Here is a 42,232-nt window from a genome sequence, read left to right on the forward strand (position 1 = left end):
ATGCCGCGACGCGCCGCCTCCGCGTTGGCCTTCCGGCAAGCTGGCGGATCGCGAACAAGCCTGGCACCTGGGAGAAGATCGCGACGAACGATATCGGCGTGATCTGGCCCCCTGGCCGTGCGCCGATCGTGGTAACGGCCTATCTCGGCGAAGCGCCCGGTTCGGTCGAAAGTCAGGAAGCTATTCTGGCGGATGTCGCCCGGATCGTCGCGGCCGCGGCATAGATGCATCATTCATTAGCGAACACGAAGACAATAGGCTGGCGGAGGGAGCGGGATTCGAACCCGCGATACGGTTTCCCGTATACACACTTTCCAGGCGTGCGCCTTCAACCACTCGGCCACCCCTCCATCGTCTCGCTGCAGCGGGTGGCTCCGCCAATCGATCACGATTGGCGCGCACTATAATCGGCCGCAACCCCAGCGCAAGCGATCCTTCAAGCGCGCCGTGAGCTGCATAATTCCGGCCCATTCACCCCCTATTGGCCAATAGACGCCGCCACGCCGCCGTGCCAAATAACGGCCGTCCGCGCTTCGGGTCTGCCGATGTTTCGCTTCGTCCTTCGCCTCCTGGGATTGGTGCTGCTCGCCGGCGCCTTCGCCGCGCTCGTCGTCGACGGCACGCGCAGCATTGCCGGCGGTGCGCTGGCGCTGACGCCCCTCGGCCAGACGCTGGCCTGGCTGTCGCCGCAGAAATTTGCCGCGCTGAAGCCGCAGGTTGAAGCGCACGTGCCGCATTTCGTCTGGGATCCGCTGATCGTCCATCTGCTGACCGCGCCGACCTGGATCGTCGCCGGCGCGCTCGGCGCCCTCGTCCTACTCATCACGCAGAGACGGCGGCCGAAGATCGGCTATTCCAACCGCGAAGAGAGGTAACGAAGGGCGGCCCTTTTGCGTAGAGAGGAACGGGCGTTGCTTCCGGCCTGAAGCCGCCCCATCTCAACAACAAGAATAAGAACGGAGGTTTTCATGTTCTCATTCGGCAAGCCCCTGACCCTCCCCACCGCCGCCGAAGCCCTGCCCGGCCGTCCCTACCCGCTGCCGACCGCGGAGACGCATTTCGTCCTCGGCCACGCGTTGAAGCCGCCGTTCCCGCACGGGATCGAGATCGCCATTTTCGGCCTCGGCTGCTTCTGGGGCGCCGAGCGCAAGTTCTGGCAGCTCGGCAAGGGGATTTTCACGACCGCGGTCGGCTATGCCGGCGGCGCGACGCCCAACCCGACCTATGAGGACGTGTGCTCCGGCAAGACCGGCCATGCCGAGGTCGTGCTTGTCGCCTATGATCCGAAAGAGATCAGCTACGCGACGCTGCTCAAGACCTTTTGGGAATCGCACAATCCGACTCAGGGGATGCGCCAGGGCAATGACGTCGGCACGCAATATCGCTCGGTGATTTATGTGACGAATGCGGCGCAGCGGGCCGCCGCCGAAGCCTCCAAGGCAAGCTATGGCGAAGCCTTGAAAGCGCAGGGCCTCGGCCCGATCACGACCGAAATCCATGAGGCGAGCCCGTTCTATTATGCCGAGGATTATCATCAGCAATATCTGGCGAAGAATCCGCATGGCTATTGCGGTCTTGGCGGCACCGGCGTCGCCTGCCAGATCGGGACCGGCGTCGCGGCTTAGAGCGTTTTCGAGCGAAGTGGAAACCGGTTCGCGTGAAGAAAACGCGTCACAACAAAAAGCTGGAGCCTTGGTTCTGATTCTATCGGAATCGAAAAGGCTCTAGCCGGCGCGCGATGCCTTACTTGTCCTCGAAAGCCGTTTCGCGCAGGGCGTTGAGCTCCTGCGCGAAACCATGCAGCCGCTTTTCCAGCAAGCGGCGCAGGCGCTCGGCGCTGCGCGGCGATTCGACGAGCGCCCGCTGGAACAAGCTTCGCGAAATCTGCAACACGCCCGAGGGCTCGCAGGCAATTGCGGTCGCCGGGCGGCGCGTCGGCGCGATCAGCGCCATCTCGCCGATCAAGGTCGGCGGCCGGAGGATTTTTTCGCTGCGCTCCTCGCCGGCGGGTTCGAGCGCGACGGAGCCGGAGCGCAGAAAATAGCCGCCATCCGACGGCTCGTCGCGGCGGAAAAGCACCTCGCCGCTGCGCAGAATGCGTTGCCCCGCCGACAGCGCGATAAAGCGCAGCGCCTCCGATTCGAGCACGGCGAAAATCGGATGGCGGGTCAGGTCGTGCAGATCGTCGTCGCGGGCCATGCGCTCACACGCTGATTACGGGACGAGCTTATAGCCGCCCGCCTCGGTGATCAAAAGCTGCGATTTGGCGGGGTCGCGCTCGATCTTCTGGCGCAGCCGATAGATATGCGTCTCGAGCGTATGGGTCGTGACATTGGAATTATAACCCCAGACTTCCTTGAGAAGGACATCGCGGGTGACGACCGACTGACGGGCGCGATAGAGAAAGCGCAGGATCGCCGTTTCCTTTTCGGTGAGGCGCAGCTTGCTGCCCTTTTCGTTGATGAGATGTTTCGAGCCGGGCTGGAAGGTGAAGGGCCCGATGCGGAACAGCGCGTCGTCGCTCGCCTCATGCTGGCGCAGATGAACGCGCATGCGCGCCAGCAGCACCGAGAAGCGGAAGGGCTTCGTCACATAATCATTGGCGCCGGCTTCCAATCCATCGACCGTGTCGGCCTCGGAATCATGTCCGGTCAGCATGATGATCGGATTTTTGAATCCTTCGCCGCGCAATTGCCGCACCGCGGCGCGACCGTCCATGTCGGGCAGGCCGACATCCATGATGACGAGATCCGGCGCCGCCTCGCGCGCCACAATGAGCGCCGCGGCGGCCGTCGCGGCATGGACGGGTTCGAATTCAGCATGCAGCGCGAGCTGCTCGACGAGTTCGCCGCGAAGCTCCTCGTCATCATCCGCAATCAAAATCTTGCGAACCTGCGTCATGGCTGGTCCTATGGTTTCGTGCCGCATCGGCGACACTCAGATGTCAAATTCTCGTGACGACCCTACCGAAACAGCACCCGCCCGGTTCGCCGAAATCCGCAAAACCGCGCAAAACCCCCGGCCAGCCGAAGGGCGGATTGCCTTTACGCCGGATCGTCGCGACGGCGCTGCCGCGTTTCTCGCCCGAGAGGCCGCTCCGCGGGCGCCTGCAGATCGGCCAGACGACGATTGTCTGTGCCATCGGCGCAGCCGGGATCGGCCACCGCAAGCGCGAAGGCGACCATGCTTCGCCTGCCGGGCATTTTCGGCTGATTGAAGGCTTTTTCAAGCCGTTAATCGGCCGCCGGCCGCGCGCGTCCCTGCCAATGTTCCCGATTAACCGAACGCTCGGCTGGTGCGACGACGTCAAGTCCGCCAATTACAATCGGCTGATTCGCCTGCCGTCGCCGGCGCGCCATGAAACCCTTTGGCGCGACGACGGCCTTTATGATCTCGTCGTCGTGCTTGATTACAATCTCCATCCACGCCGCAAAGGCGCCGGCAGCGCCATCTTCCTGCATTGCGCGCGGCCGGATTTTGCGCCGACCGAAGGCTGCATCGCGCTCCGGCAAGACGACCTGCGCAAGCTTCTGCCGCGCCTTGCGCGCAAGGCTGTCCTGATTGTGAAACGATAGTTCGGAGAGACAATGATGACATCTCAGCCGCGCTCAGGCTTGCGGGAATGGCTCACGAAATTGTCGGCCCTTGGGCTTTTCTGCGCGATGCCGATCGGCATCGTTCACGCTTCGCCTGCTTCGGCGCCGCGCGCCTATTGTGCCAAAGTCGTCAACGATGACCGTGTCCGCCCCGTGCCGTCCTCGCTGGGTCCTGCGATCAAGCGGCTGTTCAACATCGGCGGCGCTTATGCTTTGCAGACGACAAGTTATCGCTGCGCCGATGGCAAGGTCATGCTCTGCAATGTCGGCGCCAATCTGGCGTGCGGCAAAGCCAATCTCAGCAAGAGCCTGCCCGGCGCGACAGCCTGGTGCAAAGACAATCCCAATTCCGATTTCATTCCGATGGCGGCGACCGGCCACGACACGATCTACGCTTGGCGCTGCGCCAACGGCATCGCCGTCACCGGAGCGTCGATCAGCCAAGTCGATGCCCGCGGCTTCTTCGTCGACAATTGGAAACGCTTGCCGTGACGCCGCGCATGGCTGGAAGCAATTCGGCTGTCACATTCCCCGCGCAGACTGAAGCTGCAAACGGGGAGACCTTCAATGAGCATTCTCGGCAGCATCGTTTCAGCCATTCTCCATCATGGCGGCACGTCCACGACGCCCGCAACGCCATCGGCTGCGCCCACGCCGGCCGCGCCCGAGGCGGCGCCGGCTGAGCCTTCACCAAGCGAACCCGCGACAACAGCCTCGGCTCCCGCCCCCGCTGCGCCAAGCGCCCCCATCGATGTCGATGCCGTGCTGACGCAACGTGCCGCAACCCATCACGAGCATCTCGACTGGAAACATTCGATCGTCGATCTTTTGAAAGCGCTCGATCTCGACAGCAGCCTTGCCGCGCGCAAGCAACTGGCCACGGAGCTGCATTACAGCGGCGACGAGGACGACACGGCCGCGATGAACATCTGGCTGCACAAGGAAGTCATCGCCGAGCTCGAAAAGAACGGCGGCAAAGTGCCGGAAGATTTGAGGCACTGAGGCCTTAAGCACGCATCAGGCGCGGAGCTGATCCGCGCATCCAAGCGGGCGATCGCGATAGTGTCTGAATGGCCGGGCCAAGCCCGGCCATAACGCGTGCGAAGGTTCACCGCCCCCCGAAGATCGCGCTGCCGATGCGCACATGCGTCGCGCCAAGCTCGATGGCGATCTCGAAATCGCTGCTCATGCCCATTGAGAGAATGTTGATGGCGTTGCGGGCGGCGATCTTGTTGAGCAGCGCGAAATGCGGCGCGGCCTGCTCATCGAACGGCGGAATGCACATCAGGCCGGAAATATCGAGGTTGAGATCGTCGCGGCAAAAGCCGATGAAGTCGTCCGCCTGCTCGGGCAGAATGCCGGCCTTCTGCGGCTCGGCGCCGGTATTCACCTGCACGTAGAGTTTGGGCGCGCGGCGCGCGGGATGAGGAAAAGTGGACTCCGGTTTTCCACCCGCATCCCGCGCCTGATCGAGCAAAGCGATCTCTTTTGAAAGAGCCATCGCGATCTTTTCGCGATCGACCGTCTCGATCACATCGAAGAATTGCACCGCTTCGCGCGCCTTGTTGGATTGCAATGGCCCGATGAGATGCAGTTCGAGGCCCGGGGTCTCGGCGCGCAGCGCCGGCCATTTGGCGATCGCCTCCTGCACCCGGTTTTCGCCGAAGACGCGCTCGCCCGCGGCGATCACCGGCCGGATCGCCTCGGCGCCGAAGGTCTTCGACACGCAGACGAGCGTGACCGCACCCGGCGCGCGGCCCGCATCGGATGCCGCCCGGGCCATCCGCTGGCGGATGTCCTGAAGCCGCGCGACGGCGCCATCAGACTCCCGCTTTTCCGCCGCCGTCATGCCGCTCTCCTTCCGCCATGCCGATCATTGACCCGTCCCGCCAATAATGCTGAGTATCGGCCGCCTCAATCCTAAGACTTTCAATCGCATCGGATTGATTGCGAAAACCGCTTCGCGGATTTCGTCCGATGCTCTAACCCCCTGATAGCATGGACACGGCGCGCTACAACGCTCACGAAGCCGAACCGAAATGGCAGCAGACCTGGGACGCGGCGGAAACCTTCCGCACCCGCAATGAAGATCCGCGGCCGAAATACTACGTCCTCGAAATGTTCCCCTATCCGTCCGGCCGGATCCATATGGGGCATGTCCGCAATTATACGATGGGCGACGTCATCGCGCGTTTCATGCGGGCCAAGGGTTATAACGTTCTCCATCCGATGGGCTGGGACGCTTTCGGCCTGCCGGCGGAAAATGCCGCCGCCCAGAACAAGACGCATCCGGCGCAATGGACCTATGCCAATATCGCGGCGATGCGGGCGCAGCTCAAATCCATGGGCCTGTCGCTCGACTGGTCGCGCGAGATCGCGACCTGCGACCCGGCCTATTACAAGCATCAGCAGAAGCTGTTTCTCGATTTCCTCGCCGCCGGCCTCGTCGACCGCAAGAAGTCGCGCGTCAATTGGGACCCGGTCGATCATACGGTGCTCGCCAATGAGCAGGTGATCGACGGCCGCGGCTGGCGCTCCGGCGCCCCCGTCGAGCAGCGCGAACTGACGCAATGGTTCCTGAAGATCTCTGCCGCCGCCGATGATCTCCTCGCGGCGCTCGATGATCTGCCGCGCTGGCCGGAAAAAGTCCGGCTGATGCAGAAGAATTGGATCGGCCGTTCCGAAGGCCTGCATCTGCGCTTTGCGCTGGCGCCGACGGAGAAGGTCGCGGCGCGCGAGATCGATGTTTATACGACGCGGCCGGACACGCTCTTCGGCGCCAAATTCATCGCGCTGGCGCCGGACCATCCGCTGGCCGCGGCGGTCGCCGAACAGGATCCGGCTTTGCGGCAGTTCATCGCCGAATGCCAGCGCGGCGGCACGTCCGAAGCCGCCATCGAGACGGCGGAGAAGAAGGGCTATGATACCGGCCTGCGCGTGCGCCATCCCTTCGATGCCGATTGGCTGCTGCCGGTCTACGTCGCCAATTTCGTGCTGATGGATTACGGCACCGGCGCCATCTTCGGCTGCCCAGCGCATGACCAGCGCGATCTCGACTTCGCCAATGCCTATGGCCTCGGCAATACACCGGTGGTCTGTCCGCCCGGCGCAGATCCGGCGAGCTTCACCATCACCGACAAGGCCTATGACGGCGACGGCACGCTGATTCATTCGCGCTTCCTCGATGGGCTGACGATCGAGGCAGCCAAGGAGGAGGTCGCCAAACGGCTCGAAGCCGCGACGCTCGGCACAGCGCCGGTCGGCCAACGACAGATCAATTACCGGCTGCGTGATTGGGGCATTTCGCGGCAGCGCTATTGGGGCTGCCCGATCCCGATCATCCATTGCGAAAAATGCGGCGCCGTGCCGGTGCCGGCCGCCGACCTGCCGGTCGAGTTGCCGCAGGATGTCACCTTCGACCAGCCGGGCAATCCGCTCGAGCGTCATCCGACCTGGAAGCATGTCGCCTGCCCGAGCTGTGGCGGCGCGGCGCGGCGTGAGACGGACACGATGGATACGTTCGTCGATTCGTCCTGGTATTTCCTGCGCTTCACCGATCCCTGGGACAAGGCGGCGCCGACCGACGAGGCCATGGTGCGCAAATGGCTGCCGGTCGATCAATATATCGGCGGCATCGAGCACGCGATTTTGCATCTGCTCTATTCCCGCTTCTTTACCCGCGCCATGCAGCAGACCGGCCATGCCGATGCCCTGAAGGAGCCCTTCGCGGGCCTCTTCACCCAGGGCATGGTGGTGCATGAGACCTATCGCGATGCCGACGGCGCCTGGGTCGCACCGTCGGAAATCAGAATCGACCTGACCCCGGAAGGCCGCCAGGCGACGCGGCTCGACACCGGTGCGCCCGTCGAAATCGGCCCGATCGAGAAAATGTCGAAGTCGAAACGCAATACGATCGACCCGGACGAGATCATCGAAACCTATGGCGCCGACACGGCGCGCTGGGTGGTCCTGTCCGATTCGCCGCCGGAAGGCGATGTGATCTGGACCGACGCCGGCGTCCAGGGCGCCGCCAAATTCGTCCAGCGTGCGTGGCGTCTGGTCGATGAACTCGCGGGCCTCGCCGCCCTGCCCGGTGCGGCCGCACCCGCCGAGTTCGCCCCCGCCGCCGTCGAAATCCGCAAGGCGGCGCACGCGGCTCTGGTGAAGGTCGAGGAAGATATCCTGCGGCTGCGCTTCAACCGCGCCGTCGCCCAGCTCTACGATCTCGCCAATAAGCTTTCCGCCGCGGTCGGAGCCATCGAAAGCCCGGATGTCGGCACCGACCTGCGCTATGCCTTCCGCGAGGCGGCGGACATTTTTGTGCAACTATTTGCGCCGATGATGCCGCATCTGGCGGAGGAAAGCTGGGCCCGGCTCGGCCACGCGACTTTGGTTGCCGAGGTGCCATGGCCCATTGCCGACCGCAGCCTGATCGTTGAAAATACGATCGTCCTGCCGGTGCAGGTGAACGGCAAGAAGCGGGCGGACCTCGCCATTGCGCGCGACGCCGATGCGGCCGCGATCGAAAAGGCCACTTTGGCGCTCGAAGGGGTTCAGAAGGCGCTGGAAGGCAAGGCGGTGAAGAAGGTGATCATCGTTCCGCAAAGGATCGTCAATGTCGTTGCCTGATTTGTCGTCGCCGAATTTGCGTGCCGCCGCGCTGCTCGTCGGTCTGCTGCCGCTGCTTGGGCTCGGCGGCTGCATCGAAAGCGTGCGGCCGCTTTATGGCTCGGGTAGTTTTTTGGCGAACGGCGCCCAGGCCGAGAAAATGCAGTCGGTCGCGGTCGACGAGATCGCCGGCCGCCTCGGGCATTATCTGGGCGACGACCTCAAGCTCAATCTCAACGGCACCGGGGCGCCGACCGAGCCGCAATATCATCTCATCATAACCCTGGCCGAAGGCACGGAGACGCCGCTGATCGACACGGTCGAAGGCCTCGCCACCTCGGCCACGATCGTGACGACGGCGAATTTCCGCCTCGTCCCGGTCGGCAACGGCAAGGTCTTTGTCGGCAAGGCCTATGTCGCGGCAAGCTACGACCGCAACATCAACCGCTTCGCCAATGTGCGCGCCGCACGCGATGCGGAAATCCGCGACGCGCGGCGGCTTGCCGATGAAATCACCACCCAAGTCGCTGCCGAACTCGCCACACATTCCTGATGGTTGCGGTCAAAAGCGGCGAAGCCGATCGTTTCATCGCCAAGCCGCCGCCGAACATTTTTCTTTATCTGATCTTCGGTACGGACGCCGGCCTCGTCGCGGAGCGCGCGCAAAAGATCATCGCGCGCAGCGTCGATGATACGAAGGACCCGTTCCAATTCCTGCGCATCTCCGGCGACGAACTTGCCGCCGATCCGTTGCGGCTCGCCGACGAAGCCAATACGATCCCCATGTTCGGCGGCCGCCGCGCCATCGCCATCGATGCGATGGGCAAGAATTTTGTCGCCGCCCTCGAGCCCGTGCTGGCGAAGCCGCCGCTCGATTGCACCATCGTCATCGAAGCCGGCGCGCTGAAACGCGACGCACCGCTGCGCAAGCTCTGCGAGTCGGATTCCCGCGCTGCGGCGATCGAATGTTATCCCGATAGTGCCAAAGATGTGGCGCAGCTCATCGACACCGAATTGCGCGCCGACGGCATCGGCATCGATGCTGAGGCGAAGACGCTGCTTGTTTCGCTCCTGGGCGAGGACCGGCTGACCACGCGGTCGGAAATCGCCAAGCTCGCCCTCTATGCGCGCGGCGCCGGAACGGTGACGATCGATCATGTCGCGGCGATCGTCGCCGACGCATCGAGTGTCGCGCTCGATGCGGCGATCGACGGTGCCTTCGACGGCGACCTCCTCGCCGTCGAGAAAACCGCCGAACGGGTCTTCTCGGAAGGCGGCGATTACAATGCTTTGCTCGGCGCCGCCTTGCGTCATGCGACGGCGCTGCACCGGGCGCGGCTCGATGCCGAATCGGGCCGCGGCGGCGGGGGCGGTTTCGGCTTTCGCCGCAGCGCCGCCTTCGACCGGCATCTCCGCGCCTGGCCGTCGGAACGCTTGGCACGGACGATCGCGGCGCTCAACCAGGCGATCGGCAAGGCCCGCCGCGATCCGCGTCTCGCCGATCAGATCGCCTTGCGTGCGCTCTGGACGATCGCACTCAGCGCCAAACGCAAGGCCGGGTAATCAGCGCTTCAATCGCCGCACCAGATCGTCGAGCTGTTCGAGACTCTTGTAGCGGATGCGCAATTCGCCCGTCTCGCCGTGCGCGGCGATCGAAACGACGAGGCCCAGCGCATCGCCGAGCTCTTTTTCCAAAGCCCGCGTATCGGCATCTTTGTCGTCGTCGCTTTTGGCCCTCGCCCGTGCCTCGGCTTTCTGCGTCAACTTCTCGACATCACGCACCGACAGCCCCTGCGCGACGATGCGCGAGGCGATCTCGTCGGCATCGGCGCGGGTCAGGAGTGCGCGCGCATGACCGGCCGAGAGCTGGCCTTCGGCAAGGAGACGCTTGGTCTTCTCTGGTAGTTTCAGCAGCCGCAAAGTATTGGTGACGTGGCTGCGGCTTTTGCCGATGACTTTGGCAAGATCAGCCTGTGTATAGCCATAGTCATTTTCAAGCTGCTGATAGCCGAGCGCCTCTTCGAGCGCATTGAGATCGGCGCGCTGCACGTTCTCGATGATGGCGAGTTCGAGCGCCTGCTTGTCGTCGGCCTCGACCAGAATCACCGGCACGTCATGCAGCCCGACGCGTTGCGCGGCGCGCCAGCGCCGCTCGCCGGCGATGATCTCATAAGCGTCGGCCTGCCCCGGCACGGTGCGCGCGAGGATCGGCTGGATAATGCCCTTCTCGCGGATCGAGGCGACAAGATCCTCAAGCTCCGCGTCGTTGAAATCCTTGCGCGGATTGCGCGGATTGGGCCGCAGAAACGCGAGCGCGATCTTCTTCTGCCCGCGCGAGCGCGCCACCGCTGCATTCTCTTCGCCGGCATCGCCGATCAGGGCGGCCAGTCCGCGCCCGAGCCGCGGCCGGTGTTCGTCTGCCATAGTCGCTGCCTTCATCTCCGCCTTCACTTTTCGCCGGGCATCAGACGTTCGAATCGCTCGGCGCTTTTAAAGCTTTCTCACCGCATCGGATTTGTCCGAAACCCGCTTCGCACGTTTCGCTCCAATGCTCTAAGCCGCGACGCCGCGCAATTGCCGTTCGCGCTGGATCACTTCCGATGCCAGCCGCAGATAGGCCTGGCTGCCGGCGCATTTGAGATCGTAGAGAAGCACCGGCTTGCCATAGGACGGGGCTTCCGAAATCCGCACATTGCGCGGGATGACCGTCTCATAGACCTTGTCGCCCATGAAGCCGCGCACATCGGCGGCGACTTGGGTCGCGAGATTGTTGCGCGGGTCATACATGGTCAGGACGATGCCGTGGATCGTGAGGTCCGCGTTCAACGTCTGCTTCACTTTCTCGACCGTCGAAAGCAATTGCGACAGGCCTTCGAGTGCGAAAAATTCGCATTGCAGCGGCACCACGACACTGTCGCTCGCCGCCAGGGCATTGATAGTGAGGAGATTGAGCGACGGCGGGCAATCGATGAGAACATAAGTGAAACGATTGGCCTCAGGCAGGGTCGCCTGCTCGTCGGCAAAAGCTTTGACCGCGTTCCGCAGCCGGTGGGCGCGGTCCTTCTCCGCGGCGATTTCCAGTTCGACGCCGAGCAGGTCGAGGGTCGAGGGCGCGATCGAGAGCCGTGGCACGGCGGTGGCCTGAATGGCGGCCTTCAGCGGCTCTTCGCCGATCATCACGTCGAAGGTCGAAACACTGCGGTTCTTGCGGTCGATGCCAAGACCGGTCGAGGCATTGCCCTGCGGATCGAGATCGATGATCAGCACCCGCTCGCCGATCGCGGCGAGAGCCGTGCCAAGGTTGATCGCCGTCGTCGTTTTGCCGACGCCGCCTTTTTGATTCGCCAGGACCAACACGCGAAGATCGGGAGAATAAGCCACACGCCGTCTCCGAAACCCGATTGTCTGCGCAACCATGCGACGATCTCTAAAGGTCTGTTTTAGAAGATTTTTCGCGCGGTACGCCAAAAACTCATCCGCGCCGCGCCGCGGTCCTCGGCGCCGCCTCGTCGAAGACGAGCAGGACGCGACTGACCGGCGCAGTAACGCTTGATTTTGCTATGATGCGGTATCGGCCCGCTACGGACAAGGCTTTGACCTCGTCTTCGGCCCATTGTCCCTTGAGAAAAACGCCGATGGCGCCTTCGGCGAGCCATTTTTCGGCATAGGCAATGAGGGTCGGCAGCGGCGCGAGGGCGCGGGCACTGACCGCCTCGATCGAGTCACCAATATGGTTAACAATATCTTCGATCCGGCCGTTGTGGATCACGGCCGGCGCCGATGTTTCACGTGAAACCTCGCGCAGGAAGGCGCATTTGCGCTGATCCGATTCGATGAGATGCACCCTTGCGCCGGGCGTCTCGGCCAGCCGGATTGCGGTGACGAGGCCGGGAAAGCCGCCGCCCGAGCCGAGATCCGCCCAGACTTTCGCTTCAGGCACGGCCGCTTGGACTTGCAGCGAATCGGCAATGTGGCGGGTCCAGAGCTGCGGCAAAGTCGACGCGCTGACGAGATTGATGGTCTTCTGCCATTTGCGCAGCAGCGCGGCATAGATGTCGAGGCGGCGGACAGTCTCGGACGGGAGCGGAAAGAGGGTCAGCGCCGCGTCGCGGTCGGCGTCACTCGGCAAACGCCTGGCTCCGCGCCGGCTGGCGTCTGAGTTGCGATTTGGCGTGCGCTGCGAGCAGGATGAGCGCAGCCGGGGTGATCCCCTCGATCCGCCCCGCCTGCCCCAAAGTCTGCGGCTTGATGGCAATCAGCTTGTCGCGGAGTTCTGCCGAGAGACCGGAAATCGCGCGGTAATCGAGGCTTTCCGGGAGGCGCAAAGCCTCGTCGCGGCGAAAGCCCGCAATGTCCGCGGCCTGCCGCTCCAAATAGACGGCATATTTGGCATCGATCTCGACCTGCGCTGCGCTTGTCGGGTCAACGGCGCCGAGCTCTGGCCAGATCGCGCGCAGCGCCGCGAAGTCGACGCCCGGGAAGCCGAGCAGGTCGAAGGCCGATCGCCGGATGCCATCCTGATTGATCTTGAGACCGTGGCGCGCCGCTTCATTCGGCGTCAGCGCCAGGGCCGAGAGCCGCGCCCGCGCTTCATCCAACGCGGCCTTCTTGGCGGTGAACGCCCGCGCCCGCTCCGCACCCACGGCGCCAAGTGCGATACCCTTGCCGGTCAGCCGTTGGTCGGCATTGTCGGCACGCAGCGTCAGCCGGTATTCGGCGCGCGAGGTGAACATGCGATAGGGCTCGGTGACGCCGCGGGTCACGAGATCGTCGATCATCACGCCGAGATAGGCCTCGGAGCGGTCGAAACCGATCGCGCCGCTGCCGCCCGCCTTGGCCGCCGCGTTCAGCCCGGCGACAAGGCCTTGCGCCGCCGCTTCCTCATAGCCGGTTGTCCCGTTGATCTGGCCGGCGAGAAAAAGGCCAGCGACGCGCTTCGTCTCAAGCGCCGGGCTGAGTTCGCGCGGATCGATAAAATCATATTCGATCGCATAGCCCGGCTGCAGCATCCGCACCTGCGCCAGACCCGGAATGGTGCGCAGGAAGGCATCCTGCAGGGCGGCGGGCAGCGCTGTCGAAATCCCATTCGGATAGATTGTCGGATCGTCGCGGCCTTCCGGCTCGAGAAAAATCTGGTGCGCCTCGCGATCAGCAAAGCGCATGACCTTGTCCTCGATTGAGGGACAATAGCGCGGGCCGCGCCCGGAGATGGCGCCAGAATAGACCGGGGAATAGCCGATATTGGCGCGGATCAGATCGTGCCCGGCCTGCGTCGTGCGGGTGATGAAGCAATCGACCTGGGCGGTCTTGATCGCCGGCGTCAGGAAGGAAAAGGGTTCGGGTTCGTCGTCTCCCGGCTGGGGCTCAAGCTGAGCCCAATCGATCGTCGTTCCGTCGAGGCGGGGCGGTGTCCCGGTCTTCAGACGGCCGAGAGCGAAGCCATGCGCCAGCAGGCTCGCCGAAAGCCTTTGCGCCGGCGGTTCGCCGACCCTGCCGGCCGGAATCCGCTCGTCGCCGATATGGATCATGCCGCGGAGAAATGTGCCGGTCGTGAGCACCAAAGCGCCAGTGGCGAGGACACGGCCATCGGCCAGCGCCAGCGCTGCGACCCGTCCGGCCGCCGTTAGAATTTCCGCGGCTTCGGCCTCGACGACGGTGAGACCTGCCACCGCCGAAAGCGCGGCCTGCATCGCCGCGCGATAAAGCGCGCGGTCCATTTGCGCGCGGGGGCCGCGCACCGCCGGCCCCTTGGCACGATTGAGGAGGCGGAAATGAATCCCGGCTTCGTCGGCGACGCGGCCCATCAGCCCGTCGAGGGCATCGACCTCGCGGACGAGGTGACCTTTGCCGAGCCCGCCGATCGCCGGATTGCAGGACATTGTGCCGATGCCGGCAAAGGCATGGGTGACGAGCGCGGTGCGCGCGCCCAGGCGCGCAGCGGCGGCCGCAGCCTCACAGCCGGCATGCCCCCCGCCCACAACGATGACATCAAACTCGTCCGTATTCACCCAGCTCACCCGAAATGTTTCACGTGAAACATATCATTTACCGACACAGAAGCGGGCGAAAATTTCGCCCAGCACGTCTTCGACCTCGATTCGCCCGATGAGACTTTCCAGGGCCTGAACGGCGGCGCGCAAATCTTCGCTGAGCAATTCGACTGGGCCATCGATCTCGGCTGCCGCCCGGTCGAGCGCCACGGCGGCGGCGGCAAAGGCGCGCCGGTGCCGTTCCCGCGTGATCAGACCGGATTCAGCCTGCCCGGCCACGTTGCGCGCAAAACCGCCCAGTCGCGCGATCAGCTGGTCGAGATTGGCGCCGGTCGTACTACTGAGCGCCAAAACGCCGGGCGGCACGGCGCCGTCAAGGTCGCTTTTGGTGCGGATCGCCCAAACCGGCACGGCCGCGGCGAAATCGGCCGGCGGCGATGCGCCCGTCTCGTCGAGCCAGAGAATGAGATCGGCCGCCGCGGCCCGCGCCTTGGTTCGCGCGACACCGATGCTTTCGACCGGATCGGCGGTTTCCCGCAGCCCGGCCGTATCGATCAAGACGAAAGCGAAGCCGGCAATATCGAGATGCACCTCGATCGCATCACGCGTCGTGCCAGGGATCGGCGAGACGATCGCCGCCTCGCGCCGGGCAAGCGCATTGAGCAGCGTCGATTTGCCGGCATTGGGCGGGCCGGCGATCACCAAGGTCAGCCCGTCGCGGATGATCTCCCCGGCGCGGCCCTGGGCCAGCGCGGCCGCAAGATCGGCCCGCACCGGCGCCATGACAGCAGCCAGCGCTTGGCGGGCCAGCGGCGCGACGTCGGCTTCATCGGCAAAGTCGATTTCGGCCGCAAGCAAAGCCGCAGCTTCGAGCAGAGCCGCACGCCAGGCTTCGACTTTTTGACGCAAGGCCCCGCGCGTCTGCCGGAGCGCCTGGCGGCGCTGCATTTGCGTTTCGGCCTCGATGAGATCGGCGAGGCCTTCGACTTCGGTCAGGTCGAGCTTGCCATTCTCGAAGGCGCAACGGGTGAATTCGCCTGCCTCGGCCGGCCGGGTCGCCGGGAAGCGTGCCAGGGCCGCGAGCATGGCGGCGACCACTGCCGGGCCGCCATGCAGATGAAATTCGGCGCAATCCTCGCCGGTAAAGCTCGCTGGCGCCGGGAACACGAGGCAAAGACCGCGGTCGATCGCCTCGCCTGTCGCCGGATCGCAAAATGTCGCTAGCATCGCCTTGCGCGGCGGCATCTCTTTCCCGACAATCGCCGCGACGATCTTTGGAACGCGCGGCCCCGACAGGCGTAGAACCGCGACAGCCGCCCGCCCGGCACCGGAGGCGAGCGCATAGATCGTCTCCGCCTCGCGCCCTATGCTCATCTCAAGGCTCCGCCATGTTCAATGAACTCGCCCATGCCGCCAGTCCCTATTTGCTGCAACATAAGGATAATCCGGTCCATTGGCGGCTCTGGGGGCCGGCGGCGCTTGCCGAAGCCGAAGCGGCCAACAAGCCGATCCTGCTGTCTGTCGGCTATGCCGCCTGCCATTGGTGCCATGTCATGGCGCATGAAAGCTTCGAGGATCCGGAAACCGCCGCGGTCATGAACGAGCTTTTCGTGAACATCAAGGTCGATCGCGAAGAGCGCCCCGACATCGATCACATCTATATGCAGGCGCTGCATGCCTTCGGCGAACAGGGTGGCTGGCCGATGACGATGTTCCTGACGCCGCGCGGCGAGCCGTTCTGGGGCGGCACCTATTTTCCCAAGGACGCACGCTACGGCCGCCCGGCCTTCGTCACCGTCCTGCGTAGCGTCGCCAGGGCTTTTCGTGACGAGCAAGGTAAAATTACCGAGAACGCCGAGGCTGTGCGGCGGGCGCTTGGGCCGATGGAGCCGGCGCCGGCCGGGGCAGCGCCGCTGAGCCTTGCTCTCGCCGATGCGCTGGCGCCGAAGCTCGCGCTTTATGTCGATCCGGTCGATGGCGGTTTGCGCGGCGCGCCGAAATTTCCCAATCCCGCGATCTTCGAATTTTTGTGGCGCGTCGGCGCCAGGCTTACCGATAAGCCCTATCGCGACCTCGTCCGTCTGACGCTGACCAAAATGTCGGAGGGCGGCATCTACGATCATCTCGGCGGCGGCTATGCGCGCTATTCGACCGACGACCGCTGGCTCGTGCCGCATTTCGAAAAAATGCTCTATGACAATGCGCAGATTCTCGAACTGCTGGCGCTCGCCTGGCGCCGCTTCGGCGATGGCCTCTTCAAACGGCGTGCTTATGAGACCGTCGGCTGGCTCGAACGCGAGATGATTCGCGGCGGCTTTTGCGCCTCGCTCGATGCCGACAGCGAGGGCGTTGAAGGCAAATTCTATGTCTGGACCTGGCAGGAGATTGCCGCCGTTCTCGGCGAGGACGACGCTGCGTTCTTCGGCACCTTTTATGACGCGACACGCGCCGGCAATTGGTCCGAAGGCGGCCATCGCGTCACGATTCTCAACCGGCTGCCCTTGAAGGCGCCGCCGACGCCGGAAGAAGAAGCCCGCCTCGCGCCCTTGCGGCAGAAGCTTTTCGCCGCGCGCGAACAGCGCGTGCATCCCGGCCTCGACGACAAGATCATGGCCGATTGGAACGGGCTGACGATTGCGGCGCTTGTCAATGCCGCGACCGTTTTCGGCGAGCCGCGCTGGATCGGGCTTGCTGCCCGTGCCTATCATTATGTCGTTGCGCATCTGCAGTTCGAAGACGCCGATGGTGCGCGGCGGCTGGCGCATAGCGCGCGTGGCGGAATCGTGGTGAAGCCCGGCCTTGCCCTCGACCATGCGGCGATGGCGCGCGCGGCCCTCGCCCTGTACGAGGCGCGGCATAGGAGCGGCGCGGCACTTGCGCCTTACGATTATCTTGCCGACGCTATGGCCTGGGCCGAGACCATCGCGCGGCATCACATCGAGCCGGAAACCGGGCTTGTCGCCATGGCCGCGGATGATGCGAACGACATTATCATTCGGCTTGCGCCGACCGCGGATGATGCGATCCCCAACGCGCATTCCGTCACGCTCGGCGTATTGGTGCGGCTCGCGGCGGCGACCGGCGCGGCGAAATGGCGCCAGCGCGCCGATGCGCTTTTTGCCGCCGTGACGCCGGCGGTGAACGCCAATCCGATCGGTCATGTCGGCATTTTGAATGCGCTCGATCTTTATTTGCGCGGCCGCGAAATCGTCATCGCCGGGCGTGAACGCCAGGCGCTTTACGAGGCAGCGCTCGCGGCGCCGTTCGATACCCGCATGGTCCTCGATCTCGATGCCGCCGAAGCCCTGCCGCCCGACCACCCGGCTGAAGGCCAAATCGCCGCCGCCGGGACGGCGGCGGCCTTCGTCTGCTGCGCCGGCGTGTGCTCGCTGCCGGTTCATGATATGGCCGGGCTCAGCGCTTTGCTCGCGTCATGATCAGGCGCGAAAAGGCGCGGCGATTCTCGGCTCGGCCGATCGGCCAATCATTCGGGGGCTTCGATGACGCAGAACGAAAAATCGCTGACCCAGAGCGAAGTGCCGCCGGGTGAAGAGCCGGTCATCCGCTCCATCGCCATGCCGGCGGACACCAATCCGTATGGCGATATTTTCGGCGGCTGGCTGATGTCGCAGATGGATCTCGCCGCCAGCAATGTCGCCTCGCGCGTAGCCCGCGGCCGGGCTTCGACGGTGCGCGTCGAGGCGATGAATTTTCTGCGGCCGGTGCGCGTCGGCGATGTGGTCAGTCTCTACGGCCGGCTCGTCGGGCGCGGCCGCACTTCGATGAAGATCGAAGTCGAAGCCTGGCGGCGGGCGCGCGACAGCGAGGAAACGGTGAAGGTGACCGAAGCGATCTTCACCTTCGTCGCCATTGACCACGAGACGCGCCGGCCGCGGCCTCTGCCGGACGAGTAAAGTCCGGCCGCGAGGCGCGTTATGTATTCATCGATTCGAAGAAGCTGGCATTGCCTTTCGGCGTCTCGCGCAATTTGCCGAGCAGGAATTCGATCGCGTCGACCGTGCCCATCGGATTGAGGATGCGGCGGAGCACGTACATCTTCTTGAGGATGTCCGGCGGCACGAGCAGCTCTTCCTTGCGGGTGCCGGAGCGGGTGATGTCGATCGCCGGGAAGCTGCGCTTGTCGGCCACCTTGCGGTCGAGGATGATTTCCGAATTGCCCGTGCCTTTGAACTCTTCGAAGATCACTTCGTCCATGCGCGAGCCGGTGTCGATCAGCGCCGTCGCGATGATGGTCAGCGAGCCGCCTTCTTCGATGTTGCGCGCCGCGCCGAAGAAGCGCTTCGGGCGCTGCAAGGCATTGGCATCGACGCCGCCGGTCAAGACCTTGCCGGATGACGGGACGACGGTGTTATAGGCGCGGCCGAGACGCGTGATCGAATCGAGCAGGATCACGACATCGCGGCCATGCTCGACCAGGCGCTTGGCCTTTTCGATCACCATTTCGGCGACCTGGACATGGCGGACCGCCGGCTCGTCGAAGGTCGAGGAGATCACCTCGCCTTTCACCGAGCGCTGCATGTCGGTGACTTCTTCCGGCCGCTCGTCGATCAAGAGCACGATCAGATAGCATTCCGGATGATTGGCGGTGACCGACTGGGCGATGTTCTGCAGCAGCACCGTCTTGCCGGTGCGCGGCGGCGCGACGATCAAGGCGCGCTGGCCTTTGCCGATCGGCGCGACGATGTCGATGACGCGGGCGGAAAGGTCTTTCTTGGTCGGGTCTTCGATTTCGAGCTTCAGCCGTTCGTCAGGATAGAGCGGCGTCAGATTGTCGAAATGGACCTTGTGACGGATCTTCTCCGGGTCCTCGAAATTGATCGTGTTGACCTTGAGCAGCGCGAAATAGCGCTCGCCCTCTTTCGGGCTGCGGATCAGCCCCTCGACCGTGTCGCCGGTTCTGAGCCCGAAGCGGCGGATCTGCGATGGCGAGACATAAATGTCATCGGGCCCCGGCAGATAATTGGCGTCGGGCGAGCGGAGAAAGCCGAAGCCGTCCTGCAGCACTTCGATCACGCCTTCGCCGACGATCTCGATGTCGCGGCTGGCGAGTTGTTTCAAAATGGCGAACATCAATTCCTGCTTGCGCAGGATCGAAGCGTTTTCGACTTCGTGCTCTTCGGCGAAGGCGAGGAGCTCGGTGGGTGATTTCGATTTTAAATCTTGAAGCTTGATATCCCGCATCGGGATTTCTGTCCTTGGAAGGGCGCTTGCTGCGCGCGTCGGGTGGGAACGGCCTAATAGACCACGTCATCTGGGAAGGCAGGCCAACGCCTTATAATGGGCGCCTCAAGGGGCACGCCGACATATCGCCTGCGGGGGAAGAACTAAGAAATAGGGCCTTTCAACCTTTTTGACAACTGCGGCATGACGGCGGCGCGGCCTTCGCACAGAAATACCCCGGGAATCGGGTCCCAATCCGGCGGGAGCCGTTCAATATTTCGACGTGATCGGCGCCGGCGCGCCGCTCCAGTCGAATTTCCAATTCAACCCGGCGCGCACGGCGTGAAACGCCGCCCGTGTATGCGCCGCGCCCACGCCGGCGAGCGGCGTCGAAACCGAACCAAGGTCGGTATAGAGATATTCCGCTTTGGCCGTCAGATTGTGGGTGATCGCATATTCGACGCCGGCGCCCGCGGTCCAGCCGGTCCGCACGCCGCCTGCCGAAAAATTCGCCGTGCCGAGCGCGACATTGTCATGCACGTCGCCATAAGCGAAGCCGCCGGTGACGTAAGGCAGCACATTGCCGAAGGAAAGGCCGAGCCGAGCCCGGGCCGAGCCCCACCAATCAAGCCGGCTCGATCCGCTCGCGGGGCCTGCCGCCGTGGCCAGCGTGCCATAATCGCCGCGCAGGGTCGAACCTTGAAAATCGGTCTCGCCGCCGAAGACGACATTGGACGCCGGGAGCTGATAATTGAACCCTGCCTCGCCGCCGCCGACGAAACCGGCCGGATTGGTGCTGAGGCTGCCGAACGGGCCAAGGCTCACGCTTTCATGGCTGAAAGCGCCGCCTGCGGTCGCGCCGACGTAAAATCCGGTCCACGAAAAGACCGGCGGTGGCGGCGCATAGAGCGCCGGCCCCTTATCACTTGGCAAATCGGCTGCTTGCGCGGCCGCAGCCAGCGCAAACAAAGCCATCAATCCAAGGATGCCCGACCGAACCATCGTAAAAACCCGCACTTGCCAAGAAAGCCTAGCGGAAGCCCGGCCCCCTTGCACATTAATTGGCGTTCATGCGGTTAAAGGCCAAGAGCCGCGCGCCGAATGTGCGAAAAATCACCTAAATCCGAGAAAAACGCCGCCTTGCGCGCGAAACCGCGGCCGCTGTGTCATGCCTGCAACGAAAACCGGCGGCTTTCGCCGCCGGTCCCCGATGCGCCCCAAAACGTTTTTGATCTCAATATTTCGGCACGACCGGCGTCGGCGGCGTCAGCCATTCGAATTTCCAATTCACGCCGGCGCGGACGACATTCAACGTCGGATGCGAGGAATGATCGTTGGCGGGCGCAAAGGCGAATTCGCCCGGCGTCTGATAATATTGCCGGCCAAGATCGACGTGCAGGTATTCGGCCTTCACCGAGAGATTATGCGTGACTTGATATTCGATGCCGGCGCCGGCGGTCCAGCCGGTCTGCGTCGAACCGACTGAAAAATTGCCGAACGGATCGCCGCCCGGCCCGACGCGATATTGGTCGACATGACCGAAGGCGGCGCCGCCGGTCACGTAGGGCAGAATGTCGCCGAAGGCATAGCCGAAGCGGGCCCGCGCCGTCGCAAACCAGTCGAGCTTGGTATCATTGGGGATCGACCCGCCGCCGACCCCAAACGGGCTGTTATCGATGGCGCGCACCGTCGAGGCGTCGAAATCGCCTTCGACGCCGACGACATAATTCGTGGTCGGGAACTGATAATTGAACCCCGCCGTGCCGCCGCCAAGAAAGCCGCTCGACGACAGGCTCCCGGAATTATCGAGGATGCCGCGGCTGAAATGATTGTAGCGGACTTGATCGCCGCCGTAGCCGGCGTTCAAGCCGATATAAAATCCGGTCCAGGATGGCGGAGGTGGTGGCGGCGGCGCATAGACCGGCGGCCCTTTGGCGCTGGGGAGGTCGGCCGCCAAAGCGCTGCCCGCGCAGAGGACTGCAACGGCGCTCGACATGAGCAGGGCGCGAATCATCTCTCCCGAAAGGCCTCAAATAAAGCGATCTCAGGGGCATCTTTAGAGCAAATCCCCGGCCGGACAACGCCTTAACCAGCCGCGGCGTCGCTTTCCGAAGCGCTGTGTCCGCCCGGCGACAATGTTCCGTTCTATCCGCCGAATATTGCCGCTTTGTTCGCCACAGAAAAAGCCGGCGGGGAAACCGCCGGCGCAAAAGTCAGGCTTGCAGATGTTTTTTCTCAATATTTGGCCACGACCGGCGGAGGCGGAGGCGGCGGTTCGCCAAACTTATAGCTGAAGCCGACCTGAACCCGGTTGTCGGTCGCATTGTAATGGACCGTAATCGGCGTGGTCGTCAGCGTGGTGTAGGAGACGTCAAAGCCGCCGTAATTGGTGTAGCGATATTCGGCGCGCACCGACCAATTGTTGTCGATGGCATATTCGACGCCGCCGCCAACCGTCCAGCCGAGGCGGCCCGGATGGTGCGTTTCGCCGAAGCCGGTCGTCGTATTGAACAGGCTCGTTTCGAAACCGCCGAAGGCGCCGCCGCCGGTGGCATAGACCAGCACGCGATCGAATGCGACGCCGACACGGCCGCGGATCGATGCGTCGACCGGAGTGCGCTCGCGCGACAGAAGCACGAAGGCCGGCGCGATCAAGCTCGAGCCTTGATAGCTCGACCCGTTCACATCGCCTTCGAGACCGACGACGAATTGGTTGAATTGATAATTATAGCCGACATGGCCGCCGCCGACGACGCCCGAGGCGTTATGGCCAAAGGAGCGGAAGAAGGTCCCGCCGGGAACGAAGAGAGCGCCGACGATCGGCGGCACGACTTGCGTATAGCTCCCGTCGGTGGTCCCCCATTCATAGCCAACCTGGCCGCCGAGATAGACGCCGGTCCAAGAAAAGACCGGGGGCGGCGGCGTATAGACCGGTGGACCCTTGGTGGTGGGCAGATCGGCAGCCAATGCGGCCGATGCCAGGACGGCTGATGCGGCAGCCGCCAATATCGCCGAGCGAATCATCCTGCTCCCCCTTCCAAAAAATAAAAAATGCGTGAAGAGCATCATAATCTTCGGGACGGATGCGAAAAGCGGAGATTGCCTGGCGGGGCGCGTTTTCCGATGCGTGTAGCGGCCCAGACACACCATCCATCGGTTGTCGGGCTCGTGCGGCGCGCCGCAATGTCGATCTGCCAAAACAGACGGCCGGCAGTCTCCTGCCGGCCGCGAGCCTTCCGATCGGCTTGGGCCTCAGTACTTCGCCACCACCGGCGCCGGCGGCTCGAACATATCGAACCGATAGCTGAAGCCGGCCTGAACGCGATTATCCGTCGCGTGATAGCGCAATGTGACCGGAGCGTTCGTGTAAGTAAGGCTGTAGCGGCCATAATCGGTGTAGCGATATTCGCCGCGCACCGACCAATTGTTGTCGATGGCATATTCGACACCTCCGCCGACCGTCCAGCCGACGCGGCCAGTCGTCCTCGCATCGCTGGTCAAGGGCGTCACGACGCTTTCGCGGATCGAGCCGAAGGCGCCGCCGCCGGTGCCATAGATGAGCAGCCGGTCGAACGCCACGCCCACGCGGCCGCGGATCGAGCCGTCGACCGCAATGCGCTCGCCGAGCGAGGTGACGCCGATCAACTCGCTGCCATTATAGCCCGCGCCATTCACATCGCCTTCGACGCCGATGACGAATTGGCTGATTTGATAATTGTAGCCGACATGGCCGCCCCCGACGATGCCACGCTCGGTATAACCGGGAAAACCGCCCGTGAATGTGCCGGTGAAGGGGTTAAAAACCGAAAAGGATGTCTGGCCCCATTCGTAGCCGACCTGGCCGCCGACATAAGCCCCCGTCCAGGAAAAGACCGCCGGCGGCGGCGCATAGACGGGCGGGCCCTTGGTGCTCGGCAAATCCGCCGCAACCGCGACCGAACCGAGCGCAACCGATGAAACGGCTGCCAAAACAATGGATCGAACCATAATGCCCCCCTGAGGATATTCAACAACCTCGGGCCGACATTAACTTTGGCGAAGCGTGAGCGATACCGGATTCCCGAGCGCTGCAGCCGTTTCCCTACATCCGTGCCACATCCGTCACACGATTGAGGACTTGCGAATTACATCACGCCGCCCGGCTTGACCACCGCGAGAATGACGATCCCGATCAGCAGCAGCGTCGGGATCTCATTCAGGATGCGATAAAATTTCGCCGCATGCCTGTTGCGGTCGGCAGCGAAGCGACGGCGCATCGCGATCAGATAAAAATAGATCGCGGTCATGGCGAGAACCAGGACGAATTTCCAGTTCAGCCAGGCGGCGCGGAAAAATTGCCCTTTGATCGCGAGCGTCAAGCCGGTCGCATAAACGACGATGAGCGCCGGACGCATGATCGCGATCTCGAGCCGGCGCTCCATCACCTTGAACGTTTCCGATTGCGGCGAGCCTTTTTCGGCGCCTGCATGATAGACGAAGAGCCGCGGCAGATAGAGCATGCCGGCCATGAAGGCGATCACGGCAATGATGTGCAGTGCTTTGATCCAAAGATAGAATTGATCCACGTCAGGCCTCCCCCCGCAGCAGTGCCAATAGGGCTTCGACATTGTCGAGCGGCGTTTCCGGCACGATGCCGTGGCCGAGATTGAAAATATGCGGCCGCTGCCGGAATGCCGAAAGGATCTTGCCGCTCGCTTCGCGGAGCGCCGCACCGCCCGCCACCAAAGCCAAAGGATCGAGATTGCCTTGCAGGACCACGCCTTCGGGGATGAGCGCATTCGCGGCAGCGGGATCGACGGATGTATCGAGCCCCAGCGCATCGGCGCCGGTTTCGGCGGCATAAGTCGTCAACGCCAAGCCCGCGCCACGCGGGAAAGCTATGACCTTGGTTTGCGGGTGACGAAGCCGCACGGCGGCAATGATCCGCTTCACCGGCATCAGGCACCAGCGGGCAAATTCCGCCGGCGCCAGCGCGCCGGCCCAAGTGTCGAAAATCTGCACGCAATCGACGCCGGCCTCGATCTGGCGCGACAGATAAGCGACTGACCCATCGATCAGCCGTTCCATCAACGCGGCGAAAAGCTCCGGCTCGCGATAGGCAAACAGCCGCGCCGGCGCCTGGTCCGGCGTGCCGCGCCCGGCAATCATGTAACTTGCCACCGTCCATGGCGCGCCGCAAAAGCCGATCAGCGCCGTCGCTTTGGGCAAAGCCGCCTTCACCAGCCCGATCGCCTCAAAAACCGGCGCGAGATGGTCGAGATCGATCGTCTCGCGCAAAGCCTTCAGCTCCTGCGCACCGGCGATGGGCGCCAGCCGCGGCCCTTCGCCGCTTTCGAAATCGACCTTCTGCCCGAAGGCGTCAGGAACGACGAGAATGTCGCTGAAAATGATCGCCGCATCGAAATGAAACCGGCGGATCGGCTGCAGCGTCACGTCCGCCGCAAGCTTCGGTGTATAGCAAAGATCGAGGAAGGATCGCGCCTTGAGCCGCGTCTGGCGGTATTCGGTCAGATAGCGTCCGGCTTGGCGCATCAACCAGACGGGGGGCGGCGTCAAGGTTTCGCCGTTAAGCACGCGAAGCAGGGGCTTGTCAGCCGGCAGGATTTGAGCCGCCAATCTAAAATATCCTATCTAAAGACTCTTCTATTTTCTCTTTTCTTTGGTGCCGGATTAGGCTCGTTTTGGGTTTTTCACAATCCGCACCGGCGATCTTCGGCTATCCGCGATACCCACAGCCCGGCCGCCGGCGCCGATCGTTAATGATTTCTTAACGCCGCCAAGGCCTTCGCTGCGCCAGTCCGGGATTGTTCAAGCTTTATGAAATTATCGACAGACGCCGCCGCTCGCCGGCGATTTCATGCCCAGCCCTGCGGCTGTTGACAAAAAACCAGGCAGTGCGGGACATGTCCGCCGAAAGCGCGGACCGCGGCGGATTATCCCCATCGATTCACAGGTCATCGCGACGGATGTGGGCCTTGGCGCGCAACTACTTCCATCTGCATCTGATTTCCGACGCGACCGGCGAAACTTTGATTGCCGTAAGCCGGGCGGTCGTGGCGCAATATGATGCGATCGAATCGATCGAGCACCTTTATCCGTTCGTTCGCTCGGCGGCGCAGCTTGAGAAGGCGATTGCCGAGGTCGACGAGGCACCGGGCGTCGTGCTTTTCACTTTGGTCGACAAGGATCTTGCGCGCCGGCTCATTGCGGCCTGCCACGAACTCAATGTCCCGTGCCATTCGGTGCTGCAGCCGATCAGCGATCTTTTCCGCGCCTATCTCGGTTCGCCCGGCGCCGCCCGGCCGGGTGCGCAGCACATGCTCAACGCCTATTATTTCAACCGTGTCGAAGCCTTGAACTACACGATGCTGCACGACGACGGCCAGATGACCGACGATTACGAGGCCGCCGACGTCCTGCTGCTCGGCGTCAGTCGCACGTCGAAGACGCCGACGAGCATCTATCTCGCCAATCGCGGCATCAAGACCGCGAATATTCCGATCATTCCCAACGTTCCCCTGCCGAAATCGATCTTCAGTCTGAAGAAGCCCATGATCGTCGGCCTTATCACATCAGCCGAGCGGCTTGTTGCCGTGCGCCAGCAGAGGCTCGATTCGTCGCAGACACGGTTTGATTCGACCTATGTCGATCCGGTCGCGGTCAATGACGAGGTCGTGCAGTCGCGCCGGCTTTTCGCGCATTACGGCTGGCCGGTGATCGATGTCACGCGCCGTTCGATCGAGGAGACTTCGGCTGCGATCATCAATCTTTATAAGGCGCACCGGGCCAAGCTCGGCCTCATCGAGCAGCCGCGATGAGTGACCTCTGGCTTGGCGAAGCGCCGCTCATTCTGGCTTCGAAAAGCTCGGCGCGGCAGGCTTTGCTGGCGGCGGCAGGGCTGCCGTTCGAAGTGAGCGCGGCCGATATCGACGAGCGGGCCGCCGAAATGCCGCTGCGCGCCAAGGGCGCCGCGCCAGAAACGGTCGCCGCGCATCTCGCCCGGACCAAGGCGCTGGCCGTTGCCGCCCGAAAACCGCGGCGGCTTGTCATCGGCGCTGACCAGGTTCTGGCGCTCGAAGGAGAGATTTTTTCGAAGCCGCAAAATCTCGCGGCGGCGAAAGCCCAGTTGCAAAAATTTTCCGGCAGGACGCATGCGTTGCATTCGGCACTCTGCGTCGTACGGGACGAGAACGTGCTGTTCGAGACGGTCGTGACCGCGCGGCTCACCTGCCGCGTGTTCGGTGACGATTTCATCGATCGTTATCTCCAAGCGGCCGGCGATGCGGTGCTGGCGAGCGTCGGCGCCTATCAATTGGAAGGCCTCGGCATCCATCTTTTCGCGGCAATCGACGGCGATCACGCGACGATCCTCGGCCTGCCCATGCTGGCGCTGCTTGCATTTCTGCGCGAAGAAGGCAGTCTCGCCGGATGAGCCCGCGCGCCTTCGTCATCGGCTGGCCGATCTCGCATTCGCGGTCGCCGCTGATCCACCATTATTGGCTGGAGCAATTGGGGCTCCCCGGTTCCTATGCGCGCGTTCCGGTCGCCCCGCCCGACCTTGCAACCTTCCTCGCCAATATCGCGGTGTTGGGTTTCGCCGGCGGCAATGTCACCTTGCCGCATAAGGAGAAGGCCTTCGCCGCCTGTGCGGTGACGACCCCGGTGGCGCAGCGCCTTAAAGCTGTGAACACCCTGTGGATCGAAGGCGGACAACTTTTCGGCGACAACACCGATGTTGCGGGCTTTCTGGCCTCGCTCGATGCGGATGTCCCGGATTGGGATAAGTCCGTGGATAAAGCCGTCGTCCTCGGCGCCGGCGGCGCGGCGCGTGGCATCGTCTATGCGCTCCATTCGCGCGGCATCCGCCATATCGCTCTCGTCAACCGTACCCGAAGCCGCGGCGAGGATCTCCAGCGCCAATTTCCCGAAGTTGAGATCGACCTCGCCGATTTCGCCGCCCTGCCGGCGCTGCTGAAGGACGCCGATCTGCTCGTCAACACGACATCGCTCGGCATGGTCGGCCAGCCGCCGCTTGACATCGATCTGGCGCCGCTGCCGGCGAAGGCGATCGTCGCCGACATCGTCTATGCGCCGCTCGAAACGGCGCTGCTGCGCCAGGCGGCGGCGCGCGGCCTGCGCACCTCCGGCGGCCTCGGCATGTTGCTCTATCAGGCTGCGCCGGGGTTTGCCCGCTGGTTCGGCCGAGAGCCGCAGGTGACGCCGGATCTGCGCGCGCGCGTCGCCGCGGACATCGCGGGCAAGAGCTGATGTTCGTTCTCGGCCTCACCGGCTCGATCGGCATGGGAAAATCGACGACGGCAGCGATCTTTCGCGAGGCCGGCGTTGCGGTGCATGATTCCGACGCCGCGGTTCACGCGCTTTATCGCGGCGCGGCGGCACCGCTGGTCGAGGCCGCCTTCCCCGGCACTGCGCGCGATGGCGCGATCGATCGGGCTCTGCTCGCGGCGCGGGTGATCCACGACCAAGCGGCGCTGATGCGGCTCGAGGCGATCGTGCATCCGCTGGTGCGCGCCGCGCGGGCGCAGTTCGTCGCCGAAGCACGCGCGGCCGGCGCCGATCTTGTTGTTCTCGACATTCCGCTGCTCTTCGAGACGGGCTGCGAAAACGAGGTCGATGCGGTTCTCGTTGTTACCGCGCCGGAAGCCGTGCAAAAGGCGCGCATTACCGCGCGTCCGGGCATGACAGAGGACAAGCTCGCCGCCATAATCGCCAAGCAAATGCCTGACGCTGAAAAACGCCGCCGCGCCGATCTCATCCTTGATACGAGCCACGGCCACGACGCGGCCGCGCGGCAGGTTCGCGCTCTCATCGGCGCGATCCGCGCCGGGCAGGTGAAGGCGCGCCATCATGCGTGAGATCGTTTTCGATACAGAGACGACCGGCCTCGACCCCACCGCGGGTCACAGGATCGTCGAAATCGGCTGCATCGAAATCCTCAATTCGATTCCGACCGGCCAGACCTTTCATTTCTATCTCGATCCCGAGCGTGACATGCCGGAGGAAGCCTTCCGGGTGCACGGAATTTCTGCGGAATTTTTGATCGGCAAGCCGAAGTTTGCCGAGATCGCCGAAAAATTTCTGATGTTCGTCGGCGATGCCATGCTCGTTGCGCATAATGCCGAATTCGACCTGCGCTTCGTCAATGCGGAATTGGCAGCGCTCGGCCATACGCCGTTGGGACAAGAGCGCATTATCGATACTTTGGCGCTCGCCCGCCGCCGCCATCCGGGCGCGCCGGCGAGCCTCGACGCGCTGTGCCAGCGCTATGGGATCGACGCGAGCCGCCGCACCAAGCACGGCGCCTTGCTCGACGCCGAGCTGCTCGCGGAGGTCTATGCAGAACTGAGCGGCGGCCGCCAGGCGAGCCTATTGTTGCAGACGGCGGCGGTGAACGCACAGCGAGCCGCCGCCGTGCGGCCGACACGGCCGGCGCCGCTCGCCCCGCTCATCGTCGCAGCCGAATGGGCGGCGCACGCCGCGTTTGCCGCAACGCTCGGCGACAAAGCACTCTGGCGGCGCTATCTGCCGAAATCAGACGAAGCTTAGCGCGCGTTTTTCGGGATCAGGCTTGCGCGGCCGGCGCTTGGGCCGTCTGGGCCATGCGCTGACGATAAAGGCCGGCGAAATCGATCGGGTCGATGTAGAGCGGCGGGAAGCCGCCATTGCGCACCGCCTCGGCGACGATCTGGCGGGCGAAGGGAAACAGCAGGCGCGGACACTCGATCATCACCACCGGGTGGACGTCGCTCTGCGGGATGTTGAGCACGCGGAAGATGCCGGCATAGTTCAGTTCGAATTTGAACAGCGTGTCGGCCCCTTCGCCAGCCGACCCTTCGAGCAGCAGTTCGACTTCGTAATCGGCATCGGCGATCTGCCGGGCATTGACGTTCACTTGAATGGCAATATTCGGCGGCTTGGTCTGCGGACCGAGCGAACGCGGCGCATTCGGATTCTCGAACGAAAAATCCTTCGTATATTGCACCAAGGCGTTAAGTGTGGGCGCTTCCGCCGCCGCACTGCCGCCGTTGCCCTCTGCCATCAAAGCTCTCCCTCGAAATCGCGCCAGCGCCTAGCATGGATAGTCGCGGCGAACAAGCGAGGCTCAGCGCGGATCGGGCCTGTCGACGCGGTGCCAATCCTGCGGCGTCAGATCGATGACGTGAGGATCGCGCGGCGTCGGCGCCATTTCCTGATGCCGCCAGGCAGGCAGGAGCAGCGCCAGCCCGACGCAATCGGAGAGAAAGCCGGGGATGACCAAAAGCGTCGCGCCAAGCGCGGCCAGTGCGCCGCTGCGCAAGGCCACAGGCGAGAGCCGCAAAATGTGATTGGGATTTTCAAAGGCTGCGCGAAGCAGGCTCCGTGCCTGGCCGCCGAGCCGCCGCAACAGGACGAGGCCAAGCAGGCTGAACAATAAGGTGAGGAAGATAGCGCCAGCGAGGCCGATCGCGCCGGCAACGAGGCCGAACACCGACAGCTCCGCCAATATCCAAAGGCAGGCGCTCAAAAAGAAGGCGGCGAGATAGGGCATGGTCCTGTCCCAGAAAACACAAAGTCTGTCGGTAATCTTCAGTTTATGAATTTTCCCGACCGGACGCCATATATAGGCATCCTATGCGGAAAATCCGCTTTAAGCCCGAGCCCAAATCAGAGCCAGAGCCCAAATCAGAGCCTCAATGATGCAGGATCCCTTCGACGCCTCGACGATCATTTTCGCGCTTCTCGCGATCTTCGTGCTCTGGAAGCTGCGCTCGGTTCTCGGCACCCGCAGCGGCGCGGAAAAGCCGCCGGCGCAGAATTCCTTCTTCAAGACGAGCACCGCGACCAATGACAATAAGGTCGTGTCCTTGCCCGGCGCCGCCCCGCCGCCGGCCGCCCCTGCCGGGGCACCGGCCGATCCGCGCCGTTGGCAGGCCTATGCGGAACCTGGCACCCGCGTTGCCAATGGGCTTGACGCCATCGTGGCCTCCGACCCGGGCTTCGATCTCGATTCATTCATCGCCGGCGCCAAGAGCGCCTATGAGATGATCGTCACCGCCTTCGCGACCGGCGACCGCGAGCTTCTTGCCCGCCTGCTCGACAAAGAGGTTTACGACAGTTTCGTCGCCGCCATCGAGGCGCGCGCCAATCGCGGCGAATCGCTGATGACCAAAGTCGTATCGATCGACAAGACCGGCGTTTTCGATGCCGGCGTCCGCGACGGCATGCTGCAAGTCACCCTACGCTTTATGACGACCCTCATCTCCGTGACGCACGATAAAGACGGCAAGCTGATCGACGGCGATCCGGAAAAGACGGTAAGCATGGTCGATCTTTGGACCTTCGCCCGCGCCGCCGGGGCGCGCGATCCAAACTGGAAACTCGTCGCGACGCAGACGGGCCATTGAGGCGCGGCCCCGAAAGGCGCTAGCTTTTCGGCAAGGACCGCGATGAGCCAGAAAACCATCACCGACGACGCGTGCCAGGGGGGCGGCATGAGCGAGGGAAGCCGGGAAACCCTGCGCCCGCTCTCCGATGAGGAGGTCAGCCTCTGGCTGTCGGTAACGCGCAGCATCACGCCCCGGCCTGGCGCGTCAGCGCCCGAGGCGCCGCGTCCAAAACCGGCAAAACCCGCCAAGATCGTCGCGCCGGCCGCGTCGGCGCCGGCTCAGCCCTTAAAGCCCGCGCCGCGTCCGGGGATGCCGTGCCTTGCGCCGCTCGAGCGCCGCGCCCGGCAAAAGCTCGCCCGCGGCCATATGGCGGTCGACGCGGCGCTCGATCTGCATGGCCTGCGCCAGCACGAGGCGCATCCGGCCCTGCATGGTTTTCTCGTCCGGGCCCAGCTTCAGGGGGCCAAGATCGTGCTCGTCGTCACCGGCAAGGGAGAGGGCCGCGCCGCCGATGGGTTCGAGCCGGGCGGCGTGCTGCGGCGCAGCGTACCGATCTGGCTCCGGGCGCCGGAATGGCGGCATCTCGTCGTCGGCTTCGAGGAGGCGGCGCGCCCGCATGGCGGCGCCGGGGCCCTCTATATCCGGATTCGCCGGCGCGCCGGAGCGCAGTCCTGATGCCGCCCGATTGGGCTGCCCTGGCGCCGCCGACCCTTGCCGCGTTCGAGGCGCTGGCCGAGGCAGCCTATGCGCGGCTGCCGAACGATTTCCGCGTCCTCTGCCAAGGGCTTGTCATCCAAGTCGAGGATTTCGCGACCGACGACGTGCTCAGCCAGATGGGCTGCGAGAGCGAATTCGACCTGCTCGGGCTTTTCACCGGCCGCGGCCTCGCGCAAGGTGGAGCACAGGCCTTTACCGGACAGATGCCGAACATGGTCTGGCTTTACCGCCGCCCGATCCTCGATTATTGGGCCGAACACGAGGACACGCTCGGCGACGTCATCGCCCATGTCCTGGTGCATGAGATCGGCCATCATTTCGGCCTCTCCGACGCCGATATGGCGGCGGTCGAGGCGGCGGCGGATTAGCCGCCAGGCCGCGGAGCGATGGTGATGTTTGCAACGATAGCCTCCGTCGTCTCGGCCTGCGTCGCGGCCTGCGGCCTGTTCTTCGCTTGGCGGCAGTCGCGTGAATCGGCTTTGCGCCGTGCCGACGTCCTGAACTGGGCGGAGCAGGCGATCGACGCCCTCCAGAGCCTGTTGCTCATCTGCGTCCTGGATGACGGCGAGTTGGACCCGGCCGTCGAGAAGGCGAAGCTCATCGAGATCATGTTCGCGACCTCGACCTTGACCGAGCGCGGCCGGCTCTTCTTCAAGAACGAGATCCGCGGTGACGGCCACGGTCAGGATAAGGAGAGGGCCTATCAGGGCTATCGGCCGAAAATCCTTGATCAGCTCGTCGTCGCCCACCAAATCGCCAGGCAATGGTCGCAAGCCAACGCCGAGGACCGGAAAATCATGCTGATCCTGGCCGAGGACGCTGCGCGCACCTTCGTTTCCCTGGCGCAGCAGGAGGTCGGCCGCAGCAAGACCGCCAGCGCCATCACCAAACGGGCCGGCGACGGCCGCGACCTTGACGAATTGGTCAAGGAGTTCAATAGAGCACGGCTAGAACAAGGTTCCAGCTTCGCCCGCGCCCGCGCCGAAGCTGCCGTGGTGGTTGTGGCCACCCGATCCGGAGCATCCTCCTAATGGAAAAATTCACGTCCCTGACGGGCGTCGCAGCGCCGCTGGCGATCCGCAATGTCGACACCGACATGATCATCCCGAAGCAATACCTCAAGACGATCAAGCGCACCGGCCTCGGCAAGGGGCTGTTCTCGGAAATGCGCTATAACGAGGATGGCTCGGAAAATCCCGATTTCGTCCTCAACAAGCCGGCCTACCGGCATGCGCAGATTCTCGTCGCGGAAGACAATTTCGGCTGCGGCTCGTCACGCGAACATGCGCCGTGGGCGCTGCTCGACTTCGGCATCCGCTGCGTCATCTCGACGAGTTTCGCCGACATTTTCTATAACAATTGCTTCAAGAACGGCATTCTGCCGATCGTCGTCAGCCCCGAGGAATTGGCCAAGCTGATGGACGATGCCGAGCGCGGCGCCAATGCGACGCTCTCCGTCGATCTCGAAAGCCAAGAGATCCGCGGCCCCGACGGCGGCGTCATCCATTTCGACATCGACCCGTTCCGCAAGCATTGCCTCATCAACGGCCTCGACGACATCGGGTTGAGCCTGCAGAAGGCCGACAAGATCACCGCCTTCGAGAAGCAGGAGCACGCCGCGCATCCCTGGCTATGAGTGCGGCCGGCCGGCGCGGAAAGCTTGACGCCGGCGCCGGCTTCCCTTAGACAGCCCGCTTCGATTTCCGCCTGCGCCCGAGAGCGTGTTCCGAAAAGCCGACCGGCTTTACGATCGGAACATGCCCCAAATCGGCGCGGGCCTTCGTTTGTGGCCGCAAGGCCGGAAGGATCACCCATGTCGCGCCGCTGCGAATTGACCGGCAAGGCCGTGCTCGTCGGCAATAAGGTCAGCCATTCGAACCGCAAGACCAAGACGCGGTTCCTGCCCAATCTCGTCAAGGTGACGCTCGCCTCCGAAACGCTCGGCCGCGACGTGCGCCTGCGCGTCGCCACCGCGGCGCTGCGTTCGGTCGAACACCGCGGCGGTCTCGATGCCTTCCTGATTAAGGCCTCGGAAACCGAGCTTTCGACCGGCGCCCGCGCGCTGAAGCGCGAGATCGAGAAGAAGCAGGCCTCGGCGTAAGCCGGTCTCTCTGAAGAGCCGTCAGGCTCAATGCACCGTCACGACCGGCATGCGCTTTTTGGCGCGCGGCTGATGGTGCGCCGGCACCGGCGCGGTCTTTTCATCGAAGAGTTCCGCCAATTTTTCGGTCATCGCGCCGCCGAGTTCTTCCGCATCGACGATGGTCACGGCGCGCCGGTAATAGCGCGTCACGTCATGGCCGATGCCGATGGCGATGAGCTCGACCGGCGAGCGGGTTTCGATCTCCTCGATCACGTAGCGCAAATGCCGCTCGAGATAATTGCCGGGATTGACCGAAAGGGTTGAATCGTCGACCGGCGCGCCGTCCGAAATCATCATCAGGATGCGCCGCTGTTCGGAGCGGGCGAGCAGGCGCTTATGGGCCCAATCCAGCGCCTCGCCGTCGATATTCTCTTTCAGCAAGCCCTCGCGCATCATCAGGCCGAGATTTTTTCGCGCCCGCCGCCAGGGGGCGTCGGCGGCCTTGTAGATGATGTGGCGCAGATCGTTGAGCCGGCCGGGCGAGGCCGGCTTGCCGGCCTGCAGCCAGGCTTCGCGCGATTGGCCGCCCTTCCAGGCGCGGGTGGTAAAGCCCAGAATCTCGACCTTGACGCCGCAGCGCTCCAGCGTGCGGGCGAGAATATCGGCGCAGGTCGCCGCGACCGTGATCGGCCGGCCGCGCATCGAGCCCGAATTATCGAGCAGCAGGGTCACGACCGTATCGCGGAAGTCCATGTCCTTCTCGCGCTTGAAGGAAAGCGGCTGCTGCGGGTCGATGACGATGCGCGGCAGCCGCGCCGTATCGAGCATGCCTTCTTCGAGGTCGAATTCCCACGAGCGATTCTGCTGGGCCAGCAGGCGGCGCTGCAGCCGGTTGGCGAGCCGGCCGACGACGGACGACAGATTCTGCAATTGCTTGTCGAGATAAGCGCGCAGCCGCTCGAGCTCTTCCGGCTCGCAAAGCGCCTCGGCGGTGATGATCTCGTCGAACTTGTGCGTGAAAGCCTGATAATCCGGCGGCCGCACGTCCGGCCGCGTCTTCGGCGGCGGACGGTGCGCATCGGCGGCTTGATCGCCCTCGCCGAGGTCGCCTTCCTCGTCCGCCTCGAATTCGCCGGCGGCCGCATCGACCGATTCGACCTCCGTCTCGCCATCGGACTCGGCGGCCTCGGTCGTCTGTGACTCGGCGCTATCGGCGCTTTCGTCGCGCTGGCCTTCAAAGGCCTCGGTATCGTCGCCGCCGGCCTGCTGATCCTCGCTCTGCTCGGATTCTTCGTTGCTATCGGAGCCGATATCCTCGCCCACGTCGAGCGCCGAGAGCAGCCGCCGCACCGAAAGGCCGAAGGCGCGCTGGTCTTCGAGCGACGTGGCGAGTTGATCGAGATCGTGCCCGGCGCGCTGCTCGACGAGCGGGCGCCAGAGATCGACCAACCGTTGGGCGTTTTTCGGCGGCTTTTGGCCGGTGAGCCGTTCGCGGACGATCAACGCCACCGCCTGTTCGAGCGGCGCGTCGCTGCGCTCGCGAATTTCACCATAGCGGGCGTGCTGGAAGCGGTCCTCGAGCATGGCGCCGAGGTTTTGCGCGACGCCTTCCATCCGGCGGGCGCCGATCGCCTCGACACGCGCCTGCTCGACGGCGTCGAAGACGGCACGGGCCTGCGGCGCCTGCGGCAACAGCCGGCGGTGCACATTGGCGTCATGGCAGGCGAGCCGCAGCGCGATCGCATCGGCATTGCCGCGCTGGATCGCGGCATCCTGCTTCGTAAGCTTGCGCGGCGGCTCGGAGAGCCGCACGCGGGCGGCGGCGCTGGCGCCGGACAGGTTCGGTTTCTCCGCCGCAAAGGTTACCTCAAGCTGCGGCACATGCGCCATGGCACGCAAGCAGCCGGCGACGGCGCGCTTGAACGGCTCCTGCGGCGCCTCGACCTTGCCCGGCGGCTTGAGATTCGACCCGGACATGGCCTCAGCTCATCGCGACATTCACGGCGCTTTCCGGCAGCTCCTGGCCGAAGCAGCGTTGGTAGAACTCAGCGACCAGCGGGCGCTCCAGTTCGTCGCATTTATTGAGGAAGGTGAGCCGGAAGGCGAAACCGAGGTCGTTGAAGATTTCGGCATTCTCGGCCCAGGTGATCACCGTGCGCGGGCTCATGACGGTCGATAGATCGCCGGCCATGAAGGCGTTGCGCGTCAGGTCGGCGACGCGAACCATTTTATTGACCTGGTCGCGGCCGTCCTTGCTTCGCTGATAGGATTTCACCTTGGAGAGGACGATGCCGACTTCCTTGTCGTGCGGCAGATAATTGAGCGTCGCGACGATCGACCAGCGGTCCATCTGGCCCTGATTGATCTGCTGCGTGCCATGATAGAGGCCGGAGGTGTCGCCGAGGCCGATCGTATTCGTCGTCGAGAACAGCCGGAAGGCGGGGTGCGGCTTGATGACCCGGTTTTGGTCGAGCAGCGTCAGGCGGCCGGACACTTCGAGCACGCGCTGGATGACGAACATCACGTCGGGCCGCCCGGCATCGTATTCATCGAAACAGAGCGCGATATTGTTCTGCAAAGCCCAGGGCAGAATGCCGTCGCGGAATTCGGTAACCTGCTTGCCGTCTCTCAGTACGATCGCGTCCTTGCCGACGAGATCGATGCGCGAGACATGGCTGTCGAGGTTGATGCGCACGCAAGGCCAGTTGAGCCGCGCCGCGACCTGCTCGATATGCGTCGATTTGCCGGTGCCATGATAGCCGGAGATCATCACGCGCCGGTTCTTGGCGAAGCCGGCGAGGATGGCGAGCGTCGTGTCACGGTCGAAAAGATAGTCCGGGTCGAGCTCCGGCACGTGCTGATCGGCTTGGGAAAAGGCCGGTGCCTCCATGTCGGTATCGATGCCGAACACCTGGCGGACCGAGATTTTCATGTCCGGCAGAGCTTTTAGGGCCTCTTCACCGGCTAAGGAATTGGCAGACATTCATCCTCCGTTCCGCCCGTTCTGGCCACGCTATAGCATGCGGGCCGGCCGCGAGGCGGGGAATTCACGCGCGATCCCAAAAAGTTGCGGCTATTCACCGAAGACCGGGCGCAAAATCAGGCGAGCTTGACCGACTTCAGATAATTATAGGCGCGGATAATTTCACGTAATTTGTCTTCGAGCGAGCGATCGCCGCCATTGGCGTCGGGATGCAGCCGTTTGACCATGTCCTTGTAGCGGCTGCGGATCGCGTCGGCATCGGCATTTTCATCGAGACCCAAGTGATCGAGGGCCTTGCGGACGGCAATACCATACTTGGGCTTTGCCGGCTCGGCCGGGCGCCGCGCGGCCGTGCGGTTGCTGAAAATATTGAGCGGGTCGGCATAATGCGACGGATCGCTGCCGCGCGTCTGCGGGCCGCCGGCGACATTGTTACCCATGACCCAGGTCGGGCGATGCCCCGTCGACGCATCGCGCTGATAAAGTGCGACCGCTTCGGCGCTCATACCCTGAAAATAATTATAGGAGGCGTTATAAGCGCGCACATGTTCAAGGCAGAAGCTGAAATATTCGCCCTCGCGCTGCCAGCCCATCGGCGCGCGGAATTCGCCCGGCTCGGCGCAGCCCGGATGGTCACAGCGCACTTTCACGCTATGCACCGGCTCTTTGGCCTTCGGCTTGGCTCTAACGCGGTCGAAGATCGGCGAATTCAAATCCATGATGCGCTATTATGAGTGTCTTGGCGGTGGCCGCAACCCGGTTGCCTCGATAAAAGACACAGGGTGCGATGAAGGGAAGTTCGATGAGCGACGAGCCTAATATAGCCGAGCGCATCAAGCAAAAATTACAAGCGGCTTTGGCGCCGATTTCGCTTGCTGTGATCGACGAATCACACCGGCACGCCGGCCATGCGCATGTGATCGAACACGCGGCGAAAGCCGGTAAATCAGGCGAGACGCATTTTAACGTTAAGGTGGTATCGGAAAGCTTTCGCGGCAAGAGCCCGCTCGCCCGCCACCGGATGGTCAACGAGATTTTGCAGGCGGAATTCGCCGATGGCGTGCATGCGCTCTCGATCGAGGCCAAGGCGCCGGGCGATTGAGCGCCGCGCCGGGCCGCAGCGTCATGAAATGGCCGTATCTCGCGCGAACTAAAGAGCGGCTTCGGCGCTTTGCAGAATGTTTGTGAGGCGTTAGGGTTGCGGTTCAGAGCGCCGTGCTGGTGCCGGCTCATTCTCTAGGGCAATGTCATGCGGTTGCGTCTTCATGGCTTGGTTGCCGCTGCGCTCTTGGTCTTCGCGGCCGGGCGCGCCCTGGCGACCCCGTCGCTCGTGATGGATGTCGCAACCGGCGATGTGCTCTATGAAAACGAGGCGACGCGGCCCTGGTTTCCCGCTTCGCTGACCAAGCTGATGACCGTCTATGTCACGCTGAGCGCGGTGCGCGACCATCAGATCTCGCTCGATACGCCGCTCGTCGTGTCGCGCTATGCGGCCTCCATGCCGCCGTCGAAGATGGGCTTTCGTCCCGGCACCGAGGTGACGCTCGGTAATGCGCTCAAAATGCTGATGGTGAAATCGCCGAACGATATTGCCATCACGATCGCCGAAGGCGTTGCCGGTTCGGTCGATGCCTTTGCCGACGATATGAATGCCGCCGCGGCGCAACTCGGCATGAAGCAGAGCCATTTCGTCAATCCGAACGGCCTGCCCAACCCGGACCATTATTCGTCGGCGCGTGATCTCGCCGTCCTCGGCCGCGCGCTTTATCGGACATTTCCCCAATACGCCGATCTCTTCGACATCGGCGCCATGCGCGTCGACGGCAAAGTCATTCCCAATCACAACGACATGCTCGGCCGCTATCCGGGCGCCGACGGCATGAAGACGGGCTTCACTTGCGATGCCGGGTTCAATCTCGTCGCCAGCGCGACGCGCGGCAATCGTCACTATATCGCGGTTGTCCTCGGCGCGCCGACACCGCGCGAACGCCTCGTCCGCACCGCCGTCTTGCTCGATCGCGCCTTCGACGGGATCGACCAGCCGCAGCCGATGGATGCCGACGAGCCGACCGGCGGCGAACCGGAAGATCTGCGCGAACTCGTCTGTCATCGCCGCAGCCACGCCATGGCGGTCTTCCAGGCGGAGACCGATCGCTTAGAGGCGCCGCTGCTGACCATCGGGCAAAAGTCGGGCGCGCCCTTCGGCCTCTTCACCGCCTCGGCCCTGGCACAGGAAACACCGGCTGCCTTGCGGATTGCGATGATGCCGGTTCCCGCGTTCGATCCCGAGCCCGTCTCCGTCGGGGCAGAGCCTGGCTATAAGGGCCCGATCGCCGGGCCGCGGCCGCCGCATACCCCGGTCGGCACGCCGCTCCTCGCCGATACCGCGCCGCTGGCGAAACCGCCGGCGGCCGAACCGAACGAGGATGCGCCCGAGGTGGCGGCAAACGACCACGATTCAGCCAAGGTCGCCGCGGCCGCGGGCGGCGACGCCGATGCGTCGCATCTCTCAAAAGCAAAGAAACACGCCAAAATCGGCAAGGCGAAATCGCACGCAAAAGTCGCGGCGAAAGCGCCGCACGGCAAGCACAAATTGGCCAAAGCCGGCAAAGCCTCGAAATCGAAGCTCGCGCTTCACAAAACAAAAGCCAAACCCGCCAAGCTCGCAAAAGCCAAGCTCGCAAAAGCCAAGCCGCATAAAGGCGCCGCCAAAAAAGTCGCCGCCAAGACGCTCAAGGCGAAAAAGCTCGCCAGCAAATCGCACGCGAAACATTCGGCGCATTCGGCCAGCTCCGACAATTGAGCTGGTCACCAGCCGGATTGAATCACGGCAAGGCCGCGATTATCTCTCCTCGGCTCGATTGTGCGCGAGAGGAAGCCATTCATGACTGACACGCGGCGGCCGCCGATCTTTCCGCTTTCGATCCTCACCGGCTTCCTCGGCGCCGGCAAGACGACCCTGCTCAACACATTGCTGCGGGCGCCGGAACTCGCCGATTGTCTCGTCCTCATCAATGAATTCGGCGAAGTCGGCCTCGATCATCTCTTCGTCGAGAAAGTCGACGGCAATGTCGTCGTCATGGCTTCGGGTTGCCTCTGCTGCACGATCCGCGGCGATCTTGTCGCTACGCTCGAAGACCTGCTGCGCCGTCGCGACAACGGCCGGATTGCGCCGTTCAATCGTGTGATTATCGAGACGACGGGCCTCGCCGATCCGGCGCCGATCCTGCACACGATCATGTATCATCCTTATTTTATGCTGCGCTTCCGGCTCGACGGCGTGATCACCGTGGTCGATGCGTTGACCGGCGATGCGACGCTCGATCGCCATTCCGAGGCGGTGAAACAGGCGGCCGTCGCCGACCGGCTGGTGATAACCAAAAGCGATCTTCTTGCCGAAGGGGATGCGCGGCTCGCGGCTTTGCAGGCCCGGCTCGCGGCGCTCAATCCGACCGCGGTTGAGCGTAATGCGGCGCGCGGCGAAGCGACGCCGGCGGCGCTCCTCAACGCCGGGCTTTATGATCCGGACAAGAAAACACCCGACGTGCGCCGCTGGCTGAACGCCGAAGCCTTGGATGATCACGCCGCGCATCACCAGCACGATCACCATCATGGCCATGGCGCGCATGAGCATGGCGCGGCCGCCCATGACATCAACCGGCACGATGCGCGCATCCGCGCATTCGCCTTGCGCCATGACAAGCCGGTGCCGCTTGCGGCCGTCGATATGTTCTTCGAATTGCTGCGCAACGCGCATGGCGCGCATCTGCTGCGGGTCAAAGGGATTATTGCCCTTGACGACGATCCGGCCCGGCCGCTCGTCGTACATGGCGTGCAGCATATCTTTCATCCGCCGGCGCGGCTCGACGCCTGGCCGGATGACGATCATACGACCCGCATCGTCTTTATCCTGCACGATATGGCGCCGGATTTTGTCCGCGGCTTATGGAACGCCTTCATGGGCGTGGGGGCGGACACGCCCGATGCCGCGGCTCTGACGGAAAACCCGCTGAAAATATCGTCCGGCGGCCTGCTCGCTTAGAGCGGGATGCGAAAAAGTGTCGGCGGTTTTCGCAAAAAAACCGCTCTAAACGACGTGATCTAGGTCTCGTCCGCGGGCGATACTTTGCCGCCCTTGCCGTTCGGCGGCTCGCGCAGGATGAAGCCCTGTTTCGCCAGCTCCGGCAGGTTGACATTCATGACCGGCGGCGGCGCATCAAAGAGATTGGCCGCCTTGAATCGGCGATAGATTTCGAAATTCAATTCGCTCGTGGTGCTTTTCATCGTCGTCACGTCGGCGACATAGCAATAGAGCTCGAAGTTGAAGACCGCGCCGGTGATTTCGGCGAAGACGACGAAGGGGGCGGGCTTCTTCAGCACGTTCTTGTTGGTCGCGGTGACGTCGAGCAGGATCTCGCGCGCCTTTTGCGGATCGGCCGCCGCATTCACCGGAAGAGTGAGCTTGAGACGGCCGGTTTTGTCTTCGCGGACATAATTCTTGACGACGCCGGCGACGAGATCGGCGTTGGGGATCACCACCGCGGCGCGATCGAACGTCTCAATCTCGGTCGAACGAACATTGATGCGGCGGACGAAGCCTTCGTTCGGGCCGACCGAAATCCAGTCGCCGACGCGGATCACCCGTTCCCACAGCAGGATCAAGCCGGAGACGAAATTGTTGACGATCGATTGCAGGCCAAAGCCGATACCGACCGAGAGCGCGCCGGCGACGATCGCGAGCTTGGCGAAATCGACGCCGATATAAGCGAGCGCGAAACCGAGCGCCAGGATACGCCCGACATAGCCGATGCTGGTCTTGATCGCATTGCGCAGGCCGAGATCGAGCCGCGTATGCGGCAGGAAACTCACTTCGAGCCAGCGCTCGACGATGCGGGTTGCGGCGAAGCCGGCGGCGAAGATGACGAGCGTGAAGACGATGCGCGACAGCGAGATCGTCACATTGCCGATCTTGAAGCCGAAGAAAGCCGCGTAGAGATAGCCGGTGACGTCCGCCGATTGCACGCCCCAAGGCGCCAGCGCCGCCAGTGCGGCGACGAGGAAAATCACGACTTTGCCGATGCCGGCGCCGAGAATGGCGAATTGCTCGAACGCCTCGCGGCTGAGCCCCGTCGAAAGCATGACGCTGCGTCCGAACGGCGTCGTCGCGGTCATGCCGCGGCCGACGACCTGATCGACCAGCATGATCAGCATCACGGTCAGCGCGCCGACGCCGCCGACCCAGACGACCTGATCGACGATGAACTGGCTCAAGTTCATGTAGCCGACGAGGACAGCGGCAAACACGACGAGGATGATCGCCCACAGCACCGTGCGCAGAATGCCGAACCAATTGGCCGCGGGGTCGGTGCGAGGTCCGAAGACCTGCTCGGTTTCATCTTCCTCGCTTTGGCCGATCCAGAGGCTCGCGGCGAGCGCCGCGGCGACGGCAAAGGCGCAAAGGCCGCGGAAGAACATCTGGCTCGCCCAGGAAGATTCGACGACCTGGCCGAGCGCGTTGACGACGCGGCCTACCGAGACGAGCACGGTGACGATCAGTACCGTCCGCAGAACCTGCGCGGCGGCATCGTCGTCGAGGCTGAGAAGGCGCCACTCGCGTCGTCTCGGCGCCAGCATGGCCTGGGCGAGGCCGGCGGCGATGGCGATCCGCAAAATCGCAAAGAAGAATG

Annotated in this window: 46 protein-coding genes and 1 tRNA gene; 25 read left to right on the top strand and 22 right to left on the bottom strand. The window is 63.7% G+C overall.

Going from position 1 to position 42,232, the window contains the following annotated elements; genetic code table 11:
• Positions 1-224: serine hydrolase (locus Q0025_RS10020; RefSeq protein WP_297298560.1), on the top strand; the 224-nt coding region annotated here is incomplete at its 5' end.
• A 36-nt stretch (positions 225-260) separates the two neighbouring features.
• Here Q0025_RS10020 and Q0025_RS10025 read toward each other — a convergent pair.
• A tRNA-Ser gene (locus Q0025_RS10025) sits at positions 261-350 on the bottom strand.
• 195 nt (positions 351-545) lie between these two features.
• On the opposite strand from Q0025_RS10025, the gene Q0025_RS10030 reads away from it, so the two are divergent.
• On the top strand, positions 546-875 hold the full coding sequence (locus Q0025_RS10030; protein ID WP_297298562.1) for a hypothetical protein: 330 nt from the start codon (positions 546-548) through the stop codon (positions 873-875).
• Between the two features lie 93 nt (positions 876-968).
• Entirely contained in the window at positions 969-1,625 is a 657-nt protein-coding gene (gene msrA, locus Q0025_RS10035; RefSeq protein ID WP_297298564.1) for a peptide-methionine (S)-S-oxide reductase MsrA, read from the top strand.
• Positions 1,626-1,743: 118 nt separating this feature from the next.
• On the opposite strand, the gene Q0025_RS10040 is transcribed toward msrA, so the two are convergent.
• The gene (locus Q0025_RS10040) at positions 1,744-2,199 is read right to left on the bottom strand and encodes a cyclic nucleotide-binding domain-containing protein (RefSeq protein ID WP_297298566.1); all 456 of its coding nucleotides are present in this window, start codon (positions 2,197-2,199) and stop codon (positions 1,744-1,746) included.
• Positions 2,200-2,214: 15 nt separating this feature from the next.
• Positions 2,215-2,901 carry a response regulator transcription factor gene (locus tag Q0025_RS10045; protein ID WP_297298568.1) on the bottom strand — a complete coding sequence of 229 codons (687 nt, stop codon included), beginning with the start codon at positions 2,899-2,901 and terminating at the stop codon, positions 2,215-2,217.
• Between the two features lie 137 nt (positions 2,902-3,038).
• Between Q0025_RS10045 and Q0025_RS10050 the strand changes: the two genes are divergently transcribed.
• The 3 genes from Q0025_RS10050 (at position 3,039) to Q0025_RS10060 (ending at position 4,598) form a co-directional block, all read left to right on the top strand.
• Positions 3,039-3,575 (top strand): L,D-transpeptidase family protein, encoded by a 537-nt coding sequence (locus Q0025_RS10050; protein WP_297298570.1) that lies wholly within the window; start codon positions 3,039-3,041, stop codon positions 3,573-3,575.
• A 12-nt stretch (positions 3,576-3,587) separates the two neighbouring features.
• A complete protein-coding gene (locus Q0025_RS10055; RefSeq protein WP_297298572.1) occupies positions 3,588-4,088 on the top strand; it encodes a hypothetical protein in 501 nt (166 codons plus the stop codon).
• A 75-nt stretch (positions 4,089-4,163) separates the two neighbouring features.
• A complete protein-coding gene (locus Q0025_RS10060) occupies positions 4,164-4,598 on the top strand; it encodes a DUF3597 domain-containing protein (protein ID WP_297298575.1) in 435 nt (144 codons plus the stop codon).
• 106 nt (positions 4,599-4,704) lie between these two features.
• Here the strand turns inward: Q0025_RS10060 and Q0025_RS10065 are convergent, their stop codons facing one another.
• Positions 4,705-5,445: a YggS family pyridoxal phosphate-dependent enzyme gene (locus tag Q0025_RS10065; protein WP_297298578.1), complete on the bottom strand. Its 741-nt coding sequence runs from the start codon at positions 5,443-5,445 to the stop codon at positions 4,705-4,707.
• A gap of 149 nt (positions 5,446-5,594) precedes the next feature.
• On the opposite strand from Q0025_RS10065, the gene leuS reads away from it, so the two are divergent.
• Genes leuS through holA form a run of 3 tightly spaced genes read left to right on the top strand, consistent with a single transcriptional unit; the run spans position 5,595 to position 9,767 of the window.
• Positions 5,595-8,225: a leucine--tRNA ligase gene (gene leuS / locus Q0025_RS10070; protein WP_297298580.1), complete on the top strand. Its 2,631-nt coding sequence runs from the start codon at positions 5,595-5,597 to the stop codon at positions 8,223-8,225.
• Positions 8,212-8,757: an LPS assembly lipoprotein LptE gene (gene lptE, locus Q0025_RS10075; RefSeq protein ID WP_297298582.1), complete on the top strand. Its 546-nt coding sequence runs from the start codon at positions 8,212-8,214 to the stop codon at positions 8,755-8,757. Before leuS ends, lptE begins: the two co-directional genes overlap by 14 nt.
• Positions 8,757-9,767: a DNA polymerase III subunit delta gene (holA, locus tag Q0025_RS10080; protein ID WP_297298585.1), complete on the top strand. Its 1,011-nt coding sequence runs from the start codon at positions 8,757-8,759 to the stop codon at positions 9,765-9,767. Before lptE ends, holA begins: the two co-directional genes overlap by 1 nt.
• Here the strand turns inward: holA and Q0025_RS10085 are convergent, their stop codons facing one another.
• The 5 genes from Q0025_RS10085 to mnmE all read right to left on the bottom strand — a co-directional run bounded on the left by Q0025_RS10085 (position 9,768) and on the right by mnmE (position 15,568).
• Positions 9,768-10,628, bottom strand: a complete 861-nt coding sequence (locus tag Q0025_RS10085) for a ParB/RepB/Spo0J family partition protein (RefSeq protein ID WP_297298587.1) — start codon at positions 10,626-10,628, stop codon at positions 9,768-9,770.
• 129 nt (positions 10,629-10,757) lie between these two features.
• Positions 10,758-11,585: a ParA family protein gene (locus tag Q0025_RS10090; RefSeq protein ID WP_297298589.1), complete on the bottom strand. Its 828-nt coding sequence runs from the start codon at positions 11,583-11,585 to the stop codon at positions 10,758-10,760.
• A 91-nt stretch (positions 11,586-11,676) separates the two neighbouring features.
• Complete coding sequence (gene rsmG, locus Q0025_RS10095; protein WP_297298591.1) at positions 11,677-12,333, bottom strand: 16S rRNA (guanine(527)-N(7))-methyltransferase RsmG; 657 nt, start codon at positions 12,331-12,333, stop codon at positions 11,677-11,679.
• The gene (mnmG, locus tag Q0025_RS10100; protein ID WP_297298593.1) at positions 12,323-14,212 is read right to left on the bottom strand and encodes a tRNA uridine-5-carboxymethylaminomethyl(34) synthesis enzyme MnmG; all 1,890 of its coding nucleotides are present in this window, start codon (positions 14,210-14,212) and stop codon (positions 12,323-12,325) included. Before mnmG ends, rsmG begins: the two co-directional genes overlap by 11 nt.
• A 33-nt stretch (positions 14,213-14,245) precedes the next feature.
• On the bottom strand, positions 14,246-15,568 hold the full coding sequence (mnmE, locus tag Q0025_RS10105; RefSeq protein ID WP_297298595.1) for a tRNA uridine-5-carboxymethylaminomethyl(34) synthesis GTPase MnmE: 1,323 nt from the start codon (positions 15,566-15,568) through the stop codon (positions 14,246-14,248).
• A gap of 14 nt (positions 15,569-15,582) precedes the next feature.
• Here mnmE and Q0025_RS10110 point away from each other — a divergent pair, with 14 nt between their 5' ends.
• The gene (locus Q0025_RS10110; RefSeq protein WP_297298597.1) at positions 15,583-17,631 is read left to right on the top strand and encodes a thioredoxin domain-containing protein; all 2,049 of its coding nucleotides are present in this window, start codon (positions 15,583-15,585) and stop codon (positions 17,629-17,631) included.
• A gap of 63 nt (positions 17,632-17,694) precedes the next feature.
• Positions 17,695-18,108: an acyl-CoA thioesterase gene (locus Q0025_RS10115; RefSeq protein ID WP_297298600.1), complete on the top strand. Its 414-nt coding sequence runs from the start codon at positions 17,695-17,697 to the stop codon at positions 18,106-18,108.
• A gap of 19 nt (positions 18,109-18,127) precedes the next feature.
• On the opposite strand, the gene rho is transcribed toward Q0025_RS10115, so the two are convergent.
• The 7 genes from rho to hemE form a co-directional block, all read right to left on the bottom strand.
• On the bottom strand, positions 18,128-19,396 hold the full coding sequence (gene rho, locus Q0025_RS10120; RefSeq protein ID WP_297298602.1) for a transcription termination factor Rho: 1,269 nt from the start codon (positions 19,394-19,396) through the stop codon (positions 18,128-18,130).
• Positions 19,397-19,645: 249 nt separating this feature from the next.
• Positions 19,646-20,377: an outer membrane protein gene (locus Q0025_RS10125; RefSeq protein WP_366939443.1), complete on the bottom strand. Its 732-nt coding sequence runs from the start codon at positions 20,375-20,377 to the stop codon at positions 19,646-19,648.
• A gap of 232 nt (positions 20,378-20,609) precedes the next feature.
• Positions 20,610-21,389 (bottom strand): outer membrane protein, encoded by a 780-nt coding sequence (locus Q0025_RS10130; protein WP_297298606.1) that lies wholly within the window; start codon positions 21,387-21,389, stop codon positions 20,610-20,612.
• Between the two features lie 221 nt (positions 21,390-21,610).
• Positions 21,611-22,399 carry an outer membrane beta-barrel protein gene (locus tag Q0025_RS10135; protein WP_297298608.1) on the bottom strand — a complete coding sequence of 263 codons (789 nt, stop codon included), beginning with the start codon at positions 22,397-22,399 and terminating at the stop codon, positions 21,611-21,613.
• A 228-nt stretch (positions 22,400-22,627) separates the two neighbouring features.
• Positions 22,628-23,362, bottom strand: coding sequence for an outer membrane protein (locus Q0025_RS10140; RefSeq protein WP_297298609.1), 735 nt, complete (start codon positions 23,360-23,362; stop codon positions 22,628-22,630).
• A gap of 137 nt (positions 23,363-23,499) precedes the next feature.
• Positions 23,500-23,940, bottom strand: a complete 441-nt coding sequence (hemJ, locus tag Q0025_RS10145) for a protoporphyrinogen oxidase HemJ (protein WP_297298611.1) — start codon at positions 23,938-23,940, stop codon at positions 23,500-23,502.
• A 1-nt stretch (position 23,941) separates the two neighbouring features.
• Entirely contained in the window at positions 23,942-24,976 is a 1,035-nt protein-coding gene (hemE, locus tag Q0025_RS10150) for a uroporphyrinogen decarboxylase (protein WP_297298652.1), read from the bottom strand.
• 374 nt (positions 24,977-25,350) lie between these two features.
• On the opposite strand from hemE, the gene Q0025_RS10155 reads away from it, so the two are divergent.
• Genes Q0025_RS10155 through dnaQ form a run of 5 tightly spaced genes read left to right on the top strand, consistent with a single transcriptional unit; the run spans position 25,351 to position 28,942 of the window.
• The gene (locus Q0025_RS10155; RefSeq protein WP_297298613.1) at positions 25,351-26,193 is read left to right on the top strand and encodes a pyruvate, water dikinase regulatory protein; all 843 of its coding nucleotides are present in this window, start codon (positions 25,351-25,353) and stop codon (positions 26,191-26,193) included.
• A complete protein-coding gene (locus tag Q0025_RS10160) occupies positions 26,190-26,807 on the top strand; it encodes a Maf family nucleotide pyrophosphatase (protein ID WP_297298615.1) in 618 nt (205 codons plus the stop codon). Before Q0025_RS10155 ends, Q0025_RS10160 begins: the two co-directional genes overlap by 4 nt.
• Entirely contained in the window at positions 26,804-27,643 is an 840-nt protein-coding gene (locus Q0025_RS10165; protein ID WP_297298617.1) for a shikimate dehydrogenase, read from the top strand. Before Q0025_RS10160 ends, Q0025_RS10165 begins: the two co-directional genes overlap by 4 nt.
• Positions 27,643-28,251, top strand: coding sequence for a dephospho-CoA kinase (coaE, locus tag Q0025_RS10170; RefSeq protein WP_297298619.1), 609 nt, complete (start codon positions 27,643-27,645; stop codon positions 28,249-28,251). The genes Q0025_RS10165 and coaE overlap by 1 nt, the downstream gene beginning before the upstream one ends.
• Entirely contained in the window at positions 28,244-28,942 is a 699-nt protein-coding gene (gene dnaQ / locus Q0025_RS10175; RefSeq protein WP_297298621.1) for a DNA polymerase III subunit epsilon, read from the top strand. Before coaE ends, dnaQ begins: the two co-directional genes overlap by 8 nt.
• A gap of 16 nt (positions 28,943-28,958) precedes the next feature.
• Here the strand turns inward: dnaQ and secB are convergent, their stop codons facing one another.
• Positions 28,959-29,435 carry a protein-export chaperone SecB gene (gene secB, locus Q0025_RS10180; RefSeq protein ID WP_297298623.1) on the bottom strand — a complete coding sequence of 159 codons (477 nt, stop codon included), beginning with the start codon at positions 29,433-29,435 and terminating at the stop codon, positions 28,959-28,961.
• 63 nt (positions 29,436-29,498) lie between these two features.
• Positions 29,499-29,924 (bottom strand): FxsA family protein, encoded by a 426-nt coding sequence (locus tag Q0025_RS10185; RefSeq protein ID WP_297298625.1) that lies wholly within the window; start codon positions 29,922-29,924, stop codon positions 29,499-29,501.
• Between the two features lie 145 nt (positions 29,925-30,069).
• Between Q0025_RS10185 and Q0025_RS10190 the strand changes: the two genes are divergently transcribed.
• The 6 genes from Q0025_RS10190 to rpmB all read left to right on the top strand — a co-directional run bounded on the left by Q0025_RS10190 (position 30,070) and on the right by rpmB (position 33,580).
• Positions 30,070-30,780: a Tim44/TimA family putative adaptor protein gene (locus tag Q0025_RS10190; RefSeq protein WP_366939444.1), complete on the top strand. Its 711-nt coding sequence runs from the start codon at positions 30,070-30,072 to the stop codon at positions 30,778-30,780.
• A gap of 42 nt (positions 30,781-30,822) precedes the next feature.
• A complete protein-coding gene (locus Q0025_RS10195) occupies positions 30,823-31,437 on the top strand; it encodes a Smr/MutS family protein (protein WP_297298627.1) in 615 nt (204 codons plus the stop codon).
• The gene (locus tag Q0025_RS10200; protein ID WP_297298629.1) at positions 31,437-31,847 is read left to right on the top strand and encodes a metallopeptidase family protein; all 411 of its coding nucleotides are present in this window, start codon (positions 31,437-31,439) and stop codon (positions 31,845-31,847) included. The genes Q0025_RS10195 and Q0025_RS10200 overlap by 1 nt, the downstream gene beginning before the upstream one ends.
• Before the next feature lie 24 nt (positions 31,848-31,871).
• Positions 31,872-32,510, top strand: coding sequence for a hypothetical protein (locus Q0025_RS10205; RefSeq protein WP_297298631.1), 639 nt, complete (start codon positions 31,872-31,874; stop codon positions 32,508-32,510).
• Entirely contained in the window at positions 32,510-33,115 is a 606-nt protein-coding gene (gene leuD, locus Q0025_RS10210; RefSeq protein ID WP_297298632.1) for a 3-isopropylmalate dehydratase small subunit, read from the top strand. The genes Q0025_RS10205 and leuD overlap by 1 nt, the downstream gene beginning before the upstream one ends.
• Positions 33,116-33,292: 177 nt before the next feature.
• Positions 33,293-33,580, top strand: a complete 288-nt coding sequence (gene rpmB / locus Q0025_RS10215; RefSeq protein WP_297298634.1) for a 50S ribosomal protein L28 — start codon at positions 33,293-33,295, stop codon at positions 33,578-33,580.
• Positions 33,581-33,607: 27 nt separating this feature from the next.
• On the opposite strand, the gene cobT is transcribed toward rpmB, so the two are convergent.
• The 3 genes from cobT to Q0025_RS10230 form a co-directional block, all read right to left on the bottom strand.
• Positions 33,608-35,539: a cobaltochelatase subunit CobT gene (gene cobT / locus Q0025_RS10220; protein WP_297298636.1), complete on the bottom strand. Its 1,932-nt coding sequence runs from the start codon at positions 35,537-35,539 to the stop codon at positions 33,608-33,610.
• A gap of 4 nt (positions 35,540-35,543) precedes the next feature.
• Positions 35,544-36,545, bottom strand: a complete 1,002-nt coding sequence (gene cobS, locus Q0025_RS10225) for a cobaltochelatase subunit CobS (RefSeq protein ID WP_297298639.1) — start codon at positions 36,543-36,545, stop codon at positions 35,544-35,546.
• 116 nt (positions 36,546-36,661) lie between these two features.
• Complete coding sequence (locus Q0025_RS10230) at positions 36,662-37,264, bottom strand: DnaJ domain-containing protein (protein WP_297298641.1); 603 nt, start codon at positions 37,262-37,264, stop codon at positions 36,662-36,664.
• A gap of 83 nt (positions 37,265-37,347) precedes the next feature.
• On the opposite strand from Q0025_RS10230, the gene Q0025_RS10235 reads away from it, so the two are divergent.
• The 3 genes from Q0025_RS10235 (at position 37,348) to Q0025_RS10245 (ending at position 40,587) form a co-directional block, all read left to right on the top strand.
• On the top strand, positions 37,348-37,647 hold the full coding sequence (locus Q0025_RS10235) for a BolA family transcriptional regulator (RefSeq protein ID WP_297298643.1): 300 nt from the start codon (positions 37,348-37,350) through the stop codon (positions 37,645-37,647).
• A 147-nt stretch (positions 37,648-37,794) separates the two neighbouring features.
• Positions 37,795-39,348 carry a D-alanyl-D-alanine carboxypeptidase family protein gene (locus tag Q0025_RS10240; protein ID WP_297298645.1) on the top strand — a complete coding sequence of 518 codons (1,554 nt, stop codon included), beginning with the start codon at positions 37,795-37,797 and terminating at the stop codon, positions 39,346-39,348.
• A gap of 81 nt (positions 39,349-39,429) precedes the next feature.
• Positions 39,430-40,587 (top strand): GTP-binding protein, encoded by a 1,158-nt coding sequence (locus tag Q0025_RS10245; RefSeq protein WP_297298647.1) that lies wholly within the window; start codon positions 39,430-39,432, stop codon positions 40,585-40,587.
• 59 nt (positions 40,588-40,646) lie between these two features.
• Here Q0025_RS10245 and Q0025_RS10250 read toward each other — a convergent pair.
• A partial coding sequence (locus Q0025_RS10250; protein WP_297298650.1) for a mechanosensitive ion channel domain-containing protein occupies positions 40,647-42,232 on the bottom strand: 1,586 nt, incomplete at its 5' end.

Origin of the sequence: uncultured Methylovirgula sp., from assembly GCF_947646745.1 — a bacterium.
Classification (GTDB): domain Bacteria; phylum Pseudomonadota; class Alphaproteobacteria; order Rhizobiales; family Beijerinckiaceae; genus Methylovirgula.

Coding starts and splice junctions, on each gene's coding strand:
- Q0025_RS10030 (WP_297298562.1), top strand. CDS start 546: ATGTTTCGCTTCGTCCTTCGCCTCCTGGGATTGGTGCTGCTCGCCGGC.
- msrA (WP_297298564.1), top strand. CDS start 969: ATGTTCTCATTCGGCAAGCCCCTGACCCTCCCCACCGCCGCCGAAGCC.
- Q0025_RS10040 (WP_297298566.1), bottom strand. CDS start 2,199: ATGGCCCGCGACGACGATCTGCACGACCTGACCCGCCATCCGATTTTC.
- Q0025_RS10045 (WP_297298568.1), bottom strand. CDS start 2,901: ATGACGCAGGTTCGCAAGATTTTGATTGCGGATGATGACGAGGAGCTT.
- Q0025_RS10055 (WP_297298572.1), top strand. CDS start 3,588: ATGATGACATCTCAGCCGCGCTCAGGCTTGCGGGAATGGCTCACGAAA.
- Q0025_RS10060 (WP_297298575.1), top strand. CDS start 4,164: ATGAGCATTCTCGGCAGCATCGTTTCAGCCATTCTCCATCATGGCGGC.
- Q0025_RS10065 (WP_297298578.1), bottom strand. CDS start 5,445: ATGACGGCGGCGGAAAAGCGGGAGTCTGATGGCGCCGTCGCGCGGCTT.
- leuS (WP_297298580.1), top strand. CDS start 5,595: ATGGACACGGCGCGCTACAACGCTCACGAAGCCGAACCGAAATGGCAG.
- lptE (WP_297298582.1), top strand. CDS start 8,212: ATGTCGTTGCCTGATTTGTCGTCGCCGAATTTGCGTGCCGCCGCGCTG.
- holA (WP_297298585.1), top strand. CDS start 8,757: ATGGTTGCGGTCAAAAGCGGCGAAGCCGATCGTTTCATCGCCAAGCCG.
- Q0025_RS10085 (WP_297298587.1), bottom strand. CDS start 10,628: ATGGCAGACGAACACCGGCCGCGGCTCGGGCGCGGACTGGCCGCCCTG.
- mnmE (WP_297298595.1), bottom strand. CDS start 15,568: ATGAGCATAGGGCGCGAGGCGGAGACGATCTATGCGCTCGCCTCCGGT.
- Q0025_RS10110 (WP_297298597.1), top strand. CDS start 15,583: ATGTTCAATGAACTCGCCCATGCCGCCAGTCCCTATTTGCTGCAACAT.
- Q0025_RS10115 (WP_297298600.1), top strand. CDS start 17,695: ATGACGCAGAACGAAAAATCGCTGACCCAGAGCGAAGTGCCGCCGGGT.
- rho (WP_297298602.1), bottom strand. CDS start 19,396: ATGCGGGATATCAAGCTTCAAGATTTAAAATCGAAATCACCCACCGAG.
- Q0025_RS10125 (WP_366939443.1), bottom strand. CDS start 20,377: ATGGTTCGGTCGGGCATCCTTGGATTGATGGCTTTGTTTGCGCTGGCT.
- Q0025_RS10130 (WP_297298606.1), bottom strand. CDS start 21,389: ATGATTCGCGCCCTGCTCATGTCGAGCGCCGTTGCAGTCCTCTGCGCG.
- Q0025_RS10135 (WP_297298608.1), bottom strand. CDS start 22,399: ATGATTCGCTCGGCGATATTGGCGGCTGCCGCATCAGCCGTCCTGGCA.
- Q0025_RS10140 (WP_297298609.1), bottom strand. CDS start 23,362: ATGGTTCGATCCATTGTTTTGGCAGCCGTTTCATCGGTTGCGCTCGGT.
- Q0025_RS10160 (WP_297298615.1), top strand. CDS start 26,190: ATGAGTGACCTCTGGCTTGGCGAAGCGCCGCTCATTCTGGCTTCGAAA.
- Q0025_RS10165 (WP_297298617.1), top strand. CDS start 26,804: ATGAGCCCGCGCGCCTTCGTCATCGGCTGGCCGATCTCGCATTCGCGG.
- coaE (WP_297298619.1), top strand. CDS start 27,643: ATGTTCGTTCTCGGCCTCACCGGCTCGATCGGCATGGGAAAATCGACG.
- dnaQ (WP_297298621.1), top strand. CDS start 28,244: ATGCGTGAGATCGTTTTCGATACAGAGACGACCGGCCTCGACCCCACC.
- secB (WP_297298623.1), bottom strand. CDS start 29,435: ATGGCAGAGGGCAACGGCGGCAGTGCGGCGGCGGAAGCGCCCACACTT.
- Q0025_RS10185 (WP_297298625.1), bottom strand. CDS start 29,924: ATGCCCTATCTCGCCGCCTTCTTTTTGAGCGCCTGCCTTTGGATATTG.
- Q0025_RS10190 (WP_366939444.1), top strand. CDS start 30,070: ATGATGCAGGATCCCTTCGACGCCTCGACGATCATTTTCGCGCTTCTC.
- Q0025_RS10195 (WP_297298627.1), top strand. CDS start 30,823: ATGAGCCAGAAAACCATCACCGACGACGCGTGCCAGGGGGGCGGCATG.
- Q0025_RS10200 (WP_297298629.1), top strand. CDS start 31,437: ATGCCGCCCGATTGGGCTGCCCTGGCGCCGCCGACCCTTGCCGCGTTC.
- Q0025_RS10205 (WP_297298631.1), top strand. CDS start 31,872: ATGTTTGCAACGATAGCCTCCGTCGTCTCGGCCTGCGTCGCGGCCTGC.
- leuD (WP_297298632.1), top strand. CDS start 32,510: ATGGAAAAATTCACGTCCCTGACGGGCGTCGCAGCGCCGCTGGCGATC.
- rpmB (WP_297298634.1), top strand. CDS start 33,293: ATGTCGCGCCGCTGCGAATTGACCGGCAAGGCCGTGCTCGTCGGCAAT.
- cobT (WP_297298636.1), bottom strand. CDS start 35,539: ATGTCCGGGTCGAATCTCAAGCCGCCGGGCAAGGTCGAGGCGCCGCAG.
- cobS (WP_297298639.1), bottom strand. CDS start 36,545: ATGTCTGCCAATTCCTTAGCCGGTGAAGAGGCCCTAAAAGCTCTGCCG.
- Q0025_RS10230 (WP_297298641.1), bottom strand. CDS start 37,264: ATGGATTTGAATTCGCCGATCTTCGACCGCGTTAGAGCCAAGCCGAAG.
- Q0025_RS10235 (WP_297298643.1), top strand. CDS start 37,348: ATGAGCGACGAGCCTAATATAGCCGAGCGCATCAAGCAAAAATTACAA.
- Q0025_RS10240 (WP_297298645.1), top strand. CDS start 37,795: ATGCGGTTGCGTCTTCATGGCTTGGTTGCCGCTGCGCTCTTGGTCTTC.
- Q0025_RS10245 (WP_297298647.1), top strand. CDS start 39,430: ATGACTGACACGCGGCGGCCGCCGATCTTTCCGCTTTCGATCCTCACC.